General features: G+C 71.5%; 52 protein-coding genes, 2 pseudogenes and 1 riboswitch (1 of these 55 cut by a window edge). Of the genes and pseudogenes, 18 read left to right on the forward strand and 36 right to left on the reverse strand.

What is annotated here, in order from left to right; translation table 11 throughout:
* The 7 genes from QQM72_RS22515 to QQM72_RS22545 all read right to left on the reverse strand — a co-directional run.
* Nucleotides 1-231, reverse strand: the 5' portion of a protein-coding gene (locus QQM72_RS22515; RefSeq protein WP_314222665.1) for an endonuclease/exonuclease/phosphatase family protein. The gene continues 531 nt to the left of window position 1, outside the view; the window shows 231 of its 762 coding nt (coding positions 1-231); it begins with the start codon at nt 229-231; the stop codon falls past the left edge of the window.
* Between the two features lie 27 nt (nt 232-258).
* Nucleotides 259-456, reverse strand: coding sequence for a hypothetical protein (locus tag QQM72_RS22520; RefSeq protein WP_314222666.1), 198 nt, complete (start codon nt 454-456; stop codon nt 259-261).
* Between the two features lie 2 nt (nt 457-458).
* Entirely contained in the window at nt 459-1,412 is a 954-nt protein-coding gene (locus tag QQM72_RS22525) for an ROK family glucokinase (protein ID WP_020129975.1), read from the reverse strand.
* 67 nt (nt 1,413-1,479) lie between these two features.
* On the reverse strand, nt 1,480-1,992 hold the full coding sequence (locus QQM72_RS22530) for a DUF5304 domain-containing protein (protein WP_314222667.1): 513 nt from the start codon (nt 1,990-1,992) through the stop codon (nt 1,480-1,482).
* A gap of 81 nt (nt 1,993-2,073) precedes the next feature.
* Complete coding sequence (locus tag QQM72_RS22535) at nt 2,074-3,249, reverse strand: ArsA family ATPase (protein WP_314222668.1); 1,176 nt, start codon at nt 3,247-3,249, stop codon at nt 2,074-2,076.
* An 88-nt stretch (nt 3,250-3,337) separates the two neighbouring features.
* Nucleotides 3,338-3,802 (reverse strand): SRPBCC family protein, encoded by a 465-nt coding sequence (locus QQM72_RS22540; protein ID WP_314222669.1) that lies wholly within the window; start codon nt 3,800-3,802, stop codon nt 3,338-3,340.
* 161 nt (nt 3,803-3,963) lie between these two features.
* Complete coding sequence (locus QQM72_RS22545; protein ID WP_314222715.1) at nt 3,964-4,719, reverse strand: metallophosphoesterase family protein; 756 nt, start codon at nt 4,717-4,719, stop codon at nt 3,964-3,966.
* 348 nt (nt 4,720-5,067) lie between these two features.
* Between QQM72_RS22545 and QQM72_RS22550 the strand changes: the two genes are divergently transcribed.
* Complete coding sequence (locus QQM72_RS22550; RefSeq protein ID WP_314222670.1) at nt 5,068-6,864, forward strand: AMP-dependent synthetase/ligase; 1,797 nt, start codon at nt 5,068-5,070, stop codon at nt 6,862-6,864.
* 28 nt (nt 6,865-6,892) lie between these two features.
* Here QQM72_RS22550 and QQM72_RS22555 read toward each other — a convergent pair whose 3' ends face one another.
* Entirely contained in the window at nt 6,893-8,545 is a 1,653-nt protein-coding gene (locus QQM72_RS22555; protein ID WP_449657435.1) for a GMC oxidoreductase, read from the reverse strand.
* Nucleotides 8,546-8,597: 52 nt separating this feature from the next.
* Entirely contained in the window at nt 8,598-9,740 is a 1,143-nt protein-coding gene (locus tag QQM72_RS22560) for a glycosyltransferase family 4 protein (RefSeq protein ID WP_314222671.1), read from the reverse strand.
* 78 nt (nt 9,741-9,818) lie between these two features.
* On the opposite strand from QQM72_RS22560, the gene QQM72_RS22565 reads away from it, so the two are divergent.
* Together QQM72_RS22565 and QQM72_RS22570 are read left to right on the forward strand one after the other, a co-directional pair.
* Nucleotides 9,819-11,054 (forward strand): glycosyltransferase family 87 protein, encoded by a 1,236-nt coding sequence (locus tag QQM72_RS22565; RefSeq protein ID WP_314222672.1) that lies wholly within the window; start codon nt 9,819-9,821, stop codon nt 11,052-11,054.
* A gap of 48 nt (nt 11,055-11,102) precedes the next feature.
* Nucleotides 11,103-11,237 (forward strand): annotated as a pseudogene (locus QQM72_RS22570) (PadR family transcriptional regulator); the annotation flags it as partial.
* Here the strand turns inward: QQM72_RS22570 and QQM72_RS22575 are convergent.
* From QQM72_RS22575 to QQM72_RS22595, 5 genes are all read right to left on the reverse strand, one after another.
* Nucleotides 11,225-12,427, reverse strand: coding sequence for a hypothetical protein (locus tag QQM72_RS22575; RefSeq protein WP_314222673.1), 1,203 nt, complete (start codon nt 12,425-12,427; stop codon nt 11,225-11,227). The pseudogene QQM72_RS22570 and the gene QQM72_RS22575 overlap by 13 nt on opposite strands.
* A gap of 28 nt (nt 12,428-12,455) precedes the next feature.
* A complete protein-coding gene (locus tag QQM72_RS22580; protein WP_314222674.1) occupies nt 12,456-13,478 on the reverse strand; it encodes a C40 family peptidase in 1,023 nt (340 codons plus the stop codon).
* Nucleotides 13,479-13,677: 199 nt separating this feature from the next.
* Nucleotides 13,678-14,712 (reverse strand): C40 family peptidase, encoded by a 1,035-nt coding sequence (locus QQM72_RS22585; RefSeq protein WP_314222675.1) that lies wholly within the window; start codon nt 14,710-14,712, stop codon nt 13,678-13,680.
* 211 nt (nt 14,713-14,923) lie between these two features.
* Nucleotides 14,924-16,267 (reverse strand): NYN domain-containing protein, encoded by a 1,344-nt coding sequence (locus QQM72_RS22590; protein WP_314222676.1) that lies wholly within the window; start codon nt 16,265-16,267, stop codon nt 14,924-14,926.
* Nucleotides 16,268-16,336: 69 nt separating this feature from the next.
* The gene (locus QQM72_RS22595) at nt 16,337-16,576 is read right to left on the reverse strand and encodes a hypothetical protein (RefSeq protein ID WP_020129990.1); all 240 of its coding nucleotides are present in this window, start codon (nt 16,574-16,576) and stop codon (nt 16,337-16,339) included.
* A 173-nt stretch (nt 16,577-16,749) separates the two neighbouring features.
* Here QQM72_RS22595 and QQM72_RS22600 point away from each other — a divergent pair, with 173 nt between their 5' ends.
* Both QQM72_RS22600 and QQM72_RS22605 read left to right on the forward strand, forming a co-directional pair.
* A complete protein-coding gene (locus tag QQM72_RS22600) occupies nt 16,750-17,484 on the forward strand; it encodes a rhomboid family intramembrane serine protease (protein WP_314222677.1) in 735 nt (244 codons plus the stop codon).
* A complete protein-coding gene (locus tag QQM72_RS22605; protein ID WP_020129992.1) occupies nt 17,481-17,762 on the forward strand; it encodes an Lrp/AsnC family transcriptional regulator in 282 nt (93 codons plus the stop codon). The genes QQM72_RS22600 and QQM72_RS22605 overlap by 4 nt, the downstream gene beginning before the upstream one ends.
* A 32-nt stretch (nt 17,763-17,794) precedes the next feature.
* Here the strand turns inward: QQM72_RS22605 and QQM72_RS22610 are convergent, their stop codons facing one another.
* The 6 genes from QQM72_RS22610 to ctaE form a co-directional block, all read right to left on the reverse strand.
* Nucleotides 17,795-19,156, reverse strand: a complete 1,362-nt coding sequence (locus QQM72_RS22610; RefSeq protein ID WP_314222678.1) for an aminotransferase class V-fold PLP-dependent enzyme — start codon at nt 19,154-19,156, stop codon at nt 17,795-17,797.
* Between the two features lie 180 nt (nt 19,157-19,336).
* Nucleotides 19,337-19,453: riboswitch (SAM riboswitch) on the reverse strand.
* A 79-nt stretch (nt 19,454-19,532) separates the two neighbouring features.
* A complete protein-coding gene (gene trpD / locus QQM72_RS22615) occupies nt 19,533-20,597 on the reverse strand; it encodes an anthranilate phosphoribosyltransferase (protein WP_314222679.1) in 1,065 nt (354 codons plus the stop codon).
* A gap of 143 nt (nt 20,598-20,740) precedes the next feature.
* A complete protein-coding gene (gene qcrB, locus QQM72_RS22620; RefSeq protein ID WP_314222680.1) occupies nt 20,741-22,387 on the reverse strand; it encodes a cytochrome bc1 complex cytochrome b subunit in 1,647 nt (548 codons plus the stop codon).
* Nucleotides 22,384-23,445 carry a cytochrome bc1 complex Rieske iron-sulfur subunit gene (qcrA, locus tag QQM72_RS22625; protein ID WP_314222681.1) on the reverse strand — a complete coding sequence of 354 codons (1,062 nt, stop codon included), beginning with the start codon at nt 23,443-23,445 and terminating at the stop codon, nt 22,384-22,386. The genes qcrB and qcrA overlap by 4 nt, the downstream gene beginning before the upstream one ends.
* Complete coding sequence (qcrC, locus tag QQM72_RS22630; RefSeq protein ID WP_057599605.1) at nt 23,442-24,254, reverse strand: cytochrome bc1 complex diheme cytochrome c subunit; 813 nt, start codon at nt 24,252-24,254, stop codon at nt 23,442-23,444. Before qcrC ends, qcrA begins: the two co-directional genes overlap by 4 nt.
* Nucleotides 24,255-24,319: 65 nt before the next feature.
* Entirely contained in the window at nt 24,320-24,940 is a 621-nt protein-coding gene (gene ctaE / locus QQM72_RS22635) for an aa3-type cytochrome oxidase subunit III (RefSeq protein WP_020129998.1), read from the reverse strand.
* Between the two features lie 178 nt (nt 24,941-25,118).
* Here ctaE and QQM72_RS22640 point away from each other — a divergent pair, with 178 nt between their 5' ends.
* Nucleotides 25,119-25,523, forward strand: a complete 405-nt coding sequence (locus QQM72_RS22640; RefSeq protein WP_314222682.1) for a response regulator — start codon at nt 25,119-25,121, stop codon at nt 25,521-25,523.
* Between the two features lie 58 nt (nt 25,524-25,581).
* Here QQM72_RS22640 and QQM72_RS22645 read toward each other — a convergent pair whose 3' ends face one another.
* From QQM72_RS22645 to ctaC, 4 genes are all read right to left on the reverse strand, one after another.
* The gene (locus tag QQM72_RS22645) at nt 25,582-26,835 is read right to left on the reverse strand and encodes a L,D-transpeptidase (RefSeq protein ID WP_314222683.1); all 1,254 of its coding nucleotides are present in this window, start codon (nt 26,833-26,835) and stop codon (nt 25,582-25,584) included.
* 131 nt (nt 26,836-26,966) lie between these two features.
* A complete protein-coding gene (locus QQM72_RS22650) occupies nt 26,967-27,365 on the reverse strand; it encodes a cytochrome c oxidase subunit 4 (protein WP_314222684.1) in 399 nt (132 codons plus the stop codon).
* Nucleotides 27,362-29,098 (reverse strand): aa3-type cytochrome oxidase subunit I, encoded by a 1,737-nt coding sequence (gene ctaD / locus QQM72_RS22655; RefSeq protein ID WP_314222685.1) that lies wholly within the window; start codon nt 29,096-29,098, stop codon nt 27,362-27,364. Before ctaD ends, QQM72_RS22650 begins: the two co-directional genes overlap by 4 nt.
* On the reverse strand, nt 29,095-30,054 hold the full coding sequence (gene ctaC, locus QQM72_RS22660; RefSeq protein WP_020130003.1) for an aa3-type cytochrome oxidase subunit II: 960 nt from the start codon (nt 30,052-30,054) through the stop codon (nt 29,095-29,097). The genes ctaD and ctaC overlap by 4 nt, the downstream gene beginning before the upstream one ends.
* Nucleotides 30,055-30,362: 308 nt before the next feature.
* On the opposite strand from ctaC, the gene QQM72_RS22665 reads away from it, so the two are divergent.
* Nucleotides 30,363-31,745: a cysteine desulfurase/sulfurtransferase TusA family protein gene (locus QQM72_RS22665; RefSeq protein ID WP_314222686.1), complete on the forward strand. Its 1,383-nt coding sequence runs from the start codon at nt 30,363-30,365 to the stop codon at nt 31,743-31,745.
* A gap of 1 nt (nt 31,746) precedes the next feature.
* Here QQM72_RS22665 and QQM72_RS22670 read toward each other — a convergent pair whose 3' ends face one another.
* Nucleotides 31,747-32,721, reverse strand: coding sequence for a carbohydrate kinase family protein (locus QQM72_RS22670; RefSeq protein WP_314222687.1), 975 nt, complete (start codon nt 32,719-32,721; stop codon nt 31,747-31,749).
* Nucleotides 32,722-32,851: 130 nt separating this feature from the next.
* Between QQM72_RS22670 and QQM72_RS22675 the strand changes: the two genes are divergently transcribed.
* Nucleotides 32,852-33,061 (forward strand): hypothetical protein, encoded by a 210-nt coding sequence (locus QQM72_RS22675; protein WP_267020338.1) that lies wholly within the window; start codon nt 32,852-32,854, stop codon nt 33,059-33,061.
* A 129-nt stretch (nt 33,062-33,190) separates the two neighbouring features.
* A complete protein-coding gene (locus QQM72_RS22680) occupies nt 33,191-35,026 on the forward strand; it encodes a hypothetical protein (protein ID WP_314222688.1) in 1,836 nt (611 codons plus the stop codon).
* A gap of 96 nt (nt 35,027-35,122) precedes the next feature.
* Here QQM72_RS22680 and QQM72_RS22685 read toward each other — a convergent pair whose 3' ends face one another.
* On the reverse strand, nt 35,123-35,479 hold the full coding sequence (locus tag QQM72_RS22685; protein WP_015033024.1) for a HesB/IscA family protein: 357 nt from the start codon (nt 35,477-35,479) through the stop codon (nt 35,123-35,125).
* 277 nt (nt 35,480-35,756) lie between these two features.
* Here QQM72_RS22685 and nadA point away from each other — a divergent pair, with 277 nt between their 5' ends.
* Nucleotides 35,757-36,941: a quinolinate synthase NadA gene (nadA, locus tag QQM72_RS22690; protein ID WP_314222689.1), complete on the forward strand. Its 1,185-nt coding sequence runs from the start codon at nt 35,757-35,759 to the stop codon at nt 36,939-36,941.
* Between the two features lie 47 nt (nt 36,942-36,988).
* On the opposite strand, the gene QQM72_RS22695 is transcribed toward nadA, so the two are convergent.
* From QQM72_RS22695 to QQM72_RS22720, 6 genes and pseudogenes are all read right to left on the reverse strand, one after another.
* Nucleotides 36,989-39,223 carry a protein kinase domain-containing protein gene (locus QQM72_RS22695; RefSeq protein ID WP_314222690.1) on the reverse strand — a complete coding sequence of 745 codons (2,235 nt, stop codon included), beginning with the start codon at nt 39,221-39,223 and terminating at the stop codon, nt 36,989-36,991.
* A 241-nt stretch (nt 39,224-39,464) separates the two neighbouring features.
* A pseudogene (locus tag QQM72_RS22700) lies at nt 39,465-40,010 on the reverse strand (efflux RND transporter permease subunit); the annotation flags it as partial.
* Nucleotides 40,011-40,023: 13 nt separating this feature from the next.
* Nucleotides 40,024-40,707, reverse strand: a complete 684-nt coding sequence (locus QQM72_RS22705; protein ID WP_314222691.1) for a response regulator transcription factor — start codon at nt 40,705-40,707, stop codon at nt 40,024-40,026.
* Nucleotides 40,704-41,927 (reverse strand): sensor histidine kinase, encoded by a 1,224-nt coding sequence (locus tag QQM72_RS22710; RefSeq protein WP_314222692.1) that lies wholly within the window; start codon nt 41,925-41,927, stop codon nt 40,704-40,706. Before QQM72_RS22710 ends, QQM72_RS22705 begins: the two co-directional genes overlap by 4 nt.
* 134 nt (nt 41,928-42,061) lie before the next feature.
* Nucleotides 42,062-42,340, reverse strand: a complete 279-nt coding sequence (gene pspAA / locus QQM72_RS22715) for a PspA-associated protein PspAA (protein WP_314222693.1) — start codon at nt 42,338-42,340, stop codon at nt 42,062-42,064.
* Between the two features lie 34 nt (nt 42,341-42,374).
* Nucleotides 42,375-43,151, reverse strand: a complete 777-nt coding sequence (locus QQM72_RS22720; protein WP_314222717.1) for a PspA/IM30 family protein — start codon at nt 43,149-43,151, stop codon at nt 42,375-42,377.
* Nucleotides 43,152-43,469: 318 nt separating this feature from the next.
* Between QQM72_RS22720 and QQM72_RS22725 the strand changes: the two genes are divergently transcribed.
* Nucleotides 43,470-44,066 carry a DUF3043 domain-containing protein gene (locus tag QQM72_RS22725; RefSeq protein ID WP_314222694.1) on the forward strand — a complete coding sequence of 199 codons (597 nt, stop codon included), beginning with the start codon at nt 43,470-43,472 and terminating at the stop codon, nt 44,064-44,066.
* An 83-nt stretch (nt 44,067-44,149) separates the two neighbouring features.
* On the forward strand, nt 44,150-44,860 hold the full coding sequence (locus tag QQM72_RS22730) for a class I SAM-dependent methyltransferase (RefSeq protein ID WP_314222718.1): 711 nt from the start codon (nt 44,150-44,152) through the stop codon (nt 44,858-44,860).
* A gap of 75 nt (nt 44,861-44,935) precedes the next feature.
* On the opposite strand, the gene QQM72_RS22735 is transcribed toward QQM72_RS22730, so the two are convergent.
* Complete coding sequence (locus tag QQM72_RS22735; RefSeq protein WP_020130018.1) at nt 44,936-45,148, reverse strand: hypothetical protein; 213 nt, start codon at nt 45,146-45,148, stop codon at nt 44,936-44,938.
* Nucleotides 45,149-45,262: 114 nt separating this feature from the next.
* Here QQM72_RS22735 and QQM72_RS22740 point away from each other — a divergent pair, with 114 nt between their 5' ends.
* Entirely contained in the window at nt 45,263-46,486 is a 1,224-nt protein-coding gene (locus QQM72_RS22740) for a bifunctional adenosylcobinamide kinase/adenosylcobinamide-phosphate guanylyltransferase (RefSeq protein WP_314222695.1), read from the forward strand.
* Between the two features lie 3 nt (nt 46,487-46,489).
* On the opposite strand, the gene QQM72_RS22745 is transcribed toward QQM72_RS22740, so the two are convergent.
* Nucleotides 46,490-47,389, reverse strand: a complete 900-nt coding sequence (locus tag QQM72_RS22745; RefSeq protein ID WP_314222696.1) for a class I SAM-dependent methyltransferase — start codon at nt 47,387-47,389, stop codon at nt 46,490-46,492.
* A gap of 149 nt (nt 47,390-47,538) precedes the next feature.
* Between QQM72_RS22745 and cobT the strand changes: the two genes are divergently transcribed.
* The 3 genes from cobT to QQM72_RS22760 all read left to right on the forward strand — a co-directional run bounded on the left by cobT (nt 47,539) and on the right by QQM72_RS22760 (nt 51,374).
* Complete coding sequence (cobT, locus tag QQM72_RS22750; RefSeq protein WP_314222697.1) at nt 47,539-48,735, forward strand: nicotinate-nucleotide--dimethylbenzimidazole phosphoribosyltransferase; 1,197 nt, start codon at nt 47,539-47,541, stop codon at nt 48,733-48,735.
* A 72-nt stretch (nt 48,736-48,807) separates the two neighbouring features.
* On the forward strand, nt 48,808-50,544 hold the full coding sequence (locus QQM72_RS22755; protein ID WP_314222698.1) for a phosphatidylglycerol lysyltransferase domain-containing protein: 1,737 nt from the start codon (nt 48,808-48,810) through the stop codon (nt 50,542-50,544).
* On the forward strand, nt 50,541-51,374 hold the full coding sequence (locus tag QQM72_RS22760) for a hypothetical protein (protein ID WP_314222699.1): 834 nt from the start codon (nt 50,541-50,543) through the stop codon (nt 51,372-51,374). Before QQM72_RS22755 ends, QQM72_RS22760 begins: the two co-directional genes overlap by 4 nt.
* On the opposite strand, the gene QQM72_RS22765 is transcribed toward QQM72_RS22760, so the two are convergent.
* Complete coding sequence (locus tag QQM72_RS22765; RefSeq protein ID WP_314222700.1) at nt 51,353-52,117, reverse strand: hypothetical protein; 765 nt, start codon at nt 52,115-52,117, stop codon at nt 51,353-51,355. The genes QQM72_RS22760 and QQM72_RS22765 overlap by 22 nt on opposite strands.
* Nucleotides 52,118-52,184: 67 nt before the next feature.
* Between QQM72_RS22765 and QQM72_RS22770 the strand changes: the two genes are divergently transcribed.
* Entirely contained in the window at nt 52,185-53,030 is an 846-nt protein-coding gene (locus QQM72_RS22770; protein ID WP_314222701.1) for an adenosylcobinamide-GDP ribazoletransferase, read from the forward strand.
* Here QQM72_RS22770 and QQM72_RS22775 read toward each other — a convergent pair.
* Nucleotides 53,005-53,853 carry an endo alpha-1,4 polygalactosaminidase gene (locus QQM72_RS22775; protein WP_314222702.1) on the reverse strand — a complete coding sequence of 283 codons (849 nt, stop codon included), beginning with the start codon at nt 53,851-53,853 and terminating at the stop codon, nt 53,005-53,007. The genes QQM72_RS22770 and QQM72_RS22775 overlap by 26 nt on opposite strands.
* A gap of 344 nt (nt 53,854-54,197) precedes the next feature.
* Between QQM72_RS22775 and QQM72_RS22780 the strand changes: the two genes are divergently transcribed.
* On the forward strand, nt 54,198-55,724 hold the full coding sequence (locus tag QQM72_RS22780) for a leucyl aminopeptidase (RefSeq protein WP_314222703.1): 1,527 nt from the start codon (nt 54,198-54,200) through the stop codon (nt 55,722-55,724).
* Nucleotides 55,725-55,753 lie beyond the last annotated feature (29 nt).

The raw sequence follows: 55,753 nt of genomic DNA on the forward strand, positions 1-55,753 counted from the left end.
GGTGAGGATCACCTGGCCGGAGGCGGCCGCGAGTCGGGCGAGCTTCTTGCGCCAGCGGAAGAAGCGGGGGGCCTCCTGGACCAGGGTCAGGTCGGGGGCGCAGGCGGTGATGACCCGGGCGAGGGCCTCGGTGTCGTCCCGCATGGAGCGGATGTTGTAGCTGAGGACCCGGATGACGGCCGAACCGTCGGGCTCGGTGCGGGAGTTGGGTAGCGGCGAGGTCGTCGGCATAGCGATCAAGATACGCCGCCCCGTCCCCTACGTCCGGAAAAGCGAACGGGGGCCGCGAGCGGCCCCCGTGTTGACGCCATGTGCCGTAACGACCGGCCGTGGCGGTACCAGGAGCAGTACGACCAGCCGTACGAGCAGGACGAGCGGTCCCAGCAGCAGCACCAGCACCAGCACCAGCACCAGCACCAGCACCAGCACCAGCACCAGCACCAGCACCAGCACCACGACTACATGATCGGGTCGGGCTCTCTCGCCAGGTCCGCCGCTCCCACCAGGCCCGCCTTGTTGCCCAGCTGGGCGGCGATGACATCGGCCACCGGACGCCAGTTGCCGCCGACCAGCCAGCGCTTGTAGGACTTCCGGATCGGGTCGAGGACCAGCTCACCCTCGTCGGAGAGACCGCCGCCGACGATGAAGGCGGACGGGTCGAAGAGGGAGGCGAGGTCGGCGAGGCCCGCGCCGGCCCAGCGGGCGAGCTCGCGGTAGGAGTCGACCGCGACCGGGTCGCCCTGGCGGGCGGCCATGGAGATGTGCTTGCCCTCGATGCCGTCGGGGTTGCCGTCGCCCAACGACAGCAGGATCTCGGCGTTCTCGGGGGTCGCGTTGGCGCGCTGCTTGGCGTAGCGCACGAGGGCGCGGCCGGAGGCGTACTGCTCCCAGCAGCCCTGCGAGCCGCAGCCGCACAGCAGACCGTCCGGCACCATGCGGATGTGGCCGAACTCGGCCGCGACGCCGAAGTGACCGCGGCGCAGCTTGTTGCCGATGATGATGCCGCCGCCGAGGCCGGTGCCGAGGGTGATGCAGATGACGTTGCGGTGGCCCTTGCCCGCGCCGAACTTGTACTCGCCCCACGCCGCGGCGTTGGCGTCGTTCTCCACCACGACGGGGAGACCGACGCGGGCCTCGACCTCGTCCTTGAGCGGCTCCTGGCGCCAGTCGATGTTGGGCGCGAAGTAGACCGTCGAGCGCTGGCGGTTGACATAGCCGGCGGCGCCGATGCCGACACCGACGATGTCGTGCCCGGCACGCGCGCCCTCCACGGCGGAGGCGATGGCGTCCACGATGCCCTCGGGCGTGCCCGGGGTCGGCACCTTGTGGGTCGAGAGGATGTTGCCTTCCTCGTCGACCACGCCGGCCGCGATCTTCGTGCCGCCGATGTCGACGCCGATGGTGAGTCCCATGAATCCCTCAGTTCCGGTCGAGCCCCGCTACGGCCAACCGTACCCGAGGCCCTGCCCCCGGAGGGCTTCAGTCCAAGTCGATGCGCTGGCCGGGACCGGTGCCGTCGCCGTCACGACCTTGATCGCGCGGGGGCTTCCCCGGGTCCTTCGCCCCCGTCGTCCAGCGTTGTTCCTGGGTCTGGACGGCGGAGCGGTAGGCGGCGAGGAGTTCGGTACCTGCGGCCGCGAGGTGGTCGAAGACGTCCGGGTTGCGCTCGATGACGGGCTCCACGGCGGCCTTGGCCTGCTCCACGACCTGGCGGACCACCTGCTGGGCGGCCGGTCCGGCGACCGCCCCGAGCAGCGGGGACTGGAGCGAGGACAGCTTGTCGCCGACGGCGTCCACGAGCTTGCGCAGTTCCTCGGCGGCCGAGCCCGGGGGCAACCGGTCGTCCTGGGCGCGGCGGCGGGCCTTCTCCGCCGCCAGGTCCTCGGCGGCGGCGGTGGCCCAGGCGTCGGCGTCGGTCGCGCGGGGCTGCTCGTCGAAGCCCGACCCGGCGGGCTCCCCGGCGGCGTCGGGCGTGGGGCGCTCTTCGCTCATGGCGGACTCCTGATGACTCCTGGTCGACGACGCCTGATGACGGCTCGTCCCTACGACGTTACCCGAACGGCGGAACCTCGTTCAGTGGGTGCGCGGCCACAGCCCGGGATCCGGCGCGAACCGCACGCACAGCTCGCCGTCGCGCAGCGCGGCGCCGTCGACGGTGCAGCGGCGCAGCACGGAGGGCAGCGCGACGATACGACGGAACGGCCCGGCGGTGACGACGAGTTCGTCGCCGCGCCGGATGAGGTCGAGCTCGTCGCGTATGGCGCCGGGCAGCGGGAGGTGCCAGACGAGCACGCCGTCCTCGGCGAGCCGGTCGGCCACGGGCCACCCGACCGGGGAGGTCGCCGGGTTGACGGCGGGCACGGCGAGCGACGCGAGGTCGTCGGCGCCGCGGGGGTCGTGGCCGAGGTGGGCGACAGGGCGGGCCGCCTCGCCCCACTCCCCCAGGGACTTGCGCTGCTGGGTGACGAGGCGGCCGAGCAGGCCCTCGTCGGCCGCCGCCTCCGGCAGGACGCGGTTGGCGACGAGCGACTCGACGGGCAGGGCGCGCAGGGCGAGGCCGAGGCGGGCGTCGCGGACGGCGTCGGCGCCGGCCGGTCCCGGCTCGGCGACCAGGCGTACGGCGGTGCCGGGGTCGGCGAGGACGGCCTCGACGGCGGCCAGCTCCATGTCCCAGCGGGCGGTCGTCTCGTACAGCCACTCGGCGGGCATCGGCACCCCGGCGAGACGGCCGAGCATCGGGCGCAGGGCGCGGGCGGCCTGTCGTTCCGGCGGGAGCAGCCGGCGCAGATAGCGGCGCAGCTCTTCCGGGAGAGCCAGCAGGGCGAGGGCCTGCGAGACGGGCGGCAGGTCGACGACGAGGAGTTCGTGCAGCTCACCGCCGTCGGCGAGGGCGGCGTCCCGCAGCGCGCGCAGCAGGGTCAGCTCCTCGGCGCCGGGGAGGGGGGTCACCTCCTCCGGGTCGAGCCGGGAGGCTCCGAGCAGGTCGAGGACGGTGGAGGCGCGGTCCTGGAAACCGGCGAGGTCGTCCCGGAAGCCGGCGCCGGCGTCGGGACGCCAGGCGGTGAGGCGCGGGGCGACCGGGACGGGGCTCGGCCCGGTGCGCACTCCGAGCGCCGCGCCGAGGGTGTCGGTGCGGTCGGCGCTCAGGACGAGGGTGCGGGTGCCTTCCGCTGCGGCGCGCCGCGCGGTGGCGGCCGCCACGGTGGTGCGTCCGCTGCCGCCAGGGCCGGTGATCAGGATGGTGCGCATGAGGGTGAACCGTAACGGAGGTCGGGGCAGCCCCCGACCTCCTCGCCCCGCCCCCGGACCCGCCGGCTCCCGGGTCTTGCGGCCGGCGCTACTTCTCGGGCGCCTCGAAGCCGGCCTCTCCCGACTCCACCCGCTTCTTCAGGCCGGCCAGCGCGCGGTCGATGATGACCTTCTCGGCCTTGCGCTTGATCATGCCCAGCATGGGGATCTTGACGTCCACGGTCAGCCGGTAGGTGACCTCGGTCGCGCCCGCGCCGGCCGGCTCGAGGAGGTAGGAGCCGTCGAGCTGGCGCAGCATCTGGGACTTCACCAGCGTCCAGGACACCTCGTGCTCGCCGGTCCAGGTGTAGCCGAGGACCTGGTCGTCCTTGATGGCGCCGGCGTCCATGACCAGGCGGACCTGCTCGGCGCGGCCCTGCCCGTCGGTCCCGAGGACCTCCGCCTGCTTCACCTCTCCGGTCCAGTCCGGGTAGCGGGCGAAGTCGGCGATCACCGCCATGACCTCAGCCGGTGCCGCCTCGATCGTGATGCTCGAGCTGGTGTGTTCCGCCATCGCCGTGGCTCCTCCAGATGCGGGCCGGTAAAGGTAGAGAAGAGGACACCGTGCGCCAGCCGCCGCGCACGTGTGTGCAGCGTGAAGGCTACCGCGCGCCCGACCTGCCGCCGTCACCCGGAGTCAGGACACCGTCCGGACGGCGTCGGGTCGTCGCCCGGTCACCACTCCAGCGCCCACGGCTTCCCGCTGCCCGCGAAGTGGCCCACGTTCACGCACTCGGTCGCGCCGACCCGCATCCGGCGGGCGAGCGGCTGGTGGACGTGCCCGAAGAGCGCGTAGCGGGGCCGGGTGCGGCGGATGGCGTCCAGCAGCGCCCGGCTGCCCCGCTCGAAGCGGCGGGCGACGGTGTCGTAGACGAGTTCCGGCACCTCCGGCGGGATGTGGGTGCACAGCACGTCCACCTCGCCCACGGCCTCGATCTTCGCCGCGTACTCCTCGTCGCTGATCTCGTACGGCGTACGCATGGGGGTCCTCAGGCCGCCGCCCACGAAGCCGAAGACCCGGCCGCCGATCTCCACCCGCTCCCCGTCCAGGACGGTCGTGCCGGGCCCGGCGAACTCGGGCCACAGCCGCGGCATGTCGACGTTGCCGTAGGTGGCGTACGTCGGGTTCGGGAACGCCGGGAACAGCTCGGCGTACTGCTTGCGGACCGCCTGCTCGATCAGCGCCGCCCGGTCGCCGCCGATGCCGCCCCACAGCCGGGCGCCGAGCTCACGGGCCTCCTCGAAGCGGCGGGCGGTGCGCAGTTCGACGATGAGGTCGGCGTTCTCCACCCCGAAGAGGTCGGGGAAGATCCCGCGGGAGTGGTCGGCGTAGTCCAGGAACAGGACCAGGTCGCCCAGACAGATCAGTGCGTCCGCGCCCTCTCCGGCCCGGGCCAGGTCGCGCGCGTTGCCGTGCACGTCGCTGACCACGTGGATGCGTGTCCGGCGGTTTCCGGGCGGTGTGGATGCCATGACGATCAAGGGTAGGCGTGTGCGGCATACGTGAACAGTGTCGATCGGGATACCGGTTACTGGCCAGTCAGTAAAGCGGTGGACTACTGTCGGCCGGGAAACACCAATCTGTGTGACGCAGCGAACATCTCGCCGGACCCCCCTGTCGAAGACGCCATACCGACGGGTAACGTCCGGGCAGTCCAGTCGTGCTCAGGATTTCAACCACCGAGATCCACCGAGGTCCCGAGCACAGTCCCGAGCCTTGGACCGCATCGTCGCAGCACACAACGTCGTGGCGCCGGCGCCCTATGAGGAGCAGCAGTCTTGCGCGAGTTCAGCCTTCCGGCTTTGTACGAGGTCCCTGCGGACGGCAATCTGACCGACATCGTCCGCAGAAACGCCGCGCAGCATCCCGACGTCGCCGTCATCGCCCGCAAGGTGGGAGGCGCCTGGCAGGACGTGACGGCCACGGCCTTCCTGGCCGAGGTGCACGCCGCCGCCAAGGGCCTCATCGCCTCCGGCGTCCAGCCCGGCGACCGGGTCGGCCTGATGTCGCGCACCCGCTACGAGTGGACGCTGCTCGACTTCGCGATCTGGTGCGCGGGCGCGGTCACCGTGCCGGTGTACGAGACCAGCTCCCCGGAGCAGGTGCAGTGGATCCTCTCCGACTCGGGCGCGACCGCCGTCGTCGTCGAGCTGGACGGCCACGCGGCGGCCGTGGAGTCGGTGCGCGAGTCGCTGCCGGCGCTGAAGCACGTCTGGCAGATCGAGGCCGGGGGTGTCGAGGAGCTCGGGCGGCTCGGCAAGGACGTCTCCGACGAGGTCGTCGAGGAGCGCAGCTCGCAGGCCAGGGCCGACGACCCGGCGACCATCGTCTACACGTCCGGTACGACCGGCCGGCCCAAGGGCTGCGTGCTGACCCACCGCAGCTTCTTCGCCGAGTGCGGGAACGTCGTGGAGCGGCTGCGGCCGCTGTTCCGCACGGGCGAGTGCAGCGTGCTGCTCTTCCTCCCGCTCGCGCACGTCTTCGGCCGGCTGGTGCAGATCGCCCCGATGATGGCGCCGATCAAGCTGGGCACCGTCCCGGACATCAAGAACCTCACCGACGAGCTGGCCGCCTTCCGCCCGACGCTCATCCTGGGCGTGCCGCGGGTCTTCGAGAAGGTCTACAACTCGGCGCGCGCCAAGGCGCAGGCGGACGGCAAGGGCGCGATCTTCGACAAGGCGGCCGACACCGCGATCGCCTACAGCAAGGCGCTGGAGCTCCCGGCGGGCCCGCCGCTGAAGCTGAGGATCAAGCACAAGGTCTTCGACCGGCTCGTCTACGGCAAGCTGCGCGCGGTCCTCGGCGGCAAGGGCGAGTACGCGATCTCCGGGGGCGCCCCGCTGGGCGAGCGCCTCGGTCACTTCTTCCGCGGCATCGGCTTCACCGTCCTGGAGGGCTACGGCCTGACGGAGTCCTGCGCCGCCACCGCCTTCAACCCCTGGGACCGGCAGAAGATCGGCACGGTCGGTCAGCCGCTGCCCGGCTCGGTCGTGCGGATCGCGGACGACGGGGAGGTGCTGCTGCACGGCGAGCACCTCTTCAAGGAGTACTGGAACAACCCGGCCGCGACCGCCGAGGCGCTGGCCGACGGCTGGTTCCACACCGGTGACATCGGCACCCTCGACGAGGACGGCTACCTCCGGATCACCGGGCGCAAGAAGGAGATCATCGTCACCGCGGGCGGCAAGAACGTCGCGCCGGCCGTGATCGAGGACCGGATCCGGGCGCACGCGCTGGTGGCGGAGTGCATGGTGGTGGGCGACGGGCGGCCGTTCGTGGGCGCGCTGGTCACCATCGACGAGGAGTTCCTGGGCCGCTGGGCTGCCGACCACGGCAAGCCGGCGGGTTCGACCGCGGCGTCGCTGCACGGGGACGCCGACCTTCAGGCCGCCGTCCAGTCGGCGATCGACGACGGCAACGCCGCGGTCTCGAAGGCGGAATCGGTGCGGAAGTTCCGCATTCTCTCCTCCCAGTTCACGGAGGACTCGGGCCACCTCACGCCGTCGCTGAAGCTGAAGCGCAATGTCGTGGCGAAGGACTACGCGGGCGAGATCGAGGCGATCTACGCCAAGTAGCGGCTGTTCGTTACCTCCTGACGGAGCGTCATGGCGCGGTGTCCTCCACGAGGACCCGCGCCATCGTGCGTTCGGCGAGGGCGGTGATGGTGACGAAGGGATTCACCCCGATGTTGCCGGGCACCAACGAGCCGTCGGTGACATACAGCTTCGAATACCCCTTCACCCGACCGTAGTCGTCGGTCGCATTCCCCAGCACGCAACCGCCGAGCGGGTGGTACGTGAAGTCGTCGGCGAAGACCTTGCTGGACGAGCCGAAGAGGTCGTAGCGGTAGATGGTGGCGTTCGCCGCGTTGATCCGGTCGAACAGCTTCTTGGCCATGCCCGAGGAGACGGCGCTCTGCGCGGCGCTCCAGCCGAGCTTCACCCCGCCGGTGGCGGCGTCGTACGTGAACGCGGCCCGCTGCGGGTTCTTGGTGATCGCCAGATAGAGGCTGACCCAGTGCTCCAGTCCCGTGGGCAGCGGGGCGATCTCCGCGAAGACGGGGTTGGCGGTGTTCGCCCAGTCGTCGATGCCCATGACCGGCATGGTCGACTGGTTGGCGCCGACGGTGTCCCACAGGTGGTTGGCCCGCCCGAGCATCACGTTGCCGTTGTTGCCCCAGCCCGCCCCGACGGATCTGTCCAGCGCGGGCAGCGTGCCCGTGTCCCTGGCCCGGACGAGGAGTTCGCTGGTCCCGAGGCTGCCGCCGCCGAGGAAGAGGTACGTGCAGCCGTACTGCCTGGTCTCGACGACCTTGCCCGTGTCGTCGATGCGGTCGGCGGTCAGGACGTACGTCCCGTCGCTCGCCCGGCTGATCCCGCGCACCTTCTCCATGGTGTGGATCGTGACGTTCCCGGTGCCGAGCGCCGACGCCAGATACGACTTGTCGAGGCTCCTCTTGCCGTGGTTGTTGCCGTAGATGACCTCCTGCCCGAGGGCGGACCTCGTCGCGGTGCCCGCCGCCTCGCGCTGCATGTAGCCGAAGTCGTAGACGCTGGGCACGAAGGTGGTCTTCAGACCGGTGTTCGCCGCGTGCTTGCGGGAGACGCGCGAGAACCGGTACCACTCGGTCGACTCGAACCAGGCGGGGTCGACGCTGTTGACGCCGAGCATGGCGCGGGCCCGCGGGAAGTAGGTCGCGTACATCTCCGCCGCGTCGACGGTGGGGAACTGCTCGGCGAAGTACGACTGGAGCGGGGTGACCGCCATGGAGCCGTTGACCAGCGAGCCGCCGCCGACCCCGCGGCCCACGAAGACGGACATGTTGTCGAAGTGCACGCGGTCCAGGACGCCCGGGTAGCGGCTGATGTCCTTGTTGACGAGGTCCAGCCACAGGAAGGTCGCCAGCGGCGCCTCGGTGCGGGTGCGGAACCACATGGACCGCTGATCGGGGTCGGCGGTGTTGCAGAAGACCTTGCCGTCGGAGCCGGCCGTGTTCCACAGCCGGCCCATCTCGAGGACGAGGGTGCGGATGCCGGCCTGGCCGAGACGCAGGGCGGCGACGGCGGCGCCGTAGCCGGAGCCGACGACGACGGCGGGGGCGGATTCGACCGCCACGGGCTCCGCCGCGCGGGCCGACTGAAGGCCGACACGGGTGAAGCCGAGCGTGGCCGCCGTCTGGAGGGCGGCCACACCGAGGATTTGACGTCTCGTCAGCTGATTACCAGTCAGCTGACGCTGTATCAGTTCTGCTGCCATGTGCGCAGCATCGGCGGATTACGTCCCTCCGCCTAGGGCGCGGAGGGAAAAGCTAGAGCAACGTCTTCAACTTCTCCGCCAGCAGGTCCCACCGCCACTTCTCCTCCACCCAGGCGCGCCCGCGCTCCCCCATCCGGCGGCGCAGCTCCGCGTCCCCGAGCAGGGCGACGATGCGCTCGGCCGCGTCGGCCGGGGAACCGCCCCGCACGACCCACCCCGTCTCCCCGTCGAGCACGGCGTCGGGCGCCCCGCCCGAGTCCCCGGCGACCACGGGCAGCCCGGTGGCCGACGCCTCCAGGTAGACGATCCCGAGCCCCTCCACATCCAGTCCGCCCCGTCGCGTCCGGCACGGCATCGCGAAGACGTCCCCGGCGCCGTAGTGGGCGGGCAGCTCCGACCAGGGCACCGCCCCGGTGAAGCGCACCGCGTCCGCCACCCCGCGCTCCTGGGCCAGCCTGCGCAGGTCCTTCTCGTAGGGCCCGCCCCCGACGATCAGCAGGACCGCCTCCGGCTCGGCGGCCAGGATCCGCGGCATCGCGAGGATCAGCGTGTCCTGGCCCTTGCGCGGCACGAGCCGCGAGACGCACACCACCACCGGCCGGTCGGTCAGCCCGAGCCGCGCCCGCACCTCCTCGCCGCCCGATCCCGGGTGGAAGGTCTTCTCGTCGACGCCCGGCGGCAGCTGCACCATCCGCCCCGCCGCCCCGGCGCTCAGCGCGGTCGCGATCCGCGAGCGGGTGTACTCGCCGAGGTAGGTGATCGTGTCCGTGCTCTCGCCGATCCGGCCGAGCAGCTGCCGGGCGGCGGGCAGCTGCGCCCACCCGGCCTCGTGCCCGTGCGTGGTGGCCACCAGCCGCTCGGCGCCCGCCCTGCGCAGCGCCGGCGCCATCAGCCCGAGCGGCGCGGCCGCCCCGAACCACACCGACGTGCACCCGTGCTCCCGCAGCAGCCCGACGGCCCTGCGGGTCGCCCCGGGGGTCGGCAGCAGCATCGTCGTGGAGTCCCGTACGACGGTGAAGGGCTGCTCGGCGTCGAAGGCGGCCGTCGCCTCGACACCCTCGCGGGAACGCTTCCAGGTGGACGCGTAGACGACGAGTCGGTCGGGGTCGAGCCGGAGCGCCATGTTGTGCAGGAACGCCTGGATGCCGCCGGGGCGGGGCGGGAAGTCGTTCGTCACGATCAGGGTCTTGTGCATCGCAGCCGACCCTATCCAAACGCTCTTCACAGCCGCGCCCGACCGCGCTTCACAGCCCCGCGGGAGATCATGTGGGCCATGGAGACGACGGCCGCGGGGCGGCCCCTGACGTGCCTGCTGACGACCTGGGGTGTGACCCGGCTCGCGCTGCTGCTCTTCGTCTTCAAGGTGTTCCTCTTCCCCGGCCCGGACGTCACCAGCGACATCTCCGTCACCTACCAGGGCTGGTACGAGGTGCTGAGCGGCGGCACGTTCCCGGCCGCCGACGTCACCTGGCAGTACCCGCCCGCCGCCGCCCTCGCGATCCTCTCCCCCGGTCTGCTGCCCTTCCTCGACTACGCGTCGGCCTTCTTCGTCCTGGCCTTCCTCGCCGACCTGGCCGTCCTCATGCTGCTGCTGAACACGGGGCTGCGCCCCGGCCGGTCGCTGCGCGGCGCCTGGATGTGGGTGGCGGGCGTGCCCCTGCTCGGCCCCACCGTCTACTCCCGCTACGACGTGATGGTGACGGCGGTCGCGGTCGCCGCACTGGTCGCCGGCGTGCGGCGGCCCCGGGTGATGGGCGCGCTGACGGGTCTGGCGGTGCTGCTGAAGGTGTGGCCCGTGCTGCTGCTGGCGGGCGCCGTGCGCAGGCGGGCCTGGGGCGCGGCGGTGGTGACCGTCGGCGCGCTGGCCGCGCTGTTCGCCCTGACCATGCCCGGCGCCTTCGCCTTCCTGACCTTCCAGCGCGACCGGGGCACCGAGGTGGAGTCGCTGGGCGCGCTCGCCCTGCATGTGGCCCGGCAGTTCGGCTGGCAGGGCCGGGTGCTGCTCAACTACGGCTCGCTGGAGTTCCTCGGCCCGCACGTCGGCGTGGTGAGCGACGTGGCCCTGGGGCTGACCGCGGTCGCGTTCGGCTGGCTGCTGCTGTGGCGGCTGACGGCGAGGCGCTTCGCGCCGCAGACGCTCGCGGAGGCGGCGTTCACCGCGGTCCTGCTGTTCACCGTCACCAGCCGGGTGATCAGCCCGCAGTACCTCGTGTGGCTGATCGGCCTGGCGGCGGTCTGTCTGTGCTTCCGCGCCGGCCGTATGGCCCTGCCCGCCGTCCTGGTCCTGGCCGCGTCCTTCGTGACGGTGCTGGAGTTCCCCGTCTTCTTCGCGGACGTCGTCGCGAGCAGCCCGCTCGGCGTCACCCTCCTGTTCCTGCGCAACGGCCTGCTGGTGGCCGCCACGATCGTCGCGGCCGTCCGGCTGTGGCGCTCGACGGTGCCGAGCGCCGCCCCCGCTCCCCCGGCCGGTAGGGCCGCCCGTACCAGCGAGCCCGCGGTCTCACCCTGACGCCTGGTTCAGGAACAGAGCAACGCCACTCGAAAGAGTGATCCATTCGAGGGCAGGCCCGTACGTGCGGAGGAGACCGGGGACCTGTTCCGGCAGGGCATGCTGCGGGTCGCCCGGACGACGGGCGAGGCGGAGCGGGCCTGGCTGCGCGCGGCGATCGAGCAGCCGGCTCAGGCGAGCTGAGCCTTCAGGTAGCCCTGCCAGTCCGCCGTGAACCCCGCGAGGGAGGTGCCCAGCACGCTCTCCAGCGCGCCCTCCACCGCCCCCGGCCGCTTCCCGTGCTCCCCCACCGCCCGGTAGAACGCGTCCAGCTTCACCTCGCCCCACCGCTCGGCGATCATCCGGCAGGCCAGCCAGCCGCCCTCGTACGCCTGGGCCAGCCGGTCGGCGTCGCCGGAGAAGCCGAAGTCGCCGTCGGTGGGCAGCGCCGCCGGGACGGCGCCGTCCGTGACGGTGTGCTGGAGCTCCGGGGCGACCTCGGCGGGGGTACGGCCGGTGCCGCGGTAGCCCACCCAGTCGGCGTACCCCTCGGACAGCCACAGCGGGGTGGCCGCGTTCGTGTGGGCGCGCGTCGCGACATGGGTGGCCTCGTGGGTGAGGACCACCTGCCGGCCGACCCGGCCGAGCATGGCGTACGCGTCCGGGTTGACGATGATCCGGTCCGCGGGCGTCCTGGTCCCGCCGCTCGTCTCGCCCGTGGTGACCGCGGCGATCCCGCGGTAGGAGGAGGCGGGCGAGCCGAGCAGACCCGCCATGCCCTCCAGCGACTTCGGGACGAGGACGACGAGGCGCCCCGCCCAGCCGGTGCCCCAGGCCGCCGAGACCTCCGGGACGGCGTCGTCGGCCAGGCCGGCGAAGGACCGCAGCCGCGCCTCGGACTGCCCGACCCCCAGCACGAGACTGTGCGCGCCCCGTACGACGCTCACCGTGCCCTGGTCCCACAGCTGCTGGCCGGCCTTCGTCGCCGGCTGGTCCGAGGCCACCGACCACCGGCCGGCCCCGTCACGGGTCAGGCGCAGCACGCGGGCCGTGGTCACCGGGGCCTTGTCGTAGCCGTCGACGCGGTAGCTCAGTTCGGCGTCGGCGGTGGCGGTGTCCCCGCTGCGGTGGAGCGCCGTCACGCGGTACGACCAGGCCGCCAGCGGAACGGCCCGCACCGCGGCGTACCCGGCGTCGGCGCCGGTGGCCGCGTAGGCGCCCTGGTCGCGGTCCAGGACCGCGGCGGCCCGCCGGTCGAGAACCCGCTGCACATCGGCCTGCGCGTCGGCCGACGCGGCCCGCCCGCCGCAGCCGACCAGAGCGCCGAGGAGCGAGACGAGCAGCAGGCAGAGCCCCAGCACCCCGGGTCCGCGCGCCCGCCCTCGACCAGCCATCCTCCCGATCGTACGGCGGCGGCTCCGCTCAGGGCCGGGTGACGGACGAGACGGGCATCATCCCGACCGGGTCGTAGCGCACCGGCGCCCCTGGATAGGGGGCGTGGATGACCTGCCCGTTGCCGACGTACATGCCGACATGGCTGGCGTCGGAGCGGTAGGTGACGAGGTCGCCGGGTCGGGCCTGGGAGAGCGGCACCCGCCGGCCCGCGTGCGCCTGGGCCTGCGAGGTGCGCGGCAGCGAGATCCCGGCCTGCGCGTACGACCACTGCATGAGGCCCGAACAGTCGAACCCGGTGGGCCCGTTGGCGCCCCAGACGTACGGCCTGCCGAGCGCGGAGCGCACGGCGGCCACGGCGGCGCCCGCGCGGCCGGAGGCCGGGACGGCGCCCGACAGGTCGGACATGGCGTCCCGGCCGGAGCGGGAGGCCCGGTCGAAGGCGGCGCGTTCCGCGGAGGGCAGGGTGTTGAGCAGCTGCCGTGCCTTGGCGAGCTTCTGCTCCACGGTCCGCTTGTGCCGCGCGACGGCCTTGCGGCTCTTCTCCAGTTCGGCGAGTTTGCCCGCGGCCTCGGCGCGCTCCTGGGTGAGTTCGCGCATGGCGCCCTGGAGCTCCCTCAGCTCCCCGGCCTGGTGGTCGGTGATCCGGTCGAGGACGGACGCCTTGGCGAGGTACTCCTCCGGGTCGTCGGAGAACAGCAGCGCCAGGGAGGGGTCGTAGCCGCCGGAGCGGTACTGGGCGCCGGCCAGCGAACCGAGTTGTCCACGCAGGCCGTTGATGCGCTCCTGCTGCCGGGCGATGTGGTCCTGGGCCACGCCGACCTGCCCCCGCAGGGTGTCGGCGCGCTCGTCGGCCGTGTTGTAGGCCTCGGTGGCCTTCTCGGCCTCCTCGTAGAGACGGTCCACCTCGGCGCGGGTGTCGTCGTGCGGAGCGGCCGTGGCCGGTACGGCGGACACGGCGCCGAGTGCGGCGGCCGCGACGGACAGCACGCTCAGGGCGCCGGTGGCGCCCCGGTCGAACCCGGACTGTGCAAGGCGGCGATGGGACCCCACGGGATGCCGCGCTCCTTCCGCTGGCGGACAGGGAAACGCGGCAGACAGTAGCCCCGAGGTGGGGGGTCGGCCAAAGACCTCGGCGGCGACGCACAGTGACGCCCCGCCGCTGACGCAGGTCACCGGCGGGGCGTGGGGTCACTTCTCGTTGCGGTAATTCGCCCGTTCGGGCGGCGTGGTGTCCCGATCCCGGGACCGATCAGATCCGGACGCCGAACTGGAAGGGCATGTTGTTGATCGACTCGTAGCGCACGACGGTGCCGGTGCGCGGGGCGTGCAGCACCTGGCCGTTGCCCGCGTAGAAGCCGACGTGGTGCTGGTCGCCGTAGAAGATGACCAGGTCGCCGACCTTGAGGGCGCTCTGGGAGTAGATGCGCGTACCGGCGTTGGCCTGGGCCTGCGAGGTGCGCGGGATGGAGACGCCGGCCTGGGCGTAGGCCCAGGAGGTCAGGCCCGAGCAGTCGTACGTGGCGGTGCCGGTGGCGCCGTACTGGTAGGGCTTGCCGAGCTGGCTCTGGGCGGCCTGGAAGGCGGCCATGGCCCGGCCGGAGCCCGTCGGGGAGTCGCCGAGGTCCACGCGGTCGCCGGCGTCGCGGCTGGCGCGGGCGTCGGCGGCCGCGAGGGACGCCTGCTCCTTGGCCGTCAGCGTGTTGAGGAGCTTGCGCGCCTCGGTGAGCTTGGCCTGGACTTCCTTCTTCTTCTTGCCCAGTTCGGTGCGGGTGGTGGCGAGGTCCTTGAGCTTGGTGGAGGCCTCGCTGCGCTCCTGGGCGAGCTCGCGCTGCTTCTCCTGGATCTTCTTCAGGGCCTCGACCTGCTGGGCGCTGAGCTGGTCGGCGGCGGACGCCTTGTCCAGGTAGTCGTCCGGGTTCGAGGAGAGGAGCAGCTGCAGGGAGGGGTCTATGGACCCGGTGCGGTACTGGGCCGCGGCCGCCAGGCCCATGGAGTCGCGCAGCTCGTTGAGGTCGGCCTGACCGCGAGCGACGTTGTCCTGGATGGTGGAGATCTCCTTCTGGAGCTTCTCCTGCTTCTCCTTGGCACCGTTGTACTTCTCGGTGGCCTGCTCCGCGTCCTCGTAGAGCTTGTCGACCTTGGTCTTGACCTCGTCCTTCGTGAGCTTCTCGCTGGGCGCCGCGTTGGCGGCCTGCGAGCTCAGTACGACGGCAGCGGCGGCTGCGGTGGTCAGCACGGTCACGCGTGCGCGACTCGGCTGCTTCGGTCGACGGTGGGACGCCACGGAGACGGGCTCCTTCTTTTGAGTGATCACCCGTTTGGAGATACGAGCCCTGACCTTAGTGACCTCGCCGTGATCAGTTCAAATCCTCAGGAGAAAAAAACCCATCACGCAACGCAGTTTTTTCAATCAACTCACGTGCAGTCATGCTCGATTGACGCTACGTTGCGTGACGATCCCGCCAATTCGGTCAATAAACCTGGAACTTCGACGTTTAGGACAGCCGCTTCAGAAGTACCGCGGAAGCCACCGGTCGGGCACCCGCCTTGGCGATCCCGTCGGCCACCTCACGGTCGGTCGAGGCGACGATGACCGGCCGGCCCGGCGGCTCGGCCCGCACCAGCTGACGGATCAGCTCGTCGGCCGTGACACCCGGCTTGGAGAACAGCACCCGCACCCCGCGCGGCGGCGCGAGCAGCACCGGAGCGGCCAGCTCGGCCCCGTCGAAGACGCAGGTGACCTCGGCGCCGGTCTGCGCGGCGAGCTGCGAGAGCTGCCCGAGAAGCCTGAGCCGCTGCTTCTCCAACGGCATCTGCGGATAGCCGGTCTTGGTGACGTTGTAGCCGTCGACGACGAGATGGGCCTGGGGCAGCGCGAGCAACTGGTCGAGAATGGCCGGATCGTTCTCCGACAGTGCCCGCGTGGCGATGTCCTTCGGGGTCATTCGTCCCGGTTCGACCGCGTCGACGGTTGCCGCCGGACGCACCGACACCGGCGGCAACGCCAGCTCCCGCCGCAGCCCTTGGGCCGCGTCGAGCACCGTGTCCAGCAGCAGCCGCACCCGCATGTCCTCGACGCTGCGCCCCTCGCGCGCCGCCCGCCGGGTGGCCTCCAGCGCCGCCTCCACCTCGCCGAGCCGCGCCTTCAGCCGCCGCGTCTCACTCTCCGCGGCCGACACCTGGGTCTGCCCCTCGGCGCGCACGGTCTCCAGCTCGCCGCGCACCTTGCGCAGCGCGGCCTCGCCCCGCTTCACGTCGCTGAGGGCCGAACGCAGCTTGCGATGGAGCGATTCCGCTTCCTTCTTCGCGGCGTCCAGCTCGGCGCGCAGCCCCTCGGTGCCCGCCCGGGACTGCTCACGGGCCCGGTCGAGCTCCTCGCGCAGCCGCTCCAGTTCGGCCCGGCTCTCCTCGCCGGCCCGCTCGGCGTCCGCCCGCTGGGCCTCCTCACCGGCCGCGGTGACCAGCTTCACCCAGCCGACGGGCCGCAGCACATAGGCCGCGGCCGCCACTTCGTGCGGGTCCGCGGCCGGGGTCGGCGAGCCGGAGTCGAGAGCGCCGGCGAGTTCCGGCTGGGCCTCTCTGAACTTCTCGGCGATGCGCTGCCGGAAGAGCGGATCGGTCTCCAGCGCGGCCGCCATCGCGTTGCCCGCGAACTTCGCCCGCCGGTTCGGCGCGAACCGGGCGTACTGCCGCAACTGGACGGGCAGTTCGCCGACGGTCAGCCCGCCGAAGCCGTCGGAGACGATCTGTACGACCCTGCGCCGCACGCCGTCCGGCAGCGGACGGTCGAGCATCTCGGCGGCGCCGTCGCCCGGCCCCCCGCCTGCGCTCTCCACCATCCGTCACACCCCAATACTGTGCGGGCCTCCCCCACTCTCGGCTTCGCTCGAGCGGGGGGACCCCCATCGTCAGGAACCGGCGCCCGGCCGATCCACGAGTTCCACCTGGTCCACGGCGTTGCACCAGCGGCACCGCACCGACTCGATGGTCTCACTGACCACCTCGCGCTCCTCGACCTTCGGCTCACCGGCGAGGTCGAGGTGCACGTACTCGACGACCTTCGACGAGCGCGTCACGTCGAACCGCGTGAGGTTGCCGCAGAGAGTGCAGCGCCACCGCGTCGCGGCGGTCGGCAGGGGAACCGTCATCGTGGCTGTCCGCTTCCTTCTAGTGTCGTGCTTCCGGTTGACGGGGTCGGGCCGGAGGCTCCCCCGCGCGTATGGCTCGTAACCCTACGGCCTGGCGGGTACTCGCCGCCCATCCGTCCGCGGCGGCGAGGCGGTCCGGACGAGCGCGTCCGGTTACGTCATGCTTTGTTCTCATGATCGGCGACTGGAACGGGACGGTCGGCAGGGTGGTCCGCAACCGCCCGGCGCCGGTGACCTACGCACTGATCGCGCTGTGCTGCCTGATCTTCCTGATCGGGCCCGCCTCGGGCTTCAATCCGGCGTACGGCTCCGGCGACGAACTGCTGGCGGCGCAGCGCGCCTATTTCCGGCGCTGGGGCGTGGTGCCCGGCGAGCTCTTCGAGGGCGCGCCACGGGCCGCCCTGACCCCGGCCACGGCCCTCTTCGTCCACGGCAGCTGGGTGCACCTGCTGGGCAACATGCTCTTCCTCTACGTCTTCGGGACGATGACCGAGGACCGGATGGGCCGCGTCGAGTTCACGCTCTTCTACCTCGGCTGCGGCTACCTGGCCCTGCTGGGCTACGCCGCCGCCAACGCCGAGTCGTCGCAGTCCCTGGTCGGCGCCTCCGGGGCGATCTCCGCGGTCCTCGGCGCGTTTCTGTACCTCTTCCCCCGGGCGCGGGTGACCAGCCTCCTGCCGTTCCTGTTCTTCCTGCCGCTGCGCTTCCCCGCATGGGTCGTGCTGCCCTTCTGGGCGGCCCTGCAGTGGGTGGCGGCGGGGCGGGCCGCCCAGGGGCCGGGGGTGGCCTATCTGGCGCACCTGGTGGGCTTCGGCCTGGGGCTCCTCTACGCGTGGGCCCGTTTCGGGCGTACGCGTAGAGTGAGGCCCGCCCCAGCTCCGGCTCCCGAGGGAGAGAACCAGCCGTGATCACCGCGATCGTCCTCATCAAGACCAGCGTGGACCGGATTCCCGAGATCGCGGAGCGGATCGCTTCGCTGGACTCCGTCAGCGAGGTCTTCTCCGTCACCGGGACGTACGACCTGATCGCCATGGTGCGGGTGAAGGAGCACGAGGACCTGGCGGAGGTCATCCCGGGCAGCATCAGCAAGATCCCCGGGGTGGAGGGCACGGACACGCACGTCGCCTTCCGCACCTACTCGCAGCACGACCTGGAGGCGGCGTTCGCGATCGGGCTGGACTCCTGACCGGCTGAACACCGCCTCCGGCGGACCGTCGTTCAGACCGCGGGCACGCAGCGGCCGTCTTCCGTCCGGTACTGCCACCGCGCGCCCTCGCTCACCAGTTCGCGCACCGCGTTCACGAAGCGCTCCACGTGCTCGTCCGGGGTCCCCGCGCCGAAGCTCACCCGGATCGCGTTGAGCGACTTCTCGCCGGGAGCCGCCTCGGGGGCGCCGCACTCGCCCTGGGTCTCGGGGTCGCTGCCCAGCAGGGTGCGCACCAGCGGGTGGGCGCAGAACAGGCCGTCGCGGACCCCGATGCCGTACTCGGCGGAGAGGGCGGCTGCGAAGTGGGAGCTGTTCCAGCCCTCGACGACGAAGGAGATCACGCCGACCCGCGGCGCGTCGTCGCCGAACAGGGACAGCACCTTCACCTGCGGGACCTCGGCCAGACCGGCCCGCACCTTGGCGATCAGGTACTCCTCCCGGGCGACCAGGCTGTCGAAGCCGGCCTCGGTGAGGGCCTTGCACGCGGAGGCGATGGAGTAGGCGCCGATCACGTTCGGGGAGCCGGCCTCGTGGCGGGCGGCGCTCTCGTGCCACTCCACGTCCACTCCCCCGTCCTCGCGCCGCGTGACCTTGCGGCTGGCGCCGCCGCCGGCGAGGTACGGGTCGGCCGCCACCAGCCAGTCGGCGCGGCCGGCCAGCACACCGCAGCCGAAGGGCGCGTACAGCTTGTGACCGGAGAAGGCGATCCAGTCGACGTCGAGCTCCTGCACGGAGACCGGGTGGTGCGGGGCGAGCTGGGCCGCGTCCACGACGATCCGGGCGCCGTGGGCGTGCGCGGCGGCCGCCAGCTCGCGTACCGGCCACAGCTCGCCGGTGACGTTCGAGGCGCCGGTGACACAGACCAGGGCCGGGCCGTGGGGGTCCCGGTCGGCGAGGGCCCGCTCCAGCGTCTCGACGGCCTGGCGCGGGGTGCGCGGGGCGTTGAGGTAGGTGACCCGGGCGTCCTGCCAGGGCAGCAGCGAGGCGTGGTGCTCGGTCTCGAAGACGAAGACCTGGCAGCCCGCCGGGAGGGCCCGCGCCAGCAGGTTGAGGGAGTCCGTCGTCGAGCGGGTGAAGACCAGCTGGTCGTCGGGGCGGCAGTCCAGGAACCCGGCCACCGTCCTGCGGGCGCTCTCGAAGAGGTCCGTGGACAGCTGCGAGAGGTAGCCGGCGCCCCGGTGGACGCTGCCGTAGTACGGGGCGTAGGCCGCGACGTCGTCCCAGACGCGCTGGAGGGCGGGGGCGCTGGCCGCGTAGTCGAGCGCCGCGTAGGTGACCTCGCCGCCCGTCACGAGCGGGACCGTGACATCCCGGCCGAGAACGGGCAGCGGCGCACAAACGGTACGGGCGGCGGCAGCGGTGGAGACAGACATGGCGAACTCCCGTGAGAGGCAAGGGTGAACCGCCGTGCGAGCGGGCATGGCTCGAGCACGGAGGAAGGTGAAAGGGGTGTGCGGAGGCGGGGCTCTACGCCCTATCGCATTCGCTTGCTCACGGAAGACTCCCTCGAACGACCAGGACCCCTGGCGGTGCTCACTCAGAAGAGTGCGAGGGGTCCGCGCTTGCCGTAGACCTCGCTGCCTACGACCTGGTCTTCACCCGGGGCACCCCGCCACGGACGGAGGGTTGCCGGACAGTCGGCCGGGGCCTCATGACTGTCACTCATGACCTGATACGGGAACGTACGTGAAGTGATCGCCGTCCCGCAACCCGTGTCCGGATCGCGGGACGGACCTCAGCGGCGAGGCGTCACGCCCGGGTGGCCGCGACCCAGCGCTCCAGCGCCCGTCCGGCCGCACCCGAGTCGATCGACTCGGCCGCCTTCTCCATGCCGTCGCGCAGTTGCCCGGCAAGGGTCCCGGAGCCCGGCTCCAGGGCCACCAGCGCCGCCGCCGAGTTCAGCAGCACGGCGTCCCGCACCGGGCCCGTCTCGCCGTCCAGGAGGCGGCGGGCGACCTCCGCGTTGTACGACGGGTCCCCGCCCCGCAGAGCCTCGACCGGGACCAGCTCGAGCCCGACGTCACGCGGGTCGAAGGTCTCCTCGGTGACCTTGCCGTCGCGGACGACCCACACATGGGACGTGGCCGTCGTGGTCAGCTCGTCGAGACCGTCGTCGCCCCGGAAGACCAGGGACGAGTTGCCGCGCTCGGCGAAGACGCCCGCGACGACCGGCGCCATCCGCGGGTCCGCGACCCCGACCGCCTGGGCCCGCACCTTGGCGGGGTTGGTCAGCGGGCCGAGCACGTTGAACACCGTGCGGATGCCCAACTGGCCGCGCGCGGCGCCCACATGACGCAGCGCCGGGTGGAACTTGATCGCGAAGCAGAAGGTGATCCCGGCCTCCTGGGCCACCTCGGCCACCCGCCGCGGGGTCAGCTCCAGATTGACGCCGAGCTTCTCCAGGACGTCGGAGGCGCCGGACGCGGAGGACGCCGCCCGGTTGCCGTGCTTGACGACCGTGGCGCCCGAGCCGGCCACCACGATCGCCGACATCGTGGAGATGTTGACCGTCTTCGCGCCGTCACCGCCGGTGCCGACGATGTCGACGGTCCGGCCGGGCACCTCGATCAGGTTGGCGTGCTCGTACATCGCCCGGACGAGCCCGTTGATCTCCGCGACGGTCTCGCCCTTGGCCCGCAGCGCCACCACGAACCCCGCGATCTGCGCGTCGGTCGCCTCGCCGCGCATGATCCGGTCCAGCGCCCAGAACGTGGCGTCGGCGTCCTGGTCGCGCCCGTACAGCAGACCGTTCAGCACCTCGGGCCAGGAACGGCCCGCCGCGGTGTCGCCTCCAGCGGGGGTCACAGCGCTCATAGCCGCTCCTGCGTGTGTCGTCGTGTACGTCGTGCGCCTCGTGACAAGGTGCACCCCACCCTATCCAGCCCGTGGGCACGGCAAAGGGCCCCGTCCGAAGACCGGACGGGGCCCTTTCCTGCGGCGTGGCGACGCCTCAGCGATCAGTGGTGGCCGTGGCCGCTCGTGATCTCCTTGTACTCCTCCACGGTGGCCTTCGGAATCTGCTGGTCCTCACCGAAGTACGCCCCGCTGATCTTGGCGCGGAGCTTCTCCTTGCCCGTCACCTTGCGCTCGACGCCGTTCTCGTCGACGGCGGCGCCGATCGCGGCCGGCTCGTACTGCTCGTGCGCCGTGAGGGTGTGCAGCTGCTCCTGGCTGAGCGGCTCGTGGATCTCGATGAACTCACCGTGCGGCAGGCGCTTGATGGTGCCGGTCTCGCGACCGTGCAGCACCTTCTCCCGGTCCCGGCGCTGGAGGCCGAGGCAGATCCGCTTGGTGAAGACGTACGCGATGACCGGTCCGACGAAGAAGAAGATCCGGACGAACCAGGTGATCGAGTTGATCGACAGGTGGAGGTGCGTGGCCCACAGGTCGTTGCCACCGCCGACCAGCGTGATCATGTACATCGTGACCCAGGCGACGCCCAGGGCCGTACGGGTGGGCGCGTTGCGCGGACGGTCCAGGATGTGGTGCTCGCGCTTGTCGCCGGTGACCCACGACTCGATGAAGGGGTACATCGCCAGCGCCGCGAGGACCACACCGAAGAGCACCAGCGGGATGAACACGCCCAGGACGAGCGTGTGACCCCAGAGGTTGATCTCCCAGCCCGGCATGAAGCGGATCAGGCCCTCGGCGAAGCCCATGTACCAGTCGGGCTGGGCGCCGGTCGACACCTGGTCCGGACGGTAGGGGCCGATGGCCCAGATCGGGTTGATCTGCGCGATGCCAGCGACAGCCGCGATCACACCGAAGACCAGGAAGAAGAAGCCTCCGGCCTTGGCCATGTAGACCGGCAGCAGCGGCATGCCGACGACGTTCTTGTTGCTCTTTCCGGGGCCCGCGAACTGCGTGTGCTTGTGGTAGAAGACCAGGATCAGGTGGCCGACCACGAGCCCGAGCATGATGCCCGGCAGCAGCAGGATGTGGATCGAGTAGAACCGCGCCACGAAGTCGTGGCCCGGGAACTCCCCGCCGAACAGGAACATCGAGATGTACGTGCCGACGATCGGCATCGACAGGATCGCGCCCTGGGTGAAGCGGACACCGGTGCCGGAGAGCAGGTCGTCCGGGAGCGAGTAACCGGTGAAACCGGTGAACATGCCGAGGACGAACAGCAGGAAGCCGAACAGCCAGTTGACCTCACGCGGCTTGCGGAACGCGCCCGTGAAGAACACGCGCATCATGTGCACGAACATGCCGGCGAGGAAGATCAGCGCCGCCCAGTGGTGGATCTGCCGGATGAGCAGACCGCCGCGCACCTCGAAGGAGATGTGCAGGGTGGAGCTGAACGCCTCGGACATCAGCTGTCCCTGGAGCGGGACGTAGCTGCCGTGGTACTCCACCTCGTTCATCGACGGGTGGAAGAACAGCGTCAGGTACACACCCGTGAGGATGATGATGATGAAGCTGTAGAGGCAGATCTCACCCAGCATGAACGACCAGTGGTCGGGGAAGATCTTGCGCATGTTGGCCTTGGCCAGGGTGTAGATCCCCAGCCGGCCGTCGGCCCAGTCGGCGATCCGCTCGCCCGCCGGAGCCTTCCCGCGGTCACGGGACTCGTTGCTCTCGGTGTTCTCGTTCGTACTCATCCGCGCTCCCAGAAAGCAGGACCGACGGGCTCTTCGAAGTCGCCGAGCGCCTCGAGATAGCCCTCGTCGTTCACACCGATGCGCAGCTGCGGCAGGGCGTGGCCGGCGGGGCCGAAGATCACTCGGGCACCGTCGGAGAGGTCGAAGGTGGACTGGTGGCAGGGGCACAGCACATGGTGCGTCTGCTGCTCGTACAGCGAGATCGGGCAACCGACGTGGGTGCAGATCTTCGAGTACGCCACGATGCCCTGGTAGGACCAGTCGAGTTCCTGCTTGTCCTTGATGTTGTCCGGCTGGAGCCGGACGATCATCAGGGCCGCCTTGGCGATCTCGTTCTGGAACTCCTCGTCGTGCTCCTCCAGGCCCTCGGGCTTGGCGAAGGTGAGCGAACCGACGGCGACGTCCGAGGGACGCAGCGGCTCGTTCGTGTTCATGTTGACGAGCAGCTTGCCCTTGGACCACAGCGTGTGACGCAGCTTGTCCTCGGGCAGCGGGCCGAGGTCGCGCAGCAGCACGACACCGGACAGCGGCACGAGGGTGAGCGCGCCGAGCATCGTGTTGCGGATCAGCTTGCGACGGCCGAGCGCGGACTCCTTGGCGCCCTGCTTGAAGTCCGAGTGGACCTTCGCGCGGAGCTCGGGGGAGGCGGCGATGGCGTGCCGCTCGTCGGCGACCTCGACGTCCGACATCAGGGTGCGGGCCCAGTGGACCGCGCCGGCGCCGATGGTGAACAGCGCCGTGCCCAGCGTCAGACCCAGCGCGAAGTTCAGCGCGCTGAGGTGGCCGATCGGGAACACGAAGATCGACTTGTCGGCGGGGATCGCCACGTACGAGGCGATGAAGCCGACCGTGGCGAGCATCGACAGCGTGAACAGGAAGGCGACCGCACGCTCGGACCGCTTGGCGGCCCGCTCGTCGATGTCCTGCACGCGATGCTCGTGAGGCGGCAGCCCCGGGTCCGCGAACGGGTTCTGCTCGTCCGCGACGCCTACGGCGCTGCCGTGTGCGTGGCCCTGCTCAGCGGGCAGGTTCTCTTCTGGAATGTCTTGGCTACTCATGACTTCTTGGCCTTTGCGGTCCGAGCGGCGACCCAGACGGCTACCGCGATCAGGGCACCGAGACCGAAGATCCACGCGAACAGGCCCTCACTGACCGGCCCGAGGCCGCCCAGCTCCAGACCACCGGGGTTGTTCGTCTCGTCGCTGTTGACCGCGTGCAGGTACGCGATGATGTCCTTCTTGTTCTGCTCCGACAGGGTGGTGTCGGGGAAGGAAGGCATGTTCTGCGGGCCGGTCTGCATGGCCTCGTAGATGTGCTTCGGGTCCACGCCCTCGAGGGTCGGGGCGTACTTGCCCTTGGTGAGGGCACCGCCCTTGCCGGTGAAGTTGTGGCACTGCGCGCAGTTGGTGCGGAACAGCTCGCCACCCTTGGCGATGTCCGCACCCTCCGGGCCGTACTCGGCGTCGGTCGGGACGGACGGGCCGGCGCCCAGGGAGGAGATGAACGCGGCGAGCTGGTCGATCTCGGCCTGCGTGTAGATGACCTTCTTCGCGGGCACCTGGGCGCCCTGGGAGGTGGCCGCGGGCATGCGCCCGGTGCCGACCTGGAAGTCGACGGCCGCGGCGCCCACGCCGACCAGGCTCGGGCCGTCGGAGGTCCCCTGACCGCCGGTGCCGTGGCAGCTTGCGCAGCCAACGGCGTAGAGCTTCTTGCCCTCGTCGATGGCGAGGGACTGGGCGGTGTCGTCTGCCTGCGCCTTGCTCGCGGGCGCAAACGCGGCGTACAGCCCCCCGGTAGCCGCCAGCGCGAGGAGTAGGACGACGAGCGCCGCCAGCGGATGGCGTCGTCGTGCGGAGAGCTTTTTCACGGATTACCCCGGTGTCAGGATCTTCTGCGTCGATGCTTGGGATGTGCGGGAGCGAGCGTGCCCGGCTACTTGATCATGTAGATCGTGGCGAAGAGGCCGATCCAGACGACGTCGACGAAGTGCCAGTAGTAGGACACGACGATGGCCGCGGTCGCCTGCTCGTGGGTGAACCTCTTGGCCGCGTAGGTGCGCCCGAGGACGAACAGGAAGGCGATGAGGCCGCCCGTCACGTGCATGCCGTGGAAGCCGGTGGTCAGGTAGAACACCGAGCCGTACGGGTCGGAGGAGAGCGAGAGCCCGTCCTTCTTCACCAGCTCCGTGTACTCGAAGATCTGACCGCCGATGAAGATCGCACCCATGATGAAGGTGACGATGAACCACATCCTGAGCTTCTTCACGTCCCCGCGCTCGGCGGCGAAGACGCCGAGCTGGCAGGTGAGCGAGGAGAGCACCAGGATCGTGGTGTTGGTGGCCGAGAACGGGAAGTTCAGGGCCTCGGCCATTTCCTTCCAGTGATCAGGACCCGTCACCGATCGCAGGGTGAAGTACATCGCGAAGAGGGCCGCGAAGAACATCAGCTCGGAACTCAGCCAGATGATGGTTCCGACACTGGTGAGGTTCGGCCGATTGACCGACGGGTGCGCGTGCCCGGTTTCTACTGTCGTTGCTGTCGCCACGACCGACATTATGTCGGTCCCTTATCCCGCCCTCACTCCGGGGGGTGCCGTTCGGAGTGTTCGCACCGTGTGTACTGCCCGTATGGCCCATCGAAGTGGTGTTCCAAGCGGTGTTGACGACGTGGTCGAGGGAGTAGCATCCGCGGCATCGGTTCTGTCCGTACGACGCTGATGTCACGGAGGAAGCATGCAGGCGACCGCCACGGTGCTGGTCTACAGCGATGACGCCAACACCCGCGAGCAGGTCCGGCTCTCGACCGGGCGCAGGCCGGCGCCGGACGTCCCCGTGGTGGAGTTCCTGGAGTGCGCGACGCCCGCGGCGGTGCTGCGGGAGCTGGACAGGGGCGGCGTCGACGTCGTCGTCCTGGACGGCGAGGCCGCGCCCATGGGCGGCATGGGGCTGTGCCGGCAGATCAAGGACGAGGTCTTCCGGTGCCCGCCGGTGCTGCTGCTCATCGGGCGCCCCCAGGACGCCTGGCTCGCCACCTGGAGCCGCGCTGACGCGGCTGTGACGCTGCCTGTGGAGCCCGTGGAGTTCGCTTCGGCCCTGGCGTCCCTGATGCGGCGCAAGAGCCTTACACAGAGCGTCTAGCGGGGACACAGGGGCGTGGGGTTCCCCGCGCCCCCGGCAGCCGCGCCCCCGCCAGGGCCTACACCGCCGCAGGCCGCAGTCTCGACGTGTCCTGCTCCGCCTTCTGCCTGCCGCCCGTCAGCGCGCTGCCCTTGGTCCACTTCTTCCAGTCCAGGTTCCAGTCGCCGAAGCCGTTGCCGAAGGCCTCCATCGTGTCGCCGTAGCTGTTGACGACCTGGACGACGTCGCCCTGGCGGATGTTGTCGAAGAACCACTCGGCGTTGGACGTGCTCATGCCGGTGCAGCCATGGCTGACGTTCGCGTACCCCTGGGAGCCCACGGACCAGGGGGCGGCGTGGACGTACTCGCCGCTCCAGGTGACGCGGGTGGCGTAGTACACCGGCAGGTCGTAGGACTCCGAGGAGCCCTCCGCGATGCCGACGCTGGTGCCGCGCATCCGTACGAAGTACTCCTTGCCCAGGACGACCTTGACGCCGTTGCGGGTCTCGAAGCCGGGCTTGCCGGTGGTGACGGGGATCTGGTTGATCTCCTCGTTGTTCTTGAAGACCGTCATGGAGTGCGACGACGCGTCCGTGACGGCGATGACCCGGTCACCGATCGTGAGCTTGAGGTCCTTCGTGGGACCGCCCCACAGCCGGTCGCTGATCTTGATGCCGTCCAGGTTGCTGTGCACCCGGAGGCTGGCGTGGGCGGGCCAGTACTCCTGCGGCCGGTAGTGGAGCTCCTTGTCGTCCACCCAGTGCCAGCCGCCCTGCACGGCCGGCGTCGAGTCGACCTTGAGGGCGCGTTCGACGACGGCCCGCTGGGCGGGGTCCTTGACGGGCTGGTCCAGCTTGGCCGTGACGGGCTGGCCGACGCCGTACTCGCCCGCGTCGGGGCCGAAAGCCACCCCCAGGCGCTTCTTGGAGGTGGGCTTGCCGGTGTCGAAGGTGAGCACCCGGCGGCCGGGGGCGCCGTCGTCGTCCTCGGTGCTCACGCGGACCGTGTAGTGGGCGTTCGCGGCCAGCGGCTCGGTGCTGTGCCAGCGGCTGCCGTCGGCGGCGAGTTCGCCCGCCACATAGCGGCCTGCGCCGTCCACGGCGGTGACGTCCGTGATGCGGTCGTCGTCCTCCGCGGTGACCTCGAGGGGCTTGTCCGGGTCGGACTTCTTCCCGTCGCCACCGAGGTTGCTGAAGGAGATCTGGTCCGTCGCGTCGTAGGGGCGCGCGGAGAGCGGGTTGCCGTCCGAGCCGCAGGCGCTTGCAACCGCGCCCAGGGCGATCACCAGCAGGGTGCAGCCCACGACGGTGCGAGGGCGGGGTTCGTGGCTCATGGCTTCACGCTAGGGAGCCGGGTCGGCAGCGGCGCGCTGAGTGACACGGACGGAGGAGCACCGTTGCGGCAAAAGCGTGAGCCCGGACCCTCCTGACGGAGTGTCCGGGCTCAGCCCGTGTTCGGTGCGTGCTACTGGGTGCGGCTCTCACCGCGGTAGTACTCGAAGACCCAGCCCCACAGACCGATGAGGATCATCGGCAGCGAGAAGTACAGCAGCCACCAGCCGACGGCCACCCCCAGGAAGGCCAGGGCGCCGCCGATGCCCAGCGACAGCGGCTGCCAGCTGTGCGGGCTGAAGAAGCCCAGCTCGCCGGCGTCGTCCGCGACGTCCGCCTCCTTGTTGTCCTGCGCGCCCGCGTCGACCCGCCGGGCGGTGAAGCCCAGGTAGAAGCCGATCATGAGGCTCAGCCCGAAGGCCAGGAAGAGGGCCGTGGTACCGGCCGGCTCCTTCGACCACACGCCATAGACAGTCGCCATGACGAGGAGGAAGACGCTCAGCCAGATGAACATCTTGCCCTGGATCTTCACTTGCCGGCCTCCTTGCTGCCCGAGATGGCACTGGCGCCGTGGCCGGCGTGCTCCAGCTGCTCGAGCGCGGCGATCTCCGGGTGGTGCAGGTCGAACGCCGGGGATTCACTGCGGATCCGTGGCAGGGTGAGGAAGTTGTGGCGCGGCGGCGGGCAGGAGGTGGCCCACTCCAGGGAGCGGCCGTAGCCCCACGGGTCGTCGACGCCGACCGGCTTGCCGTACTTGGCGGTCTTCCACACGTTGTAGAAGAACGGCAGGACGGACAGGCCGAGGACGAAGGAGCTGATCGTCGAGATCGTGTTCAGGGCGGTGAAGCCGTCGGCCGCCAGGTAGTCGGCGTACCGGCGCGGCATGCCCTCGGCGCCCAGCCAGTGCTGGACCAGGAAGGTGCCGTGGAAGCCGATGAACAGCGTCCAGAAGGTGATCTTGCCGAGGCGCTCGTCGAGCATCTTGCCGGTGAACTTCGGCCACCAGAAGTGGAAGCCGGAGAACATCGCGAAGACGACGGTGCCGAAGACGACGTAGTGGAAGTGCGCCACCACGAAGTACGAGTCGGACACATGGAAGTCCATCGGCGGCGAGGCCAGGATGACGCCGGTCAGACCACCGAAGGTGAAGGTGATGAGGAAGCCCGTCGCCCACAGCATCGGTGTCTCGAAGGACAGCGAGCCCTTCCACATCGTTCCGATCCAGTTGAAGAACTTCACGCCCGTCGGCACGGCGATGAGGAACGTCATGAAGGAGAAGAACGGCAGCAGCACGCCACCCGTGACGTACATGTGGTGTGCCCACACCGTCACGGACAGACCGGCGATCGAGATGGTGGCCGCGATCAGGCCCATGTAGCCGAACATCGGCTTGCGGGAGAACACCGGGATCACTTCGGAGATGATCCCGAAGAACGGCAAGGCGATGATGTACACCTCTGGATGGCCGAAGAACCAGAAGAGGTGCTGCCACAGCAACGCGCCGCCGTTGGCCGCGTCGAAGACGTGGGCGCCGAACTTGCGGTCCGCCTCCAGGGCGAACAGCGCGGCCGCCAGGACCGGGAAGGCCAGCAGGACCAGGACACCGGTCAGCAGGACGTTCCAGGTGAAGATCGGCATCCGGAACATCGTCATGCCGGGCGCGCGCATGCAGATGATCGTGGTGATGAAGTTGACCGAGCCGAGGATGGTGCCGAAGCCGGAGAAGGCCAGACCCATGATCCACATGTCGGCGCCGATGCCCGGGCTGCGGACCGCGTCCGACAGCGGGGCGTAGGCGAACCAGCCGAAGTCGGCCGCGCCCTGCGGGGTGAGGAAGCCGGCCACCGCGATCAGCGAGCCGAACAGGTAGAGCCAGTAGGCGAACATGTTCAGCCGCGGGAAGGCGACGTCCGGCGCGCCGATCTGGAGCGGCATGATCCAGTTCGTGAAGCCGGCGAACAGCGGCGTCGCGAACATCAGCAGCATGATCGTGCCGTGCATCGTGAACGCCTGGTTGAACTGCTCGTTCGACATGATCTGCAAGCCCGGTCGGGCGAGCTCGGCGCGCATGAGGAGCGCCATGACGCCACCGATGCAGAAGAACGCGAACGACGTGACCAGGTACAACGTACCGATGGTCTTGTGGTCGGTGGTCGTCAGCCACTTCACCACGACGTTGCCGGGCTGCTTGCGCCTGACCGGCAGCTCGTTCTCGTACGAGTCCTCAGCTGCGGAGGCACCCTGGGGTTCGTTGAGGATGCTCACAGGTTGTTCGTCTCCCGGTTCTTCTCGTGGCTCGTCTGCTCGATGCCCGCGGGAACGTAACCGGTCTGCCCCTTCTTCACGAGGTCCTTGAGGTGCTGCTCGTAGCGCTCCTGGGAGACGACCTTCACGTTGAAGAGCATCCGGGAGTGGTCGACGCCGCAGAGCTCGGCGCACTTGCCCAGGTAGGTGCCCTCCTTGTTGGGGGTCACCTGGAAGGAGTTGGTGTGGCCCGGGATGACGTCCTGCTTCATCAGGAACGGCACCACCCAGAAGGAGTGGATGACGTCACGCGAGGTGAGGACGAAGCGGACCGTCTTGCCCTCAGGGAGCCAGAGGGTCGGGCCGGGGTTGTTGGTCTGCGGGTTCCGCTCACCGGGAGTACCGCAGGTGTAGACGCCGCCGGCGTTGTCGGGGAAGTCCGCCTTGAACCGGTCCGGGATCGCGGCCAGGTTCTTGTCGGTCTTCGCGTTCCCGTCGGAACCGTCGACGTTCTCGATGTAGTTGAAGCACCAGCTCCACTGGAAGCCGACCACGTTCACCGTGACATCGGGCTTCTTGTCGAGGCTCAGCAGCTTCGACTCGTCACGGGCCGTGAAATAGAACAGCACCGAGACGATGATGATCGGAACCACCGTGTACAGCGCCTCGATGGGCATGTTGTACCGGGTCTGCGGAGGAACTTCGACCTTGGTGCGACTGCGCCGGTGGAAGAAAGCACTCCACAGGATCAGGCCCCACACCAGCACGCCGGTGGCCAGCGCGGCTGCCCATGAGCCCTGCCACAGGGAGAGGATCCGCGGAGCCTCTTCTGTGACCGGGGTGGGCATACCAAGGCGGGGGAAGTCCTTGTATGTGCAACCGGTGGCGGTCGCCAGGACCAGGCCCGCGGTCATTGCCTGGAGCAGCTTCCGCCGCATCGGGCGCCGCGGCGAGCGGTCGGAGCCGTTGGGACTCACGTAGCGCCTTCCCGAGAGTCTCGCCCGCGCGGTTGGCTGCGGCCTGCCTTCTCGCGGGTCGGTCGCCGCCCTGCGTCGGGCAGGGGTTTGGATGTTTATGCGGACCAAACCCTAGCCGACGCCTTCCGGGGGTTCGCGGGGAGGGTGGCATACGCGCCGCGGGTCACCCCGAAGGGGTGGGATGAGCGCCTGATAGCGCCTAATACCTCGTCAATGCGGCATGTATGGCGGCTGCGGGCCGCTGTGGCCTGTCGCGCGGTTCCCCGCGCCCCGGGGCGCCGGCCTCACCGGCGCTCTACCGTTGCCGTGTGTCCTACTTCGACGCCGCTTCCGCCGCTCCCCTGCATCCCGTGGCCCGCCAGGCCCTGTTGGCCTCGCTCGACGAGGGGTGGGCCGATCCTGCCCGGCTGTACCGCGAGGGGCGGCGGGCACGGATGCTGCTCGACGCCGCCCGGGAGGCGGCCGCCGAGGCGGTGGGCTGCCGGCCGGACGAACTGGTCTTCACCGCTTCCGGAACGCGGGCCGTGCACACCGGGATCGCGGGCGCGCTGGCCGGGCGACGGCGGCTCGGACGTCACCTGATCGTGTCAGCCGTCGAACACTCCTCGGTACTCCATTCGGCAGAGACGTTCGAGGCGGAGGGCGGGGCGGTGACCCGGGTCCCGGTGGCCAGGACCGGTGTGGTCGCCGTCGAGTCGTACGGCGACGCCCTGCGGTCCGACACCGCGCTGGCCTGTCTCCAGTCGGCCAACCACGAGGTGGGGACCGAGCAGCCGGTGGCGGCCGTGGCCGAGCTGTGCCGGGAGGCGGGGGTGCCGCTGCTGGTGGACGCGGCGCAGTCGCTCGGCTGGGGGCCGGTGGAGGGGCCCTGGTCGCTGCTGGCGGCGAGCGCGCACAAGTGGGGCGGGCCGTCCGGGGTGGGGCTTCTCGCGGTGCGCAAGGGGGTGCGGTTCGCCGTCCAGGGGCCGGTGGACGAGCGGGAGTCGGGGCGAGCGGCCGGGTTCGAGAACATTCCGGCGATCGTGGCCGCGGCGGCCTCGCTGCGGGCGGCGCGGGCGGAGGCGGCGGCCGAGGCCGTACGGCTGCGGGAGCTGACGGCGCGGATCCGGGCGCGGGTGGCCGCCGTCGTACCGGATGTGGAGGTCGTCGGGGACCCGCTGCGGCGGCTGCCGGGGATCGTCACCTTCTCCTGTCTGTACGTCGACGGGGAGGCGCTGCTGCACGAGTTGGACCGGGAGGGGTTCTCCGTCTCCTCCGGGTCGTCCTGCACCAGCAGCACGCTGACGCCCAGCCACGTGCTGAAGGCGATGGGGGTGCTGAGTGAGGGGAACGTGCGGGTCTCGCTGCCGCCGGGGACCGCCGGGGAGGACGTCGAGCGGTTCCTCGCCGTGCTGCCGGGGGCGGTGGCGGGGGTGCGGGAGAAGCTCGGGGCGCCCGTTGCGGTAACCGGTGCCGCCGTACGCGGCGACGAGCTCGTCGTGGACGCGCTGGGCAAGCGGTGTCCGATTCCCGTCATCGAGCTGGCGAAGGTCATCGGGGAGGTGCCGGTCGGAGGCACGGTGCGGGTGCTGTCCGACGACGAGGCGGCCCGTCTGGACATCCCCGCCTGGTGCGAGATGCGGGAGCAGGAGTACGTCGGTGAGGAGCCGGCGGACCGAGGCTCGGCCTATGTGGTCCGCCGGCTGTCCTGAGTCAGGCCAGGTGCCCCCGGACCTCGGTGGCGGCGTCGTCGCCGTAGGCCTTGGTGAAGCGTTCCATGAAGTGGGCGCGGCTCAGCTGGTACTCCTGGGTGCCGACCGTCTCGATCACGAGGGTGGCGAGCATGCAGCCGATCTGCGCGGCGCGCTCGTGGGAGACGCCCCAGGCCAGGCCGGAGAGGAAGCCGGCGCGGAAGGCGTCACCGACGCCCGTGGGCTCGACCTTGGCCTCCTCCTCCGGGCAGGCGACCTCGATCGGGTCCTCGCCGGCCCGCTCGATACGGACGCCGCGCGAGCCGAGGGTGGTGACGCGGTGGCCGACCTTGGAGAGGATCTCGGCGTCCGTCCAGCCCGTCTTGGACTCGATGAGGCCCTTCTCGTACTCGTTGGAGAACAGGTACGTCGCGCCCTCCAGCAGTATCCGGATCTCGTCGCCGTTCATACGGGCGATCTGCTGGGAGAAGTCGGCCGCGAAGGGGATCGAGCGGGTACGGCACTCCTCGGTGTGCCGGAGCATCGCCTCCGGGTCGTCGGCGCCGATCAGGACCAGGTCCAGGCCGCCCACCCGGTCGGCGACGGTCTTCAGCTCGATGAGGCGGGCCTCGCTCATCGCACCGGTGTAGAAGGAGCCGATCTGGTTGTGGTCGGCGTCGGTGGTGCACACGAAGCGGGCGGTGTGCAGGGTCTCGGAGATACGGACCGACCCGGTGTCGACGCCGTGCCGGTCGAGCCAGGCCCGGTACTCGTCGAAGTCCGCGCCCGCGGCGCCGACCAGGATCGGGTCGGTCCCCAGCTGGCCCATGCCGAAGGCGATGTTCGCGCCCACGCCGCCCCGGCGCACGTCCAGGTTGTCGACCAGGAAGGAGAGCGAGACCGTGTGCAGCTGGTCCGCGACGAGCTGGTCGGCGAAGCGGCCGGGGAACGTCATGAGGTGGTCGGTGGCGATGGAGCCGGTGACTGCGATGCGCACGGCGTGGACTCTCCTGAGGGGAGGGGGATTGACAGTTCACGCTACCCGGTCGACCCGCGCCACTGAAGCAGCCGAAACTACCCGATAGTAGATCTTTCTTCGCGGGCTCCGGCGTGCATACGGTTCGGCTATGACGAACCTCAAGGTCCACGCCCCCGCTCCGGCCGACCTCGACGGCGACCTGGCGTCGCTGCGCGGTGACGGCGCCCGGATGGCTCGGCACTGGGCCGCCCCGGAGAAGATCACTTCCCGTCCGGTCTCCCCGTCACTCATCCTCGGCGTGATCGTTCCGGCGGCGTCGGCGCGGCTCCTGGAGGCGATGCCGGACTACGGCAACTAGGGGTAATCCCTCGATTTCCTTCGGTACGGCGCTCGGGAGGGAACCGTGCGCTCCCCCGTCGCGTCCCATCGCCGTCCCCCGTAAAGGGGATGTGGGGTACGACAGCAGGGCAGCCGAAGGAGCGATGCGGTGAACACCGAGCGACCCGAGAACGACGACGCCGCGCGTGAGCCGGAGGAGACGGGTTCGGAGACGGCCGAGGCCGAGGTCCCGGAGACCGAGGTCCAGGAGGCGCGGGCCGAGGACGCGCCGGCCACAGCGGCCGGGGTCGCCGACGAGGAGGCCGAGCCGACCGGCACTCCCGTCGGCTCCGATGCCGGGGCCTCCGCCCTATCCGAGGCCGACACCACCGCGGACACCGGCACCGCGGACGCGGACCCTGCGGACGCGGACACCGACGCCGGTGTGCGGGCCGCCGCGTCCGAGGCGGGCGTCGGCGCCGATGTCGGCGAGGTGCCGGCCGATTCCGGTTCCGGCGCGGACGAGGGCGCGGACGAGCACGTCGTCGGGCCGGTGGCCGACGACGCGCCCCCGGCCGGCCCGCGCCGCCGCTCCCCCGTCCTCATCGCCTCCGTCGCGGCCGCCGTGCTGCTGGTGGGCGGGGGCGGGGCCTATCTGACCTCCAGTGCGGTCGGCGGCTCAGGTGGGGGCGCCGGCGCCGGTTCACCGTCCGGGGACGGCACGCCCGCGGCACTCGTCCTGGACGGCTACTCCACGGGTACGGGTACCCCCGAGGGCGGCACGAGCGGCATCGCACCCGGCGAGCCGAACCCCTACGGGGTGACCTACAAGGCCGCCGGCGCCCTTCCCGACGGTCCCGGCTCCGCGCCCGTGTACTGGGCGAAGGGCGAGGTCACGAAGGACGAGGTGGCCCGGCTGGCGAAGGCACTGGGGGCCGAGGGGACGCCGGTCGTCGACGGCGAGGCGTGGAAGGTCGGCGCCGGGAACGACGGCTCCGGCCCGGTACTCCGGGTGAACCGGCAGGCGCCGGGGATGTGGACGTTCACCCGGTACACGCCCGGCACCGACAACTGCACGGCCGGCACCGACAAGTGCACGGCGACTCCCCCGGCCGGATCCGCCGCCCCGGTGAGCGAGGCTGCCGCGAAGAAGGCGGCGGCGCCGGTTCTCGAGGCGGTCGGGCAGGACGGCGCCCAGATCGACGCGAGCCAGGTCATGGGAAGCCAGCGGGTGGTGAACGCCGACCCCGTGTTCGGCGAGCTGCCCACCTACGGCTGGACGACCGGGATCAGCGTCGACGCCCAGGGCGCGGTGGTCGGCGGGAACGGGCAGCTGGAGCCGCCCGTGAAGGGCGACACGTACCCGCTGCTGAGCGCGCGGGAGGCCCTCGACGCGTTGAACGCGGCGCCGGGGACGGACCACCGGATGGGCATCGGCGGCTGCGCCGGTCCGGTGCCGCTGAAGGACCGGCTGGAGAGTCCGTGCGGTTCGTCCACGGCGGCCCCCCAGGCGCAGACGGCGACGGTCGAGGACGCGGTGCTCGGACTGGCCCCGCACACCTCGGGCGGACGGCAGGTGCTCGTACCGTCCTGGCTGTTCGACGTGAAGGCCGCAGGGGTCGCGGGCGGCTACACGGTGACGCAGCCGGCCGTCGAGCCGGCGTATCTGAAGTCCGCCACGACGCCGACGCCGTCGCCGACCGCCTCCTCGGGGACGCGGGACGTGAAGGTGGACGGCTACACCGCCGAGGGCGACGATCTGGTCGTGAGCTTCACCGGTGGGGTGTGCGGCGACTACAAGGCCACGGCGACCGAGAGCGGTGACGAGGTGAAGGTCACCGTGACCGAGACTCCGTGGAAGGACAAGGTCTGCATCCTGATCGCCAAGGAGTACCACCAGACCGTGCACCTGGACGCGTCGCTGGGCAGCCGCAAGGTCGTCGGGTCGGACGGTGCGGCGATCCCGCTGGAGAAGGCGGGCGCGCGGCTGCCGCAGGTCCGGTAACGCCCGGCGAGCGGTTCGCGCGGCGCGAACGAGAAGGCGGCGGCCCCGTCGAAGGGGCCGCCGCCAACGTGTCGTCCAGCGGTGCGAACGGGCGACCTAGCTGAAGGAGTCGCCGCAGGCGCAGGAGCCCGTCGCGTTCGGGTTGTCGATCGTGAAGCCCTGCTTCTCGATGGTGTCGACGAAGTCGATGGAGGCGCCGCCCAGGTACGGGGCGCTCATCCGGTCGGTGACGACCTTGACGCCGTCGAAGTCCTTCACCACGTCACCGTCGAGCGAACGCTCGTCGAAGAAGAGCTGGTAGCGCAGGCCGGAGCAGCCACCGGGCTGAACGGCGACGCGCAGTGCCAGGTCCTCGCGGCCTTCCTGGTCGAGCAGGGCCTTGACCTTCGCCGCGGCGGCGTCGGACAGGAGGATGCCGTCGCTGACAGTGGTCTTCTCGTCCGATACGGACATCTACATCTCTCCCGGGTTGTACGGAGACTGCTTGCCGACGTTTCCAACCGTCGGGGCCGCGGATTCATTCCGCGCCGAGGAGTCGTGTTTCCACTTCTTTCCTCTTCTTGCCCTTCATGCTCGCACACGCGCGATGCGGCGGACAGCGGCCTTCGGAGCGGCGCCGGCCGGGGCGCGGGATTCACGTCACATCGACGCGATGACCATCGTCAAAGTGACGTGAAGCGGGTTATGATAGATAACGTCAGATCGACGAAAAGTAGAAAGGGTGCGTGCCGTGACCACCGCCCAGACCACGGAGCTCGACGTACAGCCGACTCCGCTCGCCCTGTTGCTGCTCGGCCGTGAGGCGGACCCGAAGAGCGAGCGGGGCGTCGAGTGCCCCGGCGACCTGCCCTCGCCCTCGGACCCGGACCTGGTCGAGCGGGCCCGCGCCGCCAAGGAGAAGCTCGGTGACAAGGTCTTCGTGCTCGGCCACCACTACCAGCGCGACGAGGTAATCCAGTTCGCCGACGTCACGGGCGACTCCTTCAAGCTGGCCAAGGACGCGGCCGCCCGCCCGGAGGCCGAGTACATCGTGTTCTGCGGTGTGCACTTCATGGCCGAATCCGCGGACATCCTGACGTCCGACGACCAGAAGGTGGTCCTCCCCGACCTCGCCGCCGGGTGCTCGATGGCCGACATGGCCACCGCCGAGCAGGTCGCCGAGTGCTGGGACGTGCTGACCGAGGCCGGCATAGCCGATCAGGTCGTGCCCGTCTCGTACATGAACTCGTCCGCGGACATCAAGGCGTTCACGGGCAAGCACGGCGGCACGATCTGCACCTCCTCCAACGCCCAGCGGGCCCTGGAGTGGGCCTTCGAACAGGGCGAGAAGATCCTCTTCCTGCCGGACCAGCACCTCGGCCGCAACACCGCCGTACGGGACCTGGGCCTGTCCCTCGAGGACTGCGTCCTGTACAACCCGCACAAGCCCAACGGCGGGCTGACCGCCGAGCAGCTGCGCGACGCGAAGATGATCCTGTGGCGGGGCCACTGCTCGGTGCACGGCCGCTTCAGCCTGGAGTCGGTCGAGGACGTCCGCGCCCGGATCCCCGGCGTGAACGTGCTCGTGCACCCCGAGTGCCGGCACGAGGTCGTGGCCGCGGCGGACTACGTCGGCTCGACCGAGTACATCATCAAGGCGCTGGAGGCGGCCCCGGCCGGCTCGAAGTGGGCCATCGGCACGGAGCTGAACCTGGTGCGCCGGCTGGCGAACCGCTTCGCACCCGAGGGCAAGGAGATCGTCTTCCTCGACAAGACGGTCTGCTTCTGCTCGACGATGAACCGGATCGACCTCCCCCACCTGGTCTGGACCCTGGAGTCCCTCGCCGACGGCAAGCTGGTCAACCGGATCCAGGTCGACCGGGAGACCGAGGCGTTCGCGAAGCTGGCGCTGGAGCGGATGCTGGCGCTGCCGTAGCCGTGCTTCCCCGGCCCCCTGCCGTAGCCGGACGCCGTGCGCCCGGGTCACCCCGACAGCGGCTCCCGGTCGGGGTGGGCCGGGTCCAGCGTGAAGACCGTCCCGTCGGGGCTGAGCACCACCAGGGCGCCCTCGTCGCGGAACACCCGCGCCGCGGCATAGCCGGCCCCGACAACCTGCTCGGCCCGTGCGGGGGACTCCCACAACAGGCTGCCGGTCTCGATGTCGAGGGCGGCGACCCGTCCGGAGGCGCTGGCCGCGAACACGGCACGCCCCTGCCCGTCGGCGACGGGAGTGCCGGGCTGCTGAAGGGTCGTCGAGGTCTGCCACAGCTGCTCGCCCGTCTCGGGCGAGTGGGCGACCAGCTGCCCCGCGGAGGAGGCGAAACAGAGCACTCCGCCCACCAGCGCCGCCTCGCCGCGCGGGTCGCCCGCCAGCTTCCTCCTGCGTACGGCGCCGGTGTCCGGGTCGATCAGCAGGACCTCGGCGTACGCCGACTCCGCGGAACTCCGTTCGTCCCGCGGGACGAACATCACGAAGGCCAGATCGCCGCCGACAGCGCCGACGTGGACGGCGTCGCCGTCCGGCACGCTCACCTTCCGGGTCGAGCCGTCGGCCGGGTCGACGGCGTAGAACACGGTGCGTGACGGTGTACCCGCGTCGGTGCAGCCGGCGTACGGGACGCCGTCGACGTCGTAAAACTCGCAGCCGTAGGTGGGCCCGGCGGGCAGGGTGGCCGTCCAGCGCTCGGAGCCGTCGCGCAGTTCGCGGGCGGTCACGCGGTAGCCGTCCGCGGTCATCAGCAGATCACCCACGACCGCGGGGTCGACAGGGGTCGTCTGGTGCAGCGTGCGCGACCAGAGCCGCTTGCCGGTGGCGGCGTCGAGGGCCACGGCGGTGCTGGTCTGGTCGGTGCCCGCGCCGTTCTGGACCAACTGGGAGACCAGCAGCACGCCGTCGTGCACCCCGAGGACCACGCTGCCGTATGCCTTCTGCGCCACGCCCGGGGGCACGGATTCGGCCCGCCAGACGAGCCGGCCCGTCGCCCCGTCGACACGGACCGGGAGGGTGCCGTTGCCGCCGCAGTACAGAGCACCCTCGCCCATGGCACAGGACAGGGAGGTGCCGGTGCCGGAGTCCCCGCCGCCCAGCGGCTTCCTCACCCCGCTCGCGGCGGTGCCGAACACCGAGGTCCGCCAGGGCTTCCAGCCGTCGGGCAGCGGATCCCAGCTGGGCGCCCCGGAGCCGGCGACGTCCGAGTCCGCCGCCTTGTCGTTCCCCTTGAAGGGGTCGAACAGGAGGTAGCCGGTGAGCGAAACGGCCAGCAGGCCCGCCATCCCGGCGAGGACCGGCCACCGGCGCAGCCGGGAGCGGCGGCCCGTGCGGGGCGCGGCCGCGGCCGGTCCCGGCTCCTCGCCCGCCGCGGGCGCGGACGGCAGACGCAGGGTCACCGTCTCCATGTCGCCCGCCGCGGGTTCGGGCAGCGCCCGCGCGAACTCCCCGGCCAGCTCGTCGAGTCCGGGCCGGTCGTCGGCGTCCTTGGCCAGGCAGCGGATCATGATCGCGCGCAGCGGCTCGGCTACCGCGTCCACCTTCGGTTCCTCGTGCATCACCCGCCACGCCGTCAGATAGGGGCTGTCGGCGTCGAAGGGACCGCGGCCGGTCGCGGCGAACACCAGCAGCGCGCCGAGGGAGAAGACGTCCGAGGCGGGGCCGACCGACCGGGCGTCCTTGAACTGCTCCGGGGACATGAACGGCGGGGTGCCGATGGCGTGGCCGGTCTCGGTGAGGGTCTGGTTCTCGGCGGCCCGGGAGATGCCGAAGTCGATGACGCGGGGGCCGTCCTGCGCCATCAGGACGTTGGAGGGCTTGAGGTCGCGGTGGACGACCCCGGCCCGGTGGATGTCCCGCAGCGCCTCCACCAGGCCCAGGGCCAGCCGGCGCAGCTCGCCGCCCTTCAGCGGGCCGGCGCTCCGGATCCGGGCGGAGAGGGCCGGTCCGGGCACGTACTGGGTGGCCATCCAGGGCCGTTCGGCCTCCGGGTCGGCGTCCACGACCGGGGCGGTGAAGGCACCGCTCACCTTGCGGACGGCGTCGATCTCCTGCCGGAAGCGGGCCCGGAAGACCTTGTCCTGCGCGTACTGGGCGTGCACCACCTTGACGGCGACCTCACGCCCCGAACGGGACCGGCCCAGGTAGACGACGCCCATGCCTCCGGATCCGATCCGGTCCACGATCCGGTATCCGCCGAGCGCCTTCGGGTCGTCCTTGTGCAGCGCCAACGCCCCGGTCCCCTTCCCCCGCCGAGCAGTTCGAGTTCACAGGATAGGGAACCCGTACGGGGGAAGGGGCATCGGCGCCGCGGCGTCAGACCCCGGCAGGTTCCGGGGTCTTCTCGGGCCGCGCGGGCTGTCGCTTCGCGGCACGCTTCCTCGCCCGGCGCTCCTTGCGGAGTTCGAGCATCGCGTACAGCGTCGGGACGAGCAGCAGGGTGAGCAGGGTCGAGGTGATCAGACCGCCGATCACGACCACCGCCAGCGGCTGGGCGATGAAGCCGGCCGCGGCGGCCTTGGCGTTCGCCTCGACCGAGATGCGCGGCACGCTCTGCGAGAGGTCGCTGGTCACGTCCGTGACGTCGTCGAGGCCGGCCACGGCCTCCGGGACCTGCTCGGCGGCCGTGCGCAGCACACCCGCGTCGGCCGCCTTCACGACGACGCTCAGGTCCTGGCTGCCGAAGCCGTCACCGGCGGCGACGGTGGTCGTGCCGATGCCGTCGAGCTTCTTCAGCCCGGCCTCGACCCGCTTCTGGACGTCCTTGTACGACGCGGAGTCCTCGATCATCACCTGGTAGGAGGCCTGGTTGGTGTCGGTGCCGCCGCCGAAGGCCGCCATGAAGCCGGAGGAGCCGATGGTGCCCTGGTGGTCCTTCACGCCCTCGGTACCGGCTAGGAGTTGCTCGACCTTCTTCGCCTGGGCGTCGGTCGCGGCCAGGCTGGTGCCCGGCTTCAGCTCCTGCTTGACCGTCAGGACCTGCTGCTCGCCCTGGTCGAAGAAGTCCGGGCGCAGTACGCAGGAGCCGGGCTCACTCCACCCTCGGACGTACCAGCCCCGACTCGTACGCGATCACCACGAGCTGGGCCCGGTCGCGCGCGCCCAGTTTGGCCATGGCCCGGTTGACGTGCGTCTTCACGGTGAGCGGGCTGACCTCGAGGCGCTCGGCGATCTCGTCGTTGGAGTGGCCGCCGGCGACCTGCACGAGGACCTCGCGCTCGCGCACGGTGAGTGCGTCCAGCCGGGCCGAGCGGGCCGGGTCGTGTGCGTCGTCCATCGCGCCGCCCTGGGCAAGGAAGCGGGCGATCAGGCCCTTGGTGGCGGTCGGCGAGAGCAGGGCCTCCCCGCCGGCGGCGACCCGTATCGCGCTCAGCAGCTCCTCCGGCTCGCTGCCCTTGCCGAGGAAGCCGGAGGCGCCGGCCCGCAGCGACTGCACCACGTAGTCGTCGACCTCGAACGTCGTCAGGATGACCACCCTGACCTGCGCGAGGGAGGGATCGGCGCTGATCAGCCGGGTCGCGGCGAGACCGTCCGTACCGGGCATGCGGATGTCCATCAGGACGACGTCGGCGCGCTGCTCCCTGGCCAGCCGGACCGCCTCGGCGCCGTCGGACGCCTCGCCGACCACCTCCATGTCGGACTCCGAGTCGACGAGCACGCGGAACGCGCTGCGCAGCAGCGCCTGGTCGTCGGCGAGCAGGACACGGATGGTCATGCGTTCTCCCCCGTGGTGGCCGTGCGGGTCTTGACGGGCAGGATCGCATGGACGCGGAAGCCGCCTCCGTAGCGGGGACCGGTGGTGAGGGTGCCGCGCAGGGCGGTGACGCGCTCGCGCATGCCGAGCAGGCCGTGGCCGCCGCCGGCCGCCGGGGGCCCGTCGTCCGCGGGGCGCCCGTCGTCGAGGACCGTGACCTCGATGTGCGGTCCCACGCGTACGACGCTGACCTCGGCCTTCGCCTCGGATCCCGCGTGTTTTTGGACGTTGGTGAGGGCTTCCTGGATGACCCGGTAGGCGGCCAGGCCGACGGCGGCCGGGAGCTTGGTCCCGTGGTCGGTACGGGCCACCTCGACCTGGAGGCCGGCGCTGCGGAAGGTGCCGGCCAGTTCGTCGAGCCGGTCCAGGCCGGGTGCGGGCTCGGTGGGGGCCTCGGGGTCGCCGGACTGGCGCAGCAGCCCGACGGTGGCCCGCAGTTCGTTGAGCGCGGAGCGGCTGGCCTCGCGCACGTGGGCGAGGGCCTCCTTGGCCTGGTCGGGCCGCTTGTCCATGACGTGCGCGGCGACCCCGGCCTGGACGTTGACCAGGGCGATGTGGTGGGCGACGACGTCGTGCAGGTCGCGGGCGATGCGCAGGCGCTCCTCGGCGACCCGGCGGCGGGCCTCCTCCTCCCGGGTGCGCTCCGCGCGCTCGGCGCGGTCCCGGATGGCCTGGACGACGGCCCGGCGGCTGCGGACCGCGTCGCCGGCGGTGGCGCCGATGCCGGTCCAGGCGAGGATCCCCAGGTTCTCCTGGGCGTACCAGGGCAGCGGTCCGGCGAGCATGGCCGCGCCGGTGAGGATCGTCATGGTGAGCAGACCGGCGCGCACCGTGGTGGCGCGGTCGGTGGTGGCGGCGACGGTGAAGAGGGCGATCACGGCGGACATGGCGACGGGGGCCCGCGGGTCGCCGGTGACTGACTCGGCCACGGAGGCGGCGCCGGTGAGGGCGAGGACCGTCATGGGGGCGCTGCGGCGGAAGACGAGGGCGACGGCGGAGAGCGTCATCAGCAGCAGGCTGAGCGGGTCCGGGCTGCGGATGCGCCAGCTGACGCCGTGCCCTCCGTGCGGGTCGACGAAGGAACCGGCCAGCATGCAGAGCAGCACGCCCGCGGCCAGGCCCGCGTCCAGGGCGAGGGGGTGCGCCTTGAGCCGGCACTCGGCCCGGGAAAGGAGGGTCACTTTCTGGTTGCCGTCGCTTTCCTCGCCGTAGCTGGGGCTGCCGTCCCCAGACCCCGTTGTCGGCCCCGAACGGGCCTCGTCCTCGATCGCCGGACGGGCTGGAAGCCGTGACCGGCGCCGAGAGGTCGCCGCCCTCAGCCCGGGATCAGGCCGTCGTCGCTGAGCATCTCCCGGACCTCCTCCAGGCTCGCGTCCGGGGCCGGGAGGATCAGTTCCGAGGGTTCCAGGGCGTCGTCCGGCAGCGGGTCGCCGAGGCGGCGGACGGCGTCCAGCAGGCCGCCGAGGGTGCGGTGGAAGCCGTCCTCGTCGCCGCTCTCCATCTCCGCGAGCAGCTCGTCGTCCAGCGTGTTCAGTTCGACGAGATGGGAGTCGGCCAGTTTCCACTGGCCCTCCCCCATGATCCGTACGATCATGTCGCCCTCCTCGGCTCCGGTCCCCGGCGCCGGGCTACTGCTTGTCGAAGCGCGGGGTGTCCTGCGGCTGCTGCTGGGACTGCGGCTGGCTCGTGCCACCTTCGATGGCCTGCTGGCCGGCCGAGCCGCCCCCGGCGAGCTCGGCCTTCATGCGCTGCAGTTCCAGCTCTACATCCGTACCACCGGAGAGCCGGTCCAGCTCGGCCTGGAGGTCGTCCTTCGCGATGCCCGTCGGGTCGTCCAGGGCGCCGGACGCCATGAGCTCGTCGAGGGCGCCCGCGCGGGCCTGGAGCTGGGCGGTCTTGTCCTCGGCACGCTGGATGGCCAGGCCGACGTCGCCCATCTCCTCGGAGATGCCGGAGAAGGCCTCGCCGATCCGGGTCTGGGCCTGGGCGGCTGTGTAGGTGGCCTTGATGGTCTCCTTCTTCGTACGGAAGGCGTCCACCTTGGCCTGCAGGCGCTGGGCCGCGAGGGTGAGCTTCTCCTCCTCGCCCTGGAGCGTGGAGTGCTGCGTCTCGAGGTCGGTGACCTGCTGCTGGAGCGCCGCACGGCGGGAGAGCGCCTCGCGGGCGAGGTCCTCACGGCCGAGCGCGAGCGCCTTGCGGCCCTGGTCCTCCAGCTTGGAGGACTGGGACTGCAACTGGTTCAGCTGGAGTTCCAGGCGCTTGCGCGAGGTCGCGACGTCGGCGACACCGCGGCGGACCTTCTGGAGAAGCTCCAGCTGCTTCTGATACGAGTAGTCGAGGGTTTCGCGCGGGTCCTCGGCCCGGTCAAGGGCCTTGTTCGCCTTCGCGCGGAAGATCATCCCCATACGCTTCATGACACCGCTCATGGGCTTCGCGCGCCCCCTTCTGACGTCCAGCTCCAGCTCTGCGACAGAACCCACAGTACGGGCCCTGCATCCATTGACGCACTGTTCGGGGACGGATGCGCTCATCCCCAAGGACGACTGACCAAGACCTTGCTCCGGCGTAGGGAGTAGGTGACCTTCAGGGTGAGCGATCGGTCACCCTGCGCCCCCTGTTTCCCGCTCCTGTCCTGGTCTGTCCCCTCTACAGACGACTGGTGTTGCCGGATCGTTCCCCTCGGGGCTGGGGTCCATGCCCGCGAGCGCTTACCCTTGGGTTTTGTGTTCCGTAGCCGTGCCAAGGAAGAGAAGGCCCCCGCCGACAAGGCCGTGGTGACCGACTCCATGCAGCCCCGTGACCCGCAGGCCAAGAAGGGCAGGCCCACGCCCAAGCGCAGTGAGGCCCAGTCCCAGCGCCGCAGCGTCGCCAACACCTCGACGTCCCGCAAGGACGCCGCCAAGCGGCAGCGCAGCGAGCGCCGCGCCCAGCTGGACAGGCAGCGCCAGGCGCTGGCCGGCGGGGACGAGCGGTATCTGCCGGTCCGCGACAAGGGCCCCGTCCGCAAGTTCGCGCGCGAGTTCATCGACTCCCGGTTCAACGTGGCGGAGTTCTTCCTGCCGATGGCCGTGGTCATCCTCGTGCTGAGCATGGTGCGGGTGGGCTCGCTCCAGACCATCGCGCTGCTGCTGTGGCTGGTCGTGATCGTGCTGATCGTGCTGGACTCGTTCGTCACGAGCTTCCGGCTGCGCAACCAGCTCGCCGAGCGCTTCCCCGACCAGAACCGGCGGGGCGCGGTGGCGTACGCGCTGATGCGCTCCCTCCAGATGCGTCGGCTCCGGCTGCCCAAGCCGCAGATCAAGCGCGGAGCACGGCCCTGAGCACTGCGGCTTTCTCCGGGGGTGCGGCCGAGGCCTGGTTGAACAGGCTGGGTGGGCTGCGTGACGTCGTACGACAGGAGCTGGTGGCCCGGCAGCTCGACGAGCAGATAACGGGGCGCTACCCGGTCGGGCAGCGGCTGCGGGTGCTCGACGTCGGGATGGGCCAGGGCACGCAGGCGCTGCGGCTGGCCCGGCTCGGGCACCAGGTGACCGGGCTCGAACGGGACGCGACGATGATCGCCGCGGCCCGGGAGGCGCTGTGCGGCGAGCCCGAGGGCATCCGGGAGCGGATGCGGATCATCGAGGGCGACGGCCGGGACACCGGTGTGCACTTCCTGCCCGGCAGTTTCGACGTGGTGCTCTGCCACGGCGTGCTCATGTACGTCGAGGAGCCGGACGCGCTGCTCGCGGGGCTGGCGCGGATGCTGGCCCCGGGCGGGCTGCTGTCGCTGCTGGTGCGCAACGCGGACGCGCTGGCCATGCGGCCGGGCATGTCGGGCGACTGGAAGGGCGCGCTCGGCGCCTTCGACACCGTCGCCTACCGCAACCGGCTGGGGCTCGACGTACGGGCGGACCGGCTGGCGACGCTGACCGACACGCTGGCCGGGATCGGGGCGCCGCTCCAGGCCTGGTACGGCGTGCGGGTCTTCACGGACACGGCGGCGGACGGGACGGAGATCCCGCAGGACGCGGGGCAGCGGGAGAGCCTGCTGTCCGCCGAGGAGCGGGCCGGGCGGACCGACCCCTACCGGCAGGTGGCGGCGCTGCTGCATCTGTGCGGGGTGCGCGGCTGAGCCGGACCGGCGTTCTTCACCCGTACGGGTGAGCGGTGGCCGGGGTGGCCGTGCGGCGACCACCCCGACGCAGGGCTACGCCTCGTTCGCGTGCAGGCTCATCGGGCCGTAGATCTCGGCGGAGTCCTCGAAGAGCCGCACCTGGTCCGCGCCGCCTTCGAGGAGGTCCTTCCACACTTCCCCGATCCAGGACTCGGCGTCCCCCTGCGTGGTGAACTCCTCGGGCTGTACCGCTGGTTGGACCTCCGTCCCGTCGGCCTTCTCGAACCGCCACGTCCATGCCGCCATGTACGCCTCCCAGCTGTGACCACGTGCAGAGCAGAAGCCGGATCTTGGTCCGGCTTCTGCTGTGCAGCCTAGTCGGATGCGCAAGAGCTGGTCAGACGCGCGAAAATCAGCTCCGTGGAAGTCACTCTGCTCGGTACCGGTGCCCCCGCGGGACTGCCCCGCCCCGACTGCTCCTGCGCCGTCTGCGCGACCTCGCTCGGGGCTGACGCGCGGGCGGCGACCGCGCTGCTCGTCGACGGGGCCCTGTTGCTCGATCTGACGCCGGGTTTGGCGTTCGCGGCCGCGCGGGCCGGGCATTCGCTGGGCGGGGTGCGGCAGGTGCTGCTGACGCATCCGCACGACGGGCCCCCGGTGGAGGTGCCGGCCGGGCTGCCGCAGCCCGGCCGGGTGCCGGACTGGCGGGAGTCGCCGCTGGTGACGGGGCATCGGGTGCGGGCGGTGGCGATGGACGCGCCCGGCACCGGGTACGCGGTGGCCGGCCCGGACGGGCAGCGGCTGCTGTATCTGCCGCCCGGCGGCGCTCCGGCCGGCCTGGAGGAGGGGTCGGAGGCCGCCGAGCCTTACGACATGGTCCTGGCGGATCTGGTGGGGCGCCCGGACGCGCTGGCGAAGCTGCGGGCGGTGGGCGCGGTGGGGCCCGCGACCGACGTGGTCGCCGTCCACCTGGACCATGACGTGCCGCCGGGCGCGGAGTTGCGGCGGCGGCTCGCGGCGGCCGGGGCGCGGGCGGTGCCGGACGGCTCGACGTTGATCGTGGGGGTGTACGAGGACGTGCCGGACGTGTCGCGGCGGACGCTGGTGCTGGGCGGGGCCCGGTCGGGGAAGTCGGTGGAGGCGGAACGGCGGCTGGAGTCCTTCCCGGACGTGCAGTACGTCGCCACCGGCGGGACCCGGGGCGGCGACACCGAGTGGGCGTCCCGGGTCGCCACGCACCGCGACCGGCGGCCGGGGTCGTGGCGGACGGTGGAGACCTGCGACCTCGTGCCGCTGCTGGCGCAGGACGGTGCCCCAGTGCTGATCGACTGTCTGTCGCTGTGGCTGACGGACGCCATGGACTCCGTCGGGGCGTGGGACGACGCGCAGTGGGCGGACGGCGGCGAACGGGCGCTGCGCGCGCGGGTGGTGGAACTCGCCCAGGCCGTGCGCTCGGCCCGGCGGACCGTCGTCCTGGTCTCCAACGAGGTGGGGTCGGGGATCGTGCCGGCCACGGCGTCGGGCCGACGGTACCGGGACGAACTGGGGCGGCTGAACGCGGCCGTCGCCGCCGAGTGCGAGGAGGTGGTCCTGGTGGTGGCCGGCCAGGCACTGGTGTTGCGGGGACCGGTGGCGGGCGCCTGACGGTCAGTTCCTGCGCGCGATGACCTGGTAGGCGTTCGAGAAGCGCGTGCGCCGCAGGGCGGGGGCCAGCAGGTGGTCGAGTACGGCGGCCAGGGCGGTCAGCGGCCCGGCCGTCCGGCGCAGCCGGCTCCGGTTCAGGTAGAGCGAGGCGGCCGTCGACAGGTCGTGCGGGGTGTGCGGCGTGCGGTGGTCCGTCACGACGATCTCGCAGCCCTGGGCCTCGAGTTCGGCCCGCAGGTTGGCCGGCGGGATCAGGTGGAGGTGGCGGGGCTGGTCGTAGGAGTGCCACCACTTGCCCAGCACGGCCGCGGACGCGCTGGCCGGGTCCGGGAGCTGCACGAGGAGGTGGCCGCCCGGCCGCAGGGCCGTCAGCGCCGCCGCGAGCTCCCTCCTCGGGTCCCGGGCGTGTTCCAGGTGGTGGAGCATGCTGACCACGTCGTAGCGGCCACGCAGGCGGGACAGCACTTCCGGTGCCGTCAGCGGGCCCAGGTACGCCTCGTCGATCCGGCCGGCGGCTCTCGCCCGCTCCACTCGCGGGGTCGGGTCCACCCCGTCGAACGCCGTGTAGGCGAACAGCTCCCTCGCCGCCGCCGGGAAGAACGCGTCCCCCGTGCCGACGTCCAGCCAGCTCTCCGGCTCGGGGAAGGGCAGCATCGTCCGGGCCGTCGCCCTGAGGTGCCCGCGGTCGGACCGTTGCGCGCCCTCGGCGCCGTACAGCGCCAGTCCCTCGGGGGTCAGGCGGGGGTTCTGGAAGGCGTGGGCGCAGTCCCGGCACTCGTCGACCACGAAGGTGCCCGGCCGGCGGTGGCGCAGGTCGGGTGCGCGCAGCCGGGTGCGCAGGCGCTTCGAGCCGCACCAGGGGCAGTCGTCGCGGCGCGGCTCGTGGACGGGCCTGGGGGGCATGAGCGGCTCCGGGGATGACATCGAGAGCGAACGACGATCAGCGACAAAACGGAACGTATGGGATACCGATCTTGGGCGCAATGACGTCACGCGGGTGTGGTGGCGATGGAGCGCGGAACTGTTCGATCGGTGCCGGTACTGTTCGGCGAATGAGCTCGCTTAATCTCGACGACTTCACCGATCTGATCGAGCGCCCCGACGGTGGGGTGCGCCGCGACGCGGAGGCGCGCCGGGAACGTCAGATCGTGCCGCCCGGATCGCTGGGGCGCCTGGACGACCTGGGTGAGTGGCTGGCGGCGGCACAGGGCTCGTCGCCCGTGCGGCCGGTCGAGCGGCCGCGGGTGGTGCTGTTCGCCGGCGACCACGGCATCGCCGAGCTCGGCGTCTCCGCCCGACCGGCGGGCAGCGCCTCGGAGTTGGTGCGCGAGGTCATCGAGGGCGGCCGTCCGGTCTCCGTGCTCGCCCGCCGGCTCGGCGTGCCCGTGCGCGTCGTGGACATGGCGCTGGACTGCGATCCGGAGCTGTTCCCCGAGGACGTCGTACGGCACCGGGTGCGGCGCGGCAGCGGCCGTATCGACATCGAGGACGCGCTCACGCTCGAGGAGGCCGAGGCGGCCTTCCGGGCGGGCGTGTCCGTCGCGGACGAGGAGGCCGACTCCGGCACGGACCTGGTCGTGCTCGGCGACATCAGCGTCGGCGGGACGACGGCCGCGGGTGCGCTGGTGGCCGCGCTGTGCGGGACCGACGCGTCCGTGGTGACCGGGCGGGGCGGCGAGGCGATCGACGACCTGGCGTGGATGCGCAAGTGCGCGGCGGTCCGGGACGCGCTCAGGCGGGCGCGGCCGGTGCTCGGGGAGCAGTTGCAACTGCTGGCGACGGTGGGCGGGGCCGATCTCGCCGCCATGACGGGTTTTCTGCTCCAGTGCGCGGTACGGAAGTTGCCCGTGGTGCTGGACGGCGTGGTGGCGGCCGCCTGCGCGCTCGTGGGCCAGCGGGTCGCGTTCCGGGCGCCGGACTGGTGGCTGGCCGCACACAAGAGCGGTGAACCGGGACAGGCGAAGGCACTCGACCGGATGGCCCTGGAACCGCTGCTGGACCAGGGCGTGAAGGTCGGCGAGGGCGCCGGGGCCCTGCTCGCGCTCCCGTTGGTGCAGGCCGCCGCCGCACTGGCGGCCGAACTCCCCGAGAAGCCGGCGCAACCGGAGGAGCCGACGGAAATGGAGAGGTCGGTGGAGCCGGAGGAGTCGGTGGAGCCGGAAGCAGCAGAGGCGGCCGTGACTTCCGACGCGTCCGAGGCGTCCGCGGTCTCCGGCGAGCGGCAGCAGGAGAAGCGGGAAACGGAGTAGCGAAACGGCTCAAAGGGACAGGCGGCGCCAAAAGAGCGGATTCCCCGAAGTGCACCCATATGATCACCGCTCATGGGCAACACCCGGGGCGCCGCCGCCTTCGCCGTCTGGTACCTGCGTGCCGTCGCGTTCGTCAACTTCCTCAGTGCGGTGTGGGTCTCCCTGGGGCAGGACGTCCGACGGCACAACCAGGAGAACCTCTTCACGCCGTATCTGCTCACGGCCGGCTTCGCCTCCGGGGTCTTCACCGCGTTCCTGGCCGTCACGATGCGGCGGCGCAAACGGGCCGCGTGGATCCTCAACCTCGGCCTGAGCGGGGCGTTCCTGGCGCTGTTCGCGCTGGCCATGGCGTTCCCGGAGGTCCGGCGGCACCCGCAGAACTGGGTCTCGCTCGCGCTGACCGCCGTCTTCGTCGTGGCGTTGCTGGCGGGGCGGCGGGAGTTCTACGCGAAGGGCGACCGGTCCAATCCGAGGCTCGCCGCGGCCGTCGGCGCCGGCGGGCTGCTGGGCGCCTCGCTGCTGGCCGCGCTGCTGGTGACGGTCACGAACCGGGCGTCCGCCCCCTCCACCTTCCTCGAACGCTGGCGCTACGGCGCGCTGCGGCTGGTCTCGGTGGCCGCCGACGAGTACCGCGTCCCCGGCATCGCCCCGCCCACCTGGGTCGACGTCGCCGTCAACGTGCTGAGCACGGCGCTCGTCCTGGCCGTCCTGTACGCCGCCTTCCGCTCCCGGCGGGCCGTCGACCCGCTCACCGAGGACGACGAGAAGCGGCTGCGGGAGCTCCTCGACCGGCACGGTGAGCGGGACTCGCTCGGCTACTTCGCGCTGCGGCGGGAGAAGAGCGTGTGCTGGTCGCCGACCGGGAAGGCGGCCGTCGCCTATCGCGTCCTCGGCGGGGTGTCGCTGGCGTCCGGGGACCCGCTCGGGGATCCGGAGGCCTGGCCGGGGGCGATCGGGCCGTGGCTCGCCGAGGCGCGGGCGCACGGGTGGATCCCGGCGGTGATGGGCGCGAGCGAGGAGGCCGGGACCGTGTACGCCCGGCACGGACTGGACGCGCTGGAGCTCGGGGACGAGGCCCTGGTCGAGGTCGCCGAGTTCACCCTCGAGGGGCGGGCCATGCGGACCGTCCGGCAGGCCTGCAACCGGATCCGCCGGGCCGGGTACACGGTGCGGGTACGACGGCACGAGGACATCCCGGCCGACGAGATGGCGGCCCTGGTCCGGCGCGCCGACGACTGGCGCGACGGGGCCACCGAGCGCGGGTTCAGCATGGCGCTGGGACGGCTCGGGGACCCTCGGGACGGCCGCTGCGTGATGCTGGAGTGCGCCGACGCCGGCGGCGAACTGCGGGCCCTGCTCTCCTTCGTGCCCTGGGGACCGCACGGGCTCTCCCTCGACCTGATGCGGCGGGACCGCGACTGCGACAACGGGCTGATGGAGTTCATGGTCATCGAACTGCTCCGGCACGCCCGCGAGGAGCGCAACGACCGGGCGGCCCGGATCACGCAGGTCTCGCTGAACTTCGCCGTCTTCCGTTCGGTGTTCGAAAGGGGTGCGCGCCTGGGCGCCGGACCGGTGCTGCGGCTGTGGCGGTCGCTGCTCTGCTTCTTCTCCCGCTGGTGGCAGATCGAGTCGCTGTACCGCGCCAACGCCAAGTACCGGCCCATCTGGGAGCCCCGTTTCCTGCTCTTCGAGAAGAGCGCGGACCTGCCCCGCATCGGTGTCGCGTCGGCGCGGGCGGAGGGGTTCCTGGAGGCGCCGGGGCTGCCGAAGTGGCTGCGCCGGGGGCACCTGGAGACCCACCGGTGAACGCGGTCGCCCGCCGGTCCCGCGCCGAGTGGGGACCGCTGTACGAGGCCGTACGCGTCCCCCTGGTGCGGCGCCGGTGGCGGGCGGCCCCGATGACCGCCGGGGCGGTGTGTCTGACGTCGGTGACCCAGGTCGTGCAGAACCGGACCTGGGGCTACGGTCCGGTCCAGGCCCTCGGGGCGGTGCGGGCCGAGGACCCGCTCGGGCTCGCCCTGCTGCGCACCCCGCTGTCCTTGTTCGTGCCCGCGCTGGACCTGCCGGTGTGGGGCGCCCTCGCGCAGATCCTGCTGGTGTTCGGGATCGCGGAGCTGTGCCTGGGCTGGTGGCGGACCCTCGTCATCGCCTACGCAGCCACGCTCGCGGGCACCCTGTACGCGCGCGTGGGCATCGCTCTCGGCCCCGGCAGCCCGTTCGGCCTGCCCGCCGCCGACGCCCGGATCGTGGACACCGGCCCGTCGGCGGCCGTGGTCGGCCTCGCGGTGTTCCTGGGCTGGCGCTACCGCGCGTACGTGACGGCGGCGGGGGTGATCGTCGCGATGGTGGTGGAGGTGCTGCTCAAGGACAACCTGGCGGGCACGGAGCATCTGGCGGCGATCGCGGCGGTGCTGGTGCTGTGCGCGGTGGCGGAGAGCCGCGGGCGCGCCCGGGGTCCTGAGCGGCCCGCCGGGGGGCCGCGGGGCGGTGCCGGCGCACGGCTGCGCCGGGGCGCGCGGGGCGGTGGCGGTCCGCGGCCGCTCCACGGGGCGCGGCCGGCCACGAAGCCCCGCGGCCGCCGTACGGCCCACGCGCCCGGTCCGGACCGGGTCCCTCAGTTCCGCTCCTCGGACTGAGCGAGCTCCGCGGTCGTCTTCCCGCCCAGCCAGTCCCCCACCACCCGGCGCGGCCCCGCCCAGCGGCGGTCGTGGCGATAGGCCCGCAGCACCGCCTTCGCCCGGGCCTTCGGCCGCCGCCGGTAGAACCGGCGGGCCCACGGCGAGCCGGGCCGGGCCACCCGTACCAGGCCCACCAGGCCCAGGAGCGGGATGAAGACGCTGAACACGGCCATCTTGGCCTTGCCCTTGCTCAGCACGGCCAGGGAGAACAGGAAGTTGAGCACGACGGTCGAGATGACACCGCCCCGGTCCTGGAGCTCGTCCTGGCTCATGTCGTTGACGCCGAACGGCGAGAAGCCCACCAGCAGCAGTCCGCCCAGCGCTGCCGTCAGGACCACGGCCTCCACGCTCTTGCGGCCCGCCTCCGTCCAGTACACGTCGTCGAGATGCAGGATCAGCGCGAACTCGTCGAGGACCAGGCCGGTGCCGATGCCGAAGACCACCGCGAAGGCGCCCGCCCCGAAGCCGTGCCGGCCGCTCGCCACCGCGCCGAAGCCGCCCGCGACGGTCAGGACGACGCCGGGGACCACGTGGTGGATGTGCACCCCGCCGGAGCTGATGTTGCCGAAGGGCCCCTTGCCCGCCCGGATGAGGCGCGTGATGATCCGGGTGATCAGGAAGGTGAGGACGAACGCGGTCAGGGCGATGAGCAGCGGGACCTTGCCCGGTTCGACGATGTTGCGCTGCACCCACTGGACCATGTCACCAGTCTCCCGAGGTGGGGGGTGGGCTGCCTCGTGGGCGGGGCGTCCGGGCTAGTCTGCCGCCGTGTCCACGACCTCGCCCCTCGACGGCCTCCGCTTCGCCTTCGGCACCCTCACCGCGCTCCCGGTCAGGGTGACCCGCTGGGACCGCGAGGCCGCGCGCGGGGGCATGCTGGGCGCGCCCGTGGTCGGGCTGGTCGTCGGCGGCTGCGCCGCCGGGCTCGGCCTGCTGCTGTTGTACCTGGGCGCGAGCACGCTGCTCGCCGCCGTCGCCTCGGCCGCCGTGCCCGCCGTCCTGACCCGCGGTCTGCACCTCGACGGGCTGGCCGACACCGCCGACGGACTCGGCAGCGGCAAGCCCGCCGAGGACGCGCTGCGGATCATGAAGCAGTCCGACATCGGCCCGTTCGGCGTGCTGACGCTCGTCCTCGTGCTGCTCGCCCAGGTGGCCGCGCTGACGCAGCTCTACGACACCTCGTGGGCGCTGGGCGCGGTGGCGGCCGTCGTCTCGGCGGCCGCCGCCCGGCTCGCGCTGACCCTGGCGGCACGCGCCGGGGTGCCGGCCGCTCGCCCGGAGGGGCTGGGGGCGGCGGTCGCCGGGGTGGTCCCGGTGCGGGGTGCGGTGCTCACCGTGGTCGCCGTGACGCTGGCGGCGGCGGTCCTGGGAGCGTGGTGCGGACCGTACGAGGGCGGCGTCGTCGTCCTGTTCGGGAACATCGAGCCGGGCGCCCTGTTCGAGCCGTACGACGCCGTCCGGCCGGCACTCGCGGTCCTCGCCGCCCTCGTCGTCGCCGAACTGCTGCTGCGGCACTGCACGCGGCGCTTCGGCGGGGTCACCGGGGACGTCTTCGGCGGTCTGGCGGAGACGGCGGCGACCACCGCGCTCATGGTGTTCTGCCTGGGCCGTTGAACGGCTGACAGGCTTCCCGCCACACGCCCAGCTCGTACTTCTTCAGCAGCGAACTCAGCCGCAGCCGGCGGGAGTCGGCGCAGAACTCGCTCGTGGGGAGTTCGTACTCGACGTGGAAGACGGCCTTGCCCGCCTCGATGAAGGGGGTCAGGTCCGCGCACTCGTCGTACTGGGCGCACTGTTCGTTGACCGCGAAGTCGAAGTCGTCGACGAGTTCGGGGATCTGGTCGAGGTCGTTCTTCAGCCCGACCGACATGCCCCGGTCGTGGGCGAGTTCGGCGATGAGGCGGTTGTAGCGGAGCTGGTCGGCGGCCTCGACCGGGAAGCCCGTGGTGTTCTTGTAGCCGTCCATGTTGTCCGGCTCGACCGCGTCGAAGCCCTTCTCGCGGCACATGTCGAGACGCGCCGCCATGAGGGGCTCCAGGACGTCCAACGCGCGGATGTCGAGCCAGCGTTCACCTTCCCAGCCGTTGCCCTTGCCGATCACCGACTTCGGGAACTTCGCCGCGTCCGGCCGCCAGTCCTCCCATGCGCCGGTGGAGAGGTAGCAGATGACCTTGCGGCCGTCGTCGTGCAGGCCGGCGACCGTGGCCGCGGTGTGGTCGAAGCCGTCGATGTCGTAGACCGGCACGTCGACACCGGTGTCCAGCCGGCCGCTCAACTGCCATTGCCAGTCGATGCCGGGGGCCGGCCGCCAGATCCCGCCGTCCGCCGTCCCGGCGCCCGTCTCGTCGTCCGGCCGGTCGCGGCCGCCGTCCGGCGTGGCGGCGCAGCCGGCCAGCAGCAGGGCGAGCAGGGGCAGCAGCGCGATCGGGCGTCTCACCGGGCGGGCTCCAGGATGTGCGGCGACGTGTCCGACGATGATCGCCCATGTCGGCCGCGTGCCGTCCTCCCACCCCGACCCGAAGGGTGTGGCCCGGTGCGCGGGGTGCGAGGATCGGGAAGTGGCTACGACGCCACCGACAGGTGAACACGCGCGTGCGTGAGCGACCGCACACGCACGCGTACGCTCATTCCGGGATCCGCCACGCCGGTTCGCCGCGCCGGTGAGGCACACCCCCGGATACGACCGCACCCACGACCCGGATCTAGGGTCGGCTGTCGGGCCCGGTCGACCCACACACTCCGGCCACCGCAACTCCACATCGGAAGCGAGATTTCACCACCGTGACTGCTCTCACTCTCAGCACCGCCGCGGCGCCCGGCCTCCGGGCCGACGCGATCGTGATCGGTGTCGCCAAGGGCGCGAAAGGCCCGATCGTTGCCCCAGGCGCCGAAGCCGTCGACAAGGCCTACGACGGCAGGCTCGCCGGCATCCTGGAAACCCTCGGCGCCTCCGGGGCCGAGGGCGAGCTGACCAAGCTGCCCGCGCCGGCCGGTTTCAAGGCACCGCTCGTGCTCGCGGTGGGACTCGGCCAGGAGCCCGACAAGGACGCCGGCTTCGACCCCGAGGCGCTGCGCAAGGCGGCCGGCGCGGCCGCCCGCACCCTCACCGGCGCCAAGAAGGCCGTCTTCGCCCTGCCGGTGACCGACGCCGCCGACATCGGCGCGATCGGCGAGGGCGTGGTGCTCGGCGCGTACGCCTTCGACGCGTACAAGAGCAACGGCGACGACGCCAAGGCCAAGAACGGCAAGGCGCCGCTCGCCGAGGCCGCCCTGCTCGGCGGGAAGCCGCGCGACGCCGCCCACAAGGCCGCGCTGCTGCGTGCCGCCGCCGTCGGCGAGGAGCTCAACCGCGCCCGCGACCTGATCAACATGCCGCCGAACGACCTCGACCCCGAGGCGTTCGCCGCTCTCGCCCAGACGGCGGCCAAGGAGCACGGCATCAAGGTGCAGGTGCTCGACGAGAAGGCGCTCGCCAAGGGCGGCTACGGCGGCATCCTCGGCGTCGGCTCCGGCTCGGCCTCGGCCCCGCGCCTGGTGAAGCTGTCCTACACGTCCGCCAAGGCCAAGAAGAACCTGGCCTTCGTCGGCAAGGGCATCACCTACGACTCGGGCGGCATCTCGCTGAAGCCGGCCGGGCACAACGAGACGATGAAGTGCGACATGAGCGGTGCGGCGGCGGTCTTCGCCGCGGTCGTCGCCGCCGCGCGGCTCGGGCTCGAGGTGAACGTCACCGGGTGGCTGGCGCTGGCCGAGAACATGCCGTCCGGCTCCGCCACCCGCCCGGGTGACGTGCTGCGCATGTACAGCGGCAAGACCGTCGAGGTCCTCAACACGGACGCCGAGGGCCGGCTGGTGCTCGCGGACGCGCTGTGGGCGGCCTCCGCGGAGAAGCCGGACGCGATCGTCGACGTCGCGACCCTGACCGGCGCGATGATGCTGGCGCTGGGCAGCCGTACCTTCGGGATCATGGCGAACGACGACGCGTTCCGCTCCGCGCTGCACGAGGCCGCCGAGGAGGTCGGCGAGCCGGCGTGGCCGATGCCGCTGCCGGAGCACCTGCGCAAGGGCATGGACTCCAGCGTCGCGGACATCGCCAACATGGGTGAGCGGATGGGCGGCGGGCTGGTGGCCGGTCTCTTCCTGCGCGAGTTCGTGGGCGAGGGGATCACCTGGGCGCACCTGGACATCGCCGGGCCGGCGTTCAACGAGGGCGGGCCCTTCGGGTACACGCCCAAGGGCGGTACCGGGACCGCCGTGCGGACGCTGGTGCGGCTGGCCGAGCTGACCGCCTCCGGCGACCTCGGCTAGTCCCTCCCGCGAAGGGGACTGTGCGCCTG

Source organism: Streptomyces zaehneri, from assembly GCF_032248645.1.
GTDB lineage: Bacteria > Actinomycetota > Actinomycetes > Streptomycetales > Streptomycetaceae > Streptomyces > Streptomyces coriariae.

What these genes read in the sequence shown, in the direction of transcription:
- QQM72_RS22525 (WP_020129975.1), bottom strand. Translation starts at nt 1,412, where the DNA reads ATGGGACTCACCATCGGCGTCGACATCGGCGGCACGAAGATCGCGGCC.
- QQM72_RS22530 (WP_314222667.1), bottom strand. Translation starts at nt 1,992, where the DNA reads ATGAGCGAAGAGCGCCCCACGCCCGACGCCGCCGGGGAGCCCGCCGGG.
- QQM72_RS22535 (WP_314222668.1), bottom strand. Translation starts at nt 3,249, where the DNA reads ATGCGCACCATCCTGATCACCGGCCCTGGCGGCAGCGGACGCACCACC.
- QQM72_RS22540 (WP_314222669.1), bottom strand. Translation starts at nt 3,802, where the DNA reads ATGGCGGAACACACCAGCTCGAGCATCACGATCGAGGCGGCACCGGCT.
- QQM72_RS22555 (WP_449657435.1), bottom strand. Translation starts at nt 8,545, where the DNA reads ATGGCAGCAGAACTGATACAGCGTCAGCTGACTGGTAATCAGCTGACG.
- QQM72_RS22560 (WP_314222671.1), bottom strand. Translation starts at nt 9,740, where the DNA reads ATGCACAAGACCCTGATCGTGACGAACGACTTCCCGCCCCGCCCCGGC.
- QQM72_RS22565 (WP_314222672.1), top strand. Translation starts at nt 9,819, where the DNA reads ATGGAGACGACGGCCGCGGGGCGGCCCCTGACGTGCCTGCTGACGACC.
- QQM72_RS22575 (WP_314222673.1), bottom strand. Translation starts at nt 12,427, where the DNA reads ATGGCTGGTCGAGGGCGGGCGCGCGGACCCGGGGTGCTGGGGCTCTGC.
- QQM72_RS22590 (WP_314222676.1), bottom strand. Translation starts at nt 16,267, where the DNA reads ATGGTGGAGAGCGCAGGCGGGGGGCCGGGCGACGGCGCCGCCGAGATG.
- QQM72_RS22595 (WP_020129990.1), bottom strand. Translation starts at nt 16,576, where the DNA reads ATGACGGTTCCCCTGCCGACCGCCGCGACGCGGTGGCGCTGCACTCTC.
- QQM72_RS22600 (WP_314222677.1), top strand. Translation starts at nt 16,750, where the DNA reads ATGATCGGCGACTGGAACGGGACGGTCGGCAGGGTGGTCCGCAACCGC.
- QQM72_RS22610 (WP_314222678.1), bottom strand. Translation starts at nt 19,156, where the DNA reads ATGTCTGTCTCCACCGCTGCCGCCGCCCGTACCGTTTGTGCGCCGCTG.
- trpD (WP_314222679.1), bottom strand. Translation starts at nt 20,597, where the DNA reads ATGAGCGCTGTGACCCCCGCTGGAGGCGACACCGCGGCGGGCCGTTCC.
- qcrB (WP_314222680.1), bottom strand. Translation starts at nt 22,387, where the DNA reads ATGAGTACGAACGAGAACACCGAGAGCAACGAGTCCCGTGACCGCGGG.
- qcrA (WP_314222681.1), bottom strand. Translation starts at nt 23,445, where the DNA reads ATGAGTAGCCAAGACATTCCAGAAGAGAACCTGCCCGCTGAGCAGGGC.
- ctaE (WP_020129998.1), bottom strand. Translation starts at nt 24,940, where the DNA reads ATGTCGGTCGTGGCGACAGCAACGACAGTAGAAACCGGGCACGCGCAC.
- QQM72_RS22640 (WP_314222682.1), top strand. Translation starts at nt 25,119, where the DNA reads ATGCAGGCGACCGCCACGGTGCTGGTCTACAGCGATGACGCCAACACC.
- QQM72_RS22645 (WP_314222683.1), bottom strand. Translation starts at nt 26,835, where the DNA reads ATGAGCCACGAACCCCGCCCTCGCACCGTCGTGGGCTGCACCCTGCTG.
- QQM72_RS22675 (WP_267020338.1), top strand. Translation starts at nt 32,852, where the DNA reads ATGACGAACCTCAAGGTCCACGCCCCCGCTCCGGCCGACCTCGACGGC.
- QQM72_RS22685 (WP_015033024.1), bottom strand. Translation starts at nt 35,479, where the DNA reads ATGTCCGTATCGGACGAGAAGACCACTGTCAGCGACGGCATCCTCCTG.
- QQM72_RS22705 (WP_314222691.1), bottom strand. Translation starts at nt 40,707, where the DNA reads ATGACCATCCGTGTCCTGCTCGCCGACGACCAGGCGCTGCTGCGCAGC.
- pspAA (WP_314222693.1), bottom strand. Translation starts at nt 42,340, where the DNA reads ATGATCGTACGGATCATGGGGGAGGGCCAGTGGAAACTGGCCGACTCC.
- QQM72_RS22720 (WP_314222717.1), bottom strand. Translation starts at nt 43,151, where the DNA reads ATGGGGATGATCTTCCGCGCGAAGGCGAACAAGGCCCTTGACCGGGCC.
- QQM72_RS22735 (WP_020130018.1), bottom strand. Translation starts at nt 45,148, where the DNA reads ATGGCGGCATGGACGTGGCGGTTCGAGAAGGCCGACGGGACGGAGGTC.
- QQM72_RS22745 (WP_314222696.1), bottom strand. Translation starts at nt 47,389, where the DNA reads ATGCCCCCCAGGCCCGTCCACGAGCCGCGCCGCGACGACTGCCCCTGG.
- cobT (WP_314222697.1), top strand. Translation starts at nt 47,539, where the DNA reads ATGAGCTCGCTTAATCTCGACGACTTCACCGATCTGATCGAGCGCCCC.
- QQM72_RS22755 (WP_314222698.1), top strand. Translation starts at nt 48,808, where the DNA reads ATGGGCAACACCCGGGGCGCCGCCGCCTTCGCCGTCTGGTACCTGCGT.
- QQM72_RS22765 (WP_314222700.1), bottom strand. Translation starts at nt 52,117, where the DNA reads ATGGTCCAGTGGGTGCAGCGCAACATCGTCGAACCGGGCAAGGTCCCG.